The sequence below is a fragment of the Streptomyces canus genome (genome assembly GCF_001514145.1).
Lineage (GTDB): Bacteria > Actinomycetota > Actinomycetes > Streptomycetales > Streptomycetaceae > Streptomyces > Streptomyces canus.
Genome location: NZ_KQ948660.1, coordinates 351,658 through 408,329 on the forward strand (window position 1 = coordinate 351,658; position 56,672 = coordinate 408,329).

The 56,672-nt window shown below is 71.2% G+C and carries 50 protein-coding genes and 2 pseudogenes (1 of these 52 running past the window's edge); 21 read left to right on the forward strand and 31 right to left on the reverse strand.

Translation table 11 applies throughout. The annotated features are described in order from the left end of the window. The coding region (locus AQJ46_RS18370; protein ID WP_059206619.1) for a Zn-ribbon domain-containing OB-fold protein at positions 1–318 on the reverse strand (318 nt) is incomplete at its 3' end. Beyond that, entirely contained in the window at positions 318–764 is a 447-nt protein-coding gene (locus AQJ46_RS18375; protein ID WP_059206620.1) for a DoxX family membrane protein, read from the reverse strand. The genes AQJ46_RS18370 and AQJ46_RS18375, both read right to left, overlap by 1 nt. Before the next feature lie 175 nt (positions 765–939). Here AQJ46_RS18375 and AQJ46_RS18380 point away from each other — a divergent pair, with 175 nt between their 5' ends. From AQJ46_RS18380 to AQJ46_RS18400, 5 genes are all read left to right on the forward strand, one after another. Then, complete coding sequence (locus AQJ46_RS18380; protein WP_225887350.1) at positions 940–2,595, forward strand: subtype B tannase; 1,656 nt, start codon at positions 940–942, stop codon at positions 2,593–2,595. Positions 2,596–2,848: 253 nt separating this feature from the next. Then, positions 2,849–4,042, forward strand: coding sequence for a flavin-containing monooxygenase (locus AQJ46_RS18385; RefSeq protein WP_059206621.1), 1,194 nt, complete (start codon positions 2,849–2,851; stop codon positions 4,040–4,042). A 148-nt stretch (positions 4,043–4,190) separates the two neighbouring features. After that, entirely contained in the window at positions 4,191–5,696 is a 1,506-nt protein-coding gene (locus AQJ46_RS18390; protein ID WP_059206622.1) for a flavin monoamine oxidase family protein, read from the forward strand. A 105-nt stretch (positions 5,697–5,801) separates the two neighbouring features. Further along, positions 5,802–8,027 (forward strand): acetate--CoA ligase family protein, encoded by a 2,226-nt coding sequence (locus AQJ46_RS18395; protein ID WP_059206623.1) that lies wholly within the window; start codon positions 5,802–5,804, stop codon positions 8,025–8,027. After that, complete coding sequence (locus AQJ46_RS18400; protein WP_404828452.1) at positions 8,018–8,812, forward strand: enoyl-CoA hydratase/isomerase family protein; 795 nt, start codon at positions 8,018–8,020, stop codon at positions 8,810–8,812. The genes AQJ46_RS18395 and AQJ46_RS18400 overlap by 10 nt, the downstream gene beginning before the upstream one ends. A 4-nt stretch (positions 8,813–8,816) precedes the next feature. Here AQJ46_RS18400 and AQJ46_RS18405 read toward each other — a convergent pair whose 3' ends face one another. Beyond that, on the reverse strand, positions 8,817–9,704 hold the full coding sequence (locus AQJ46_RS18405) for a hypothetical protein (protein ID WP_225887351.1): 888 nt from the start codon (positions 9,702–9,704) through the stop codon (positions 8,817–8,819). A gap of 79 nt (positions 9,705–9,783) precedes the next feature. Here AQJ46_RS18405 and AQJ46_RS18410 point away from each other — a divergent pair, with 79 nt between their 5' ends. After that, the gene (locus AQJ46_RS18410; RefSeq protein ID WP_079072333.1) at positions 9,784–10,374 is read left to right on the forward strand and encodes a flavin reductase family protein; all 591 of its coding nucleotides are present in this window, start codon (positions 9,784–9,786) and stop codon (positions 10,372–10,374) included. A gap of 27 nt (positions 10,375–10,401) precedes the next feature. Here the strand turns inward: AQJ46_RS18410 and AQJ46_RS18415 are convergent, their stop codons facing one another. Further along, on the reverse strand, positions 10,402–11,712 hold the full coding sequence (locus tag AQJ46_RS18415; RefSeq protein ID WP_059206625.1) for an MFS transporter: 1,311 nt from the start codon (positions 11,710–11,712) through the stop codon (positions 10,402–10,404). A gap of 71 nt (positions 11,713–11,783) precedes the next feature. On the opposite strand from AQJ46_RS18415, the gene AQJ46_RS18420 reads away from it, so the two are divergent. Then, entirely contained in the window at positions 11,784–12,833 is a 1,050-nt protein-coding gene (locus tag AQJ46_RS18420; protein ID WP_059206626.1) for a GlxA family transcriptional regulator, read from the forward strand. Here the strand turns inward: AQJ46_RS18420 and AQJ46_RS18425 are convergent. From AQJ46_RS18425 to AQJ46_RS18440, 4 genes are all read right to left on the reverse strand, one after another. After that, positions 12,720–14,003, reverse strand: a complete 1,284-nt coding sequence (locus AQJ46_RS18425; protein ID WP_159064034.1) for an MFS transporter — start codon at positions 14,001–14,003, stop codon at positions 12,720–12,722. The two genes, AQJ46_RS18420 and AQJ46_RS18425, sit on opposite strands and share 114 nt — an antisense overlap. A 69-nt stretch (positions 14,004–14,072) precedes the next feature. After that, positions 14,073–15,122 (reverse strand): Zn-dependent alcohol dehydrogenase, encoded by a 1,050-nt coding sequence (locus AQJ46_RS18430; RefSeq protein ID WP_059206627.1) that lies wholly within the window; start codon positions 15,120–15,122, stop codon positions 14,073–14,075. After that, entirely contained in the window at positions 15,122–16,273 is a 1,152-nt protein-coding gene (locus tag AQJ46_RS18435) for an acyl-CoA dehydrogenase family protein (RefSeq protein ID WP_059206628.1), read from the reverse strand. The genes AQJ46_RS18430 and AQJ46_RS18435 overlap by 1 nt, the downstream gene beginning before the upstream one ends. Positions 16,274–16,379: 106 nt before the next feature. Next, positions 16,380–17,249 (reverse strand): SDR family oxidoreductase, encoded by an 870-nt coding sequence (locus AQJ46_RS18440; RefSeq protein ID WP_059206629.1) that lies wholly within the window; start codon positions 17,247–17,249, stop codon positions 16,380–16,382. A gap of 85 nt (positions 17,250–17,334) precedes the next feature. Between AQJ46_RS18440 and AQJ46_RS18445 the strand changes: the two genes are divergently transcribed. Next, positions 17,335–18,261 (forward strand): cyclase family protein, encoded by a 927-nt coding sequence (locus tag AQJ46_RS18445; RefSeq protein ID WP_059206630.1) that lies wholly within the window; start codon positions 17,335–17,337, stop codon positions 18,259–18,261. A 317-nt stretch (positions 18,262–18,578) separates the two neighbouring features. On the opposite strand, the gene AQJ46_RS18450 is transcribed toward AQJ46_RS18445, so the two are convergent. From AQJ46_RS18450 to AQJ46_RS18465, 4 genes and pseudogenes are all read right to left on the reverse strand, one after another. Next, positions 18,579–19,040: an ATP-binding protein gene (locus AQJ46_RS18450; protein WP_057608517.1), complete on the reverse strand. Its 462-nt coding sequence runs from the start codon at positions 19,038–19,040 to the stop codon at positions 18,579–18,581. Between the two features lie 487 nt (positions 19,041–19,527). Next, positions 19,528–19,941 (reverse strand): annotated as a pseudogene (locus AQJ46_RS59460) (acyl-CoA dehydrogenase family protein); the annotation flags it as partial. A 585-nt stretch (positions 19,942–20,526) separates the two neighbouring features. Further along, positions 20,527–20,976, reverse strand: a pseudogene (locus AQJ46_RS59465) (acyl-CoA dehydrogenase family protein); the annotation flags it as partial. 1 nt (position 20,977) lies between these two features. Beyond that, complete coding sequence (locus tag AQJ46_RS18465) at positions 20,978–22,111, reverse strand: acyl-CoA dehydrogenase family protein (protein WP_059206631.1); 1,134 nt, start codon at positions 22,109–22,111, stop codon at positions 20,978–20,980. Positions 22,112–22,250: 139 nt separating this feature from the next. Between AQJ46_RS18465 and AQJ46_RS18470 the strand changes: the two genes are divergently transcribed. Further along, positions 22,251–23,759, forward strand: coding sequence for a class I adenylate-forming enzyme family protein (locus tag AQJ46_RS18470; protein ID WP_059206632.1), 1,509 nt, complete (start codon positions 22,251–22,253; stop codon positions 23,757–23,759). Here the strand turns inward: AQJ46_RS18470 and AQJ46_RS18475 are convergent. Next, positions 23,738–24,250 (reverse strand): EF-hand domain-containing protein, encoded by a 513-nt coding sequence (locus AQJ46_RS18475; protein WP_057608520.1) that lies wholly within the window; start codon positions 24,248–24,250, stop codon positions 23,738–23,740. The two genes, AQJ46_RS18470 and AQJ46_RS18475, sit on opposite strands and share 22 nt — an antisense overlap. Before the next feature lie 164 nt (positions 24,251–24,414). Then, positions 24,415–24,795, reverse strand: a complete 381-nt coding sequence (locus AQJ46_RS18480; protein WP_057608521.1) for an STAS domain-containing protein — start codon at positions 24,793–24,795, stop codon at positions 24,415–24,417. 313 nt (positions 24,796–25,108) lie between these two features. Here AQJ46_RS18480 and AQJ46_RS18485 point away from each other — a divergent pair, with 313 nt between their 5' ends. Then, positions 25,109–25,690: a sigma-70 family RNA polymerase sigma factor gene (locus AQJ46_RS18485; RefSeq protein ID WP_057608522.1), complete on the forward strand. Its 582-nt coding sequence runs from the start codon at positions 25,109–25,111 to the stop codon at positions 25,688–25,690. Further along, positions 25,687–27,174, forward strand: a complete 1,488-nt coding sequence (locus tag AQJ46_RS18490) for a zf-HC2 domain-containing protein (RefSeq protein WP_107117281.1) — start codon at positions 25,687–25,689, stop codon at positions 27,172–27,174. Before AQJ46_RS18485 ends, AQJ46_RS18490 begins: the two co-directional genes overlap by 4 nt. A 153-nt stretch (positions 27,175–27,327) precedes the next feature. Here AQJ46_RS18490 and purU read toward each other — a convergent pair whose 3' ends face one another. Together purU and AQJ46_RS18500 are read right to left on the reverse strand one after the other, a co-directional pair. Continuing rightward, positions 27,328–28,197 carry a formyltetrahydrofolate deformylase gene (purU, locus tag AQJ46_RS18495; RefSeq protein WP_057608524.1) on the reverse strand — a complete coding sequence of 290 codons (870 nt, stop codon included), beginning with the start codon at positions 28,195–28,197 and terminating at the stop codon, positions 27,328–27,330. A 46-nt stretch (positions 28,198–28,243) separates the two neighbouring features. Continuing rightward, entirely contained in the window at positions 28,244–28,744 is a 501-nt protein-coding gene (locus AQJ46_RS18500; RefSeq protein WP_079072335.1) for an SCO4402 family protein, read from the reverse strand. Positions 28,745–28,862: 118 nt separating this feature from the next. On the opposite strand from AQJ46_RS18500, the gene AQJ46_RS18505 reads away from it, so the two are divergent. Beyond that, on the forward strand, positions 28,863–30,212 hold the full coding sequence (locus AQJ46_RS18505; RefSeq protein WP_059206634.1) for an ABC transporter substrate-binding protein: 1,350 nt from the start codon (positions 28,863–28,865) through the stop codon (positions 30,210–30,212). 36 nt (positions 30,213–30,248) lie between these two features. Here AQJ46_RS18505 and AQJ46_RS18510 read toward each other — a convergent pair whose 3' ends face one another. Next, the gene (locus tag AQJ46_RS18510; protein WP_059206635.1) at positions 30,249–32,072 is read right to left on the reverse strand and encodes a hypothetical protein; all 1,824 of its coding nucleotides are present in this window, start codon (positions 32,070–32,072) and stop codon (positions 30,249–30,251) included. A gap of 170 nt (positions 32,073–32,242) precedes the next feature. Then, the gene (locus AQJ46_RS18515) at positions 32,243–33,628 is read right to left on the reverse strand and encodes a tetratricopeptide repeat protein (RefSeq protein ID WP_057608528.1); all 1,386 of its coding nucleotides are present in this window, start codon (positions 33,626–33,628) and stop codon (positions 32,243–32,245) included. A 457-nt stretch (positions 33,629–34,085) separates the two neighbouring features. On the opposite strand from AQJ46_RS18515, the gene AQJ46_RS18520 reads away from it, so the two are divergent. The 3 genes from AQJ46_RS18520 (at position 34,086) to AQJ46_RS18530 (ending at position 37,168) form a co-directional block, all read left to right on the forward strand. Then, complete coding sequence (locus AQJ46_RS18520; RefSeq protein WP_107117282.1) at positions 34,086–34,748, forward strand: bifunctional DNA primase/polymerase; 663 nt, start codon at positions 34,086–34,088, stop codon at positions 34,746–34,748. Positions 34,749–34,811: 63 nt separating this feature from the next. Then, positions 34,812–35,582, forward strand: coding sequence for an ABC transporter ATP-binding protein (locus tag AQJ46_RS18525; RefSeq protein ID WP_057608529.1), 771 nt, complete (start codon positions 34,812–34,814; stop codon positions 35,580–35,582). Next, positions 35,579–37,168 (forward strand): hypothetical protein, encoded by a 1,590-nt coding sequence (locus AQJ46_RS18530; RefSeq protein WP_059206636.1) that lies wholly within the window; start codon positions 35,579–35,581, stop codon positions 37,166–37,168. Before AQJ46_RS18525 ends, AQJ46_RS18530 begins: the two co-directional genes overlap by 4 nt. 533 nt (positions 37,169–37,701) lie before the next feature. Here AQJ46_RS18530 and AQJ46_RS18535 read toward each other — a convergent pair. Both AQJ46_RS18535 and AQJ46_RS18540 read right to left on the reverse strand, forming a co-directional pair. Beyond that, the gene (locus tag AQJ46_RS18535) at positions 37,702–38,613 is read right to left on the reverse strand and encodes an alpha/beta fold hydrolase (RefSeq protein ID WP_059206637.1); all 912 of its coding nucleotides are present in this window, start codon (positions 38,611–38,613) and stop codon (positions 37,702–37,704) included. A 470-nt stretch (positions 38,614–39,083) separates the two neighbouring features. Further along, positions 39,084–39,776 carry a metal-dependent transcriptional regulator gene (locus tag AQJ46_RS18540; protein WP_057608532.1) on the reverse strand — a complete coding sequence of 231 codons (693 nt, stop codon included), beginning with the start codon at positions 39,774–39,776 and terminating at the stop codon, positions 39,084–39,086. A 205-nt stretch (positions 39,777–39,981) separates the two neighbouring features. On the opposite strand from AQJ46_RS18540, the gene AQJ46_RS18545 reads away from it, so the two are divergent. Then, the gene (locus tag AQJ46_RS18545) at positions 39,982–40,758 is read left to right on the forward strand and encodes an SIS domain-containing protein (RefSeq protein WP_059206638.1); all 777 of its coding nucleotides are present in this window, start codon (positions 39,982–39,984) and stop codon (positions 40,756–40,758) included. A gap of 760 nt (positions 40,759–41,518) precedes the next feature. Here AQJ46_RS18545 and AQJ46_RS58455 read toward each other — a convergent pair. Further along, a complete protein-coding gene (locus AQJ46_RS58455; protein ID WP_107117297.1) occupies positions 41,519–41,608 on the reverse strand; it encodes an HNH endonuclease in 90 nt (29 codons plus the stop codon). 103 nt (positions 41,609–41,711) lie between these two features. Between AQJ46_RS58455 and AQJ46_RS18550 the strand changes: the two genes are divergently transcribed. The 3 genes from AQJ46_RS18550 (at position 41,712) to AQJ46_RS18560 (ending at position 44,095) form a co-directional block, all read left to right on the forward strand. Further along, the gene (locus tag AQJ46_RS18550; protein WP_059206639.1) at positions 41,712–42,110 is read left to right on the forward strand and encodes a RidA family protein; all 399 of its coding nucleotides are present in this window, start codon (positions 41,712–41,714) and stop codon (positions 42,108–42,110) included. 31 nt (positions 42,111–42,141) lie between these two features. After that, positions 42,142–42,561, forward strand: coding sequence for a GNAT family N-acetyltransferase (locus AQJ46_RS18555; protein ID WP_225887362.1), 420 nt, complete (start codon positions 42,142–42,144; stop codon positions 42,559–42,561). Positions 42,562–42,682: 121 nt separating this feature from the next. After that, positions 42,683–44,095 (forward strand): PAS domain-containing protein, encoded by a 1,413-nt coding sequence (locus AQJ46_RS18560; RefSeq protein WP_059206640.1) that lies wholly within the window; start codon positions 42,683–42,685, stop codon positions 44,093–44,095. 20 nt (positions 44,096–44,115) lie between these two features. Here the strand turns inward: AQJ46_RS18560 and pdxH are convergent, their stop codons facing one another. Next, the gene (pdxH, locus tag AQJ46_RS18565; protein ID WP_059206641.1) at positions 44,116–44,787 is read right to left on the reverse strand and encodes a pyridoxamine 5'-phosphate oxidase; all 672 of its coding nucleotides are present in this window, start codon (positions 44,785–44,787) and stop codon (positions 44,116–44,118) included. A gap of 127 nt (positions 44,788–44,914) precedes the next feature. Between pdxH and AQJ46_RS18570 the strand changes: the two genes are divergently transcribed. After that, on the forward strand, positions 44,915–46,027 hold the full coding sequence (locus tag AQJ46_RS18570) for a citrate synthase 2 (RefSeq protein ID WP_059206642.1): 1,113 nt from the start codon (positions 44,915–44,917) through the stop codon (positions 46,025–46,027). Here the strand turns inward: AQJ46_RS18570 and AQJ46_RS18575 are convergent. From AQJ46_RS18575 to AQJ46_RS18610, 8 genes are all read right to left on the reverse strand, one after another. After that, on the reverse strand, positions 46,024–46,638 hold the full coding sequence (locus AQJ46_RS18575; protein ID WP_059206643.1) for a TetR/AcrR family transcriptional regulator: 615 nt from the start codon (positions 46,636–46,638) through the stop codon (positions 46,024–46,026). The genes AQJ46_RS18570 and AQJ46_RS18575 overlap by 4 nt on opposite strands. Next, a complete protein-coding gene (locus AQJ46_RS18580) occupies positions 46,626–47,360 on the reverse strand; it encodes an enoyl-CoA hydratase family protein (protein ID WP_059206644.1) in 735 nt (244 codons plus the stop codon). The genes AQJ46_RS18575 and AQJ46_RS18580 overlap by 13 nt, the downstream gene beginning before the upstream one ends. Continuing rightward, positions 47,357–48,925: a 4-coumarate--CoA ligase family protein gene (locus AQJ46_RS18585; protein WP_059206645.1), complete on the reverse strand. Its 1,569-nt coding sequence runs from the start codon at positions 48,923–48,925 to the stop codon at positions 47,357–47,359. Before AQJ46_RS18585 ends, AQJ46_RS18580 begins: the two co-directional genes overlap by 4 nt. A 17-nt stretch (positions 48,926–48,942) precedes the next feature. After that, positions 48,943–50,073 (reverse strand): acyl-CoA dehydrogenase family protein, encoded by a 1,131-nt coding sequence (locus tag AQJ46_RS18590; protein ID WP_059206646.1) that lies wholly within the window; start codon positions 50,071–50,073, stop codon positions 48,943–48,945. 68 nt (positions 50,074–50,141) lie between these two features. Continuing rightward, a complete protein-coding gene (locus AQJ46_RS18595; RefSeq protein WP_059206647.1) occupies positions 50,142–51,983 on the reverse strand; it encodes an acetyl/propionyl/methylcrotonyl-CoA carboxylase subunit alpha in 1,842 nt (613 codons plus the stop codon). Positions 51,984–51,994: 11 nt separating this feature from the next. Next, complete coding sequence (locus AQJ46_RS18600; RefSeq protein ID WP_404828453.1) at positions 51,995–53,635, reverse strand: acyl-CoA carboxylase subunit beta; 1,641 nt, start codon at positions 53,633–53,635, stop codon at positions 51,995–51,997. After that, the gene (locus tag AQJ46_RS18605) at positions 53,590–55,257 is read right to left on the reverse strand and encodes an acyclic terpene utilization AtuA family protein (RefSeq protein ID WP_059206649.1); all 1,668 of its coding nucleotides are present in this window, start codon (positions 55,255–55,257) and stop codon (positions 53,590–53,592) included. The genes AQJ46_RS18600 and AQJ46_RS18605 overlap by 46 nt, the downstream gene beginning before the upstream one ends. Then, positions 55,254–56,156: a TIGR03084 family metal-binding protein gene (locus AQJ46_RS18610; RefSeq protein WP_079072336.1), complete on the reverse strand. Its 903-nt coding sequence runs from the start codon at positions 56,154–56,156 to the stop codon at positions 55,254–55,256. Before AQJ46_RS18610 ends, AQJ46_RS18605 begins: the two co-directional genes overlap by 4 nt. Positions 56,157–56,295: 139 nt before the next feature. On the opposite strand from AQJ46_RS18610, the gene AQJ46_RS58460 reads away from it, so the two are divergent. Further along, positions 56,296–56,430, forward strand: a complete 135-nt coding sequence (locus AQJ46_RS58460; protein WP_263972873.1) for a hypothetical protein — start codon at positions 56,296–56,298, stop codon at positions 56,428–56,430. A gap of 104 nt (positions 56,431–56,534) precedes the next feature. Here AQJ46_RS58460 and AQJ46_RS18615 read toward each other — a convergent pair whose 3' ends face one another. Beyond that, positions 56,535–56,672: the final stretch of an EamA family transporter gene (locus AQJ46_RS18615; protein ID WP_059206650.1), read on the reverse strand. 801 nt of this gene lie beyond the right edge of the window; only the last 138 of its 939 coding nucleotides appear in the window; the start codon falls outside the window, past its right edge; its stop codon occupies positions 56,535–56,537.

Here is a 56,672-nt window from a genome sequence, read left to right on the forward strand (position 1 = left end):
GTGTGCGCAGTCGACGATCTCCGTCATCATCCTGGGGCCCTCGGCGAGGTCGACGACGGCGGCGACGTACGGGGTGCGGTCCTTGAAGGGCGGCAGGTCGTTGCGGTGGACGACGGACCAGGTGTGGAGCGTGGCACGGCCGGTGGCCGCGGACCAGGAGACGTCCTCGCTCCAGCAGCGCGGGCAGAACTCACGGGGGTAGTGGTGGACCCGGTCGCACGTCCCGCAGTGCCTGAGCAGCAGGACGCCCCGCGCCGCCGCGTCCCAGTAGGTCCGCGTGAAGGCGTCCGCCTCCGGCAGGTCGTACCTCGCGCCCATCAGAACCAGCCCAGCGCGGCGTCGAGCGACCACGTCTGCCAGGACATCGCGAACAGGGCCACGAGCGAGATGAGGGCCATCATCGAGTTCTGCCCCTGCTCGGCCCAGTCGTGGATCATGAGTGTGAAGTAGAGGACGTTCAAAAGCAGGCCGCCGACCAGTGCGAGCGGGGTCAGGAAGCCGAGGATCAGGCCTGCGCCGAGGGCGAGTTCGGCGTACGCGACGACGTACGCCATCGTCCTGGGCCGGGGTGCGACCAGCACGTCGAAGCCGCTGCGGACCGGGGTCCAGCGGTGCTTGGCGGCGATGTCCGCGGCCCACGTGATGCCGCCGCCCTCGAACCACGTCCTCTTGTCCTTGTGCCGCCAGCTCTCCAGCCACCACAGCCCGAGGCCGATGCGCAGGACGGCCAGCCATTGCGCGCCGGTCAGCCAGATCGTGTCCATAGAATCTGACGGTACGTCAGATCCCGGACCCCGGGAAGACCGCGGTCGCGGTGAGAATCCTGTGCGTGCGCCGAGAAGCTGTGGGTCCCCCGTGAATCCCCCAGGATTGTTGGCAATTTTGTCGAAGACGTGGCTACGTTCGTTCTCGCCAGCAAAAACGCCGAGGGAGCCAACCGTGAAGCACAGGGCAATCAAGCGCAGGAACGTCGTCATCGGCATCGGTGCGACGGCGGGGGCCGCGGCCGTCGGAGGCATCGCCCTGAACGCCAATGCGGCGACCGGCAACGCCTCCAAGAGCAGCGACGGCAGCCTCGTCTTCGACCCCGACGCCTACACCAAGCTGACGACGACGGTCACGGACACCGAGGGAACCGAGCACGCGGTCACCTACCACTTCTGGAAGGCGATCACCTACGTCTCCAAGCCGGTCGACACGACCTACCAGTCGCTGAACGTCAGCGTGCCCGTCGAGATCGACGGCACGGCGGTCGACGCGAGCAACGCGCCGATCCTGCTCGCCAACTCCGTCGGCGGGTACATGCCGTCCTCCGTGGCCGACGCCACCGGCGTCGGAGGCGCGAGCATGGGCGGCGGGGGTGGCGGCGGCGCACCCAGCGGGGCTCCCACCGCGAGCACCTCCGCCTCGCCCACCGCGAGCGCCTCCGCCTCGGCGCCGGGTGCCAACGGCGACACCAACGCCACCGGCGGCGCCATGAACACCAACCAGCTCCTGGCCCTGGCAGCCGGGTACGTCGTCGTCGAGCCCGGCGCCCGCGGTCGTGGACTCAAGAACTCCGCCGGCGAGTACTACGGCAGCGCTCCGGCCGTGATCGTCGACCTCAAGGCGGCCGTCCGGTACGTGAGGGCCAACAAGGGGCGCATACCCGGCAACGTCGACCGAATCGTCTCCGCGGGCACCAGCGCGGGAGGTGCCGTGTCCAGCCTGCTCGGTGCCTCCGGCGACAGCCCGATCTACGCCGAACACCTGAAGGAGATCGGCGCGGCCGACGCCTCCGACGCGATCTTCGCGGTGGGCGCGTGGTGCCCGATCACCGACCTGGAGCACGCCGACGGCGCCTACGAGTGGAACTGGGGAACCAACGCCCTCAGCACCGGCAAGCAGGCAGACCAGACGGTCTCCAAGGACCTCCGGTCGCAGTTCGCCGAGTACCAGGCGAAGTTGCGGCTGCGCGGCCTCAAGGGCTCGGGCTTCGGCACCCTGACCGCCCGGAACTACGACGAGTACCTGCTCAAGCAGTACATGGAGCCCTCGGCCTCGACCTATCTCGCGGCCCTGTCGGACTCCGACCGTGAGACCTACCTCGCGAAGAACACCTTCGTCACCTGGGACGGCGAGAAGGCCACCTTCACCTGGGCCGGCTTCCTCACCCATGTGGGCGCCCGCAAGAAGACCGTGCCGGCCTTCGACGCCTTCGACCTGTCGGCCGGCGAGAACAACGAGTTCGGCTCGGCCACGACCGCGAACCGCCACTTCACCGCGTACGGCGCCAAGAACGACACCACGGGCCTGGCCGGCAAGCGCGTCGAGAGCGACATCCCCGAGCTGCTGAACCTGATGAACCCGATGTACCACCTCGTGGAGAAGGTCAACGGCAAGCGCTCCAGGCACTGGTGGATCCGCCTCGGCACGAACGACACCGACACCTCGCACGTCATCTCCGCGAACCTCGCCGCCCGCGCCGAGAACCTCGGCGACGAGGTCGACCACCTCTACTACTGGGACCAGGGCCACGGCGCCAACACCGACCCCGGCGACTTCATCACCTGGATCGCCAAGGTCACGGGCTACAAGAAGGCCGGCAAGAAGTAGCCCCCTGCCGTAGGACTCCCCGTACCGCGGCTCCGGTTTCCCGTCAGTTTCCGGCCGCCGCACACCACGGCGCCGAGCCCTGCACTCGCGGGCCCGGCGCCGTGGCCTTTCTCCCGCGGCTTTTCCGTACGCACACAACCAGGTGACCTACGCCACAGGTCCCACCCACCCCTCCTACAGCCGTGATCGATCCGCAACCAATTCCCGTCTTGACCGAGACCCATCAACGCGCTGTCTGATTACGCTCGCGCTCATGGCCGACTCCGCACCCGCAGACCGCCCCGACCAGCCCGATCACCCCGTCTACGTCGTCGGCGGCGGTCCGGCCGGACTCTCCGTCGCGTACGCGCTGCGCGCCCGGGGCATCCGCGCGGTCGTCCTGGAGAAGTCCGAGCACGTCGGCGCCTCCTGGCGGCGCCACTACGACCGGCTGCACCTGCACACCACCCGCCGCCTGTCGGCCCTGCCGGGCCTCCCGATGCCCCGCCGCTTCGGCCGCTGGGTGGCCCGCGACGACGTGGTGCGCTACCTGGAGAAGTACGCCGAGTTCCACGAGCTGGAGACCGTCACCGGCGTCGAGGTCTCCCGCGTCGAGCGCACCCCCGACGGCACCGGCTGGCTGCTGCACGCCACCGGCGGCCGCGAGCTGACCGGCGCCGCGGTGGTCGTCGCCACCGGCTACAACCACACCCCGCTGCTGCCGGACTGGCCGGGCCGCGACACCTACAAGGGCGAGCTCCGGCACGCCGGCGCGTACCGCAACCCCGAGCCCTACGCCGGCCGTGACGTGCTCGTCGTCGGCGTGGGCAACACGGGCGCCGAGATCGCCGTGGACCTGGTCGAGGGCGGTGCCTCGCGGGTACGGCTGTCCGTGCGCACCGCCCCGCACATCGTCCGCCGCTCCACGGCCGGCTGGGCCGCCCAGTACACGGGTGTCCTGGTACGGCGGCTGCCGGTGGGCCTCGTGGACCGGCTGGCCCGGCCCATGGCGAAGCTCAGCGTGCCCGACCTGTCGGAGCACGGACTGCCCCGCCCCGACACCGGGCTCTACAGCCGGGTCAAGGAGGGCGCGATCCCGGTCCAGGACGTCGGCCTCATCGACGCGATCCGCAAGGGCAAGGTCGAGGTGGTGGCAGCCGTGGAGGGCTTCGAGGACGGCGAGGTGCTGCTCGCCGACGGCACCCGCGTCGGTCCGGACGCGGTGATCGCGGCGACCGGGTACGCCCGCTCACTGGAGGGCCTGGTCGGCCATCTCGGCGTCCTCGACGACCACGGCAGACCGGTCGTCAACGGCTCCCGCTGCCCCGACGGCACCCCAGGGCTGTTCTTCACCGGCTACGCCACTCCCATCAGCGGCACCTTCCGCGAGGTCGCGATCGACGCCGAGAAGATCGCGAAGGCCGTCGAGAAGGACGGCGCGGGCAGACTCTCGCGGCTTCCCGTCTGACGTAGAAAACCTCAACTCTCTTCAGTACGACTCCCGTTACTCATGTGCCAGATGTGACGGGAGCGTTGTCGTGTGCCACCGTACGGGGCCAGAATGTGAACACTTCTCATGTTCTAGCTCCACACTCTCTCCACTACGGAGGACGCACGTGGCACGCGAAAGACAGCTCCCCCCGCTCTCCCGGCTCTCCCGGCGCTCCCTGCTCGGCGGTGCCGCCGCGGCGGCCGGCGCCGTCACCCTCACCGGCACCGCCGCCTCCCCCGCCTCCGCCGCCACCCGTGACGTGGACGTCGCGATCGTCGGCGGCGGTCTCGCCGGGCTCACCGCGGCCCGTGACCTGGTCGCGGGCGGAAAGACCGTCGCCGTACTGGAGGCCCGTGACCGGGTCGGCGGCCGGGTCCTCAACCTGCCCCTGGCGGGCGGCGGTGTCACCGAGGGCGGCGGCGAGTTCATCGGCCCCACCCAGGACCGCATCAAGGCCCTCGCGGACTCGCTCGGGGTGGGGACCTTCGCCACCTACAACACCGGCAAGAACCTGCTCTACAAGGACGGCAAGAAGACCCCCTACGCAACCGACGGCCTCCTCGGCTCGGTCCCGCCGATCGACGCGGCCGGTCTCGCCAACGCGGCGATCGTCCAGGCCTCCCTCGACGACATGGCCAAGACGATCCCGCTCGACGCGCCCTGGACCGCGGCCAAGGCCGAGGAGTGGGACCGGCAGACCTTCGAGACCTGGCTGCGCGCCAACGCCGTGATCCCGTCGGCCAAGTTCCTCCTGGACGTGGCCTGCACGTCGATCTTCTCGGCCGAGCCCCGTGAACTCTCCCTCCTGTTCGTCCTCTTCTACATCGCCGCCGCCGGCAACGAGACCACTCCCGGCACCCTGGAACGCCTCACCGAGACCGCGGGCGGCGCCCAGGAACTGCGCTTCGTCGGCGGCTCCCAGCTGGTGCCGATCAAGCTCGCCGCCACCCTGGGCGAGCGGGTGGTGCTGAACGCCCCGGTGCGCACGATCGCCAAGTCCGGCTCGAAGTACGTCGTCACGGCCGACGGGGTCACCGTCACGGCCAAGCGGGTCGTCGTCGCCGTACCGCCACCGCTCGCGGCCCGCATCACCTACGACCCGCTGCTGCCCGCCGCCCGCGACCAGCTCACCCAGCGCCTCCCGATGGCCTCGGTCGGCAAGGCGATCGCGATCTACGACACCCCCTTCTGGCGGGCGGACGGCCTCAACGGCCAGGTCGTCAGCGACACCGGCGTGATCAGCTCGACCTTCGACAACTCCCCGCCCGACGCCTCCTACGGCGCCCTGATGGGCTTCATCGAGGCCGACGAGGCCCGCAAGTACGACGCGGCGAGCGAGGCGGAGGTCAAGGCGGCCGTCCTCAAGGACTACGTGACGTACTTCGGCTCGAAAGCGGCCTCCCCCACCTCCTTCGTCCTGCAACGCTGGAACAACGAGGCCTACACCCGCGGCGGCCCCGTCTCCATCGGCGCGCCCGGAGTGCTCACCCAGTACGGACCCGCCCTGCGCGCCCCCGTCGGCGGCATCCACTGGGCCGGTACCGAGACGTCCCTGCACTGGATGGGCTTCATGGACGGTGCGGTGCGGTCGGGCGAGCGGGTGGCCGAGGAGGTTCTCGCGGTCCTGTAGTCGGCGCATCAACTTTGCGTGCACGCCCGTTCCTGACATCCCGTCAGTTCTGTAATCTGACACAGCGTCAGTTAATTCAGCTGTCACACAGGAGCGGGCGGACCGATGCTTGGATCAACCCACGGCACCCTCACCACCGACTCCCGCCGGGCCCGGGTCGTCGCGTGCGGCGAGCAACCCGGGCCCGCCGTCCACGGCCGGCCCGCCGAGGTCGACGATCTCGACGTCGGCGGCCGTCCGCTGTATGCCGACGTCCCCGATCTGGACCGCTTCTTCCGGCCGGAGTCGGTCGCCGTGATCGGCGCTTCGGACGCCGAGGGCCGGCCGAACACCGGTGTCACCCGGCAGTTGATCGACTGGGCGGGCCGGGTGGGAGCCCGGCTGCACCCGGTGCATCCAAGCCGCCCGTCGGTCTTCGGCATCCCCTGCGTGGCAGCCGTCGCCGACCTGCCCGAGCAGGTCGATCTCGCCGTCCTGCTGGTCGCGGAGCCTCTTCCGCTGATCGGGCAACTGGCCGAGGCCAAGGTGAAGTTCGCGGTCGTCTTCGCCTCCGGCTTCGCGGAGACCGGCGAGGAGGGGGCGGTGGCGCAGGAGCGTCTCGCCGCCGCCGTGGCGGATTCCGGGATGCGGCTGCTGGGGCCCAACACCAACCTGAACGCCTTCTCGTCGTTCCGCGAGGACCTCGAGGGGCCAGGGATCGCCCTCATCACCCAGTCCGGCCACCAGGGCCGCCCGGTCTTCGCCCTCCAGGAACTGGGCATCCGCCTCACCCACTGGGCCCCCACCGGCAACGAGGCCGATCTGGAGAGTGCCGACTTCCTCTCCTACTTCGCCGAACGCCCCGAGGTCGGCGCCGTCGCCTGCTACCTGGAGGGCCTCAAGGACGGCCGCTCCTTCCTGCTCGCCGCCGACCGGGCCGCCCGCCGCAAGGTGCCGGTGGTCGCGGTCAAGGTCGGCCGCACCGAGACCGGCGCCCGCACGGCCGCCTCCCACACCGGCAAACTCACCGGCGCCGACACGGTGGTGGACGCCGCGATGCGGCAGTACGGCGTGATCCGCGTCGACGGGCTCGACGAACTCCAGGACACCGCGGCCCTGTTGGCCCGCGCGAGGCCGCCACGCGCCGAAGGGGTCGTCGTCTACTCGATCTCGGGCGGCACGGGCGCGCACTTCGCCGACCTGGCGACGGAGGCGGGGCTCAAGCTCCCTGCCCTCTCGGCGGCGAAGCAGACCGAACTGCACCAGTGGATACCGGAGTTCCTGAATGTGGCGAACCCCGTCGACAACGGCGGGCACCCGGTCGGCGACTGGCGCGGCCGGAAGATCATCGACGCGATCCTCGCGGACCCGTCGGTCGGGGTCCTGATCTGCCCGGTCACCGGGCCCTTCCCTCCGCTGAGCGACCGGCTGGTGCAGGACCTGGTGGAGGCGGCCGAACAGACCGACAAGCTGGTCTGCGTGGTGTGGGGTTCGCCCGTCGGCACCGAGCCGGCCTACCGCGAGGTCCTGCTCGGCTCCTCCCGGGTGGCCACCTTCCGCACGGTCGGCAACTGCATCACCGCGGTCCGCGCCTACCTCGACCACCACCGCTTCGTCAGCGGCTACCGCTCCCCCTTCGACGAGGCCCCGCGCTCCCCCTCGCCGTCCTTCCGCAAGGCGCAGGCCCTGATGCGCCCGGGCCAGCAGCTGAGCGAGCACGCGGCGAAGCAACTGCTGCGGGCGTACGGGATACGGGTGCCGCGCGAGCAGCTGGTGACGAGCGCGGCGGCTGCCGTCCGCGCGGCGGGCCTGGTGGGCTACCCGGTCGTGATGAAGGCGTCCGGCGCGAAGATCGCCCACAAGACCGAGCTGGGCCTGGTGAAGATCGGCCTGACCTCGGCCAGCCAGGTCCGGGACGCCTACCGCGAGTTGACCGACATCGCCCGCTACGAGGACGTCACGCTGGACGGCGTCCTGGTCTGCCAGATGGTGGAGCGGGGCGTAGAGATGGTCGTCGGGGCCGCGCACGACGAGCTGTTCGGGCCGACGGTGACGGTCGGGCTCGGCGGGGTGCTGGTCGAGGTGCTGCGGGACACGGCCGTGCGCGTGCCGCCCTTCGGTGAGGAGCAGGCCCGGGACATGGTGGACGACCTGCGCGGGCGGGCCCTTCTCGACGGGGTCCGGGGGCGGCCGCCCGCGGATCTCGACGCCCTCGTGGAGGTCGTGCTGCGCGTGCAGCGCATGGCCCTGGAGCTGGGGGACGAAGTGGCGGAGCTCGACATCAACCCGCTGATGGTGCTGCCCCGGGGGCAGGGGGCGGTGGCGCTCGACGCGTTGGTGGTGTGCCGGTGACCGAAGTGAGCGAGGTGCGGCACACCGTCGACGGCCAGGTCTCGTACCTCACCCTCGACAGGCCCGAGGTGCTCAACGCCCTCACGCCCGGCCAACGCGACCGGATCATCGAGCTGTTGGCGAGTGCGTCGGCCGACCCGGACATCCGGGCGGTGGTCCTCACCGGTACGGGACGCGGCTTCTGCGCGGGCGCGGACCTGCGCGGCGCACCCGCGGCCACGGCCCCCGGTGACGTCGCCCGTACGATCCGCCTCGGCGCCCAGCGGCTGATCGCGGCCGTCCTCGACTGCGAGAAGCCGGTCGTCGCGGCGGTGAACGGCACCGCCGCCGGAATCGGCGCGCATCTCGCCTTCGCCTGCGACCTGGTCCTGGCCGCCGAGTCGGCGAAGTTCATCGAGGTCTTCGTCCGCCGGGGCCTGGTCCCCGACGGCGGCGGCGCCTATCTCCTGCCCCGTCTGATCGGCCCTCGGCGCGCCAAGGAGCTGATGTTCTTCGGTGACGCGCTCGGCGCGGCCGACGCCGAGCGCCTGGGCCTGGTCAACCGGGTCGTCCCGGACGCGGAGCTGGACAAGACGGCCCGTGAGTGGGCCACCCGCCTGGCCACCGGCCCGACCCGCGCCCTCGCCCTGACCAAGCAGCTCGTGAACGCCTCCCTGGACACCGACCGCTCCACCGCCTTCGCCGCGGAGGCCGCCGCCCAGGAGATCAACATGACGACGACAGACGCGAAGGAGGGCGTGGCGAGCTTCGTGGAACGCAGGAGCCCGGAGTACCGGGGGCGTTGAGGGCTCAGTCCCGGGTCAGGATCCGCACGTCCGGCGCGTCCGGGTCCCCGAACGGCACGAACAGCTCGGGCTCGGACTCCGTGCCGCCGATCCGCCAGTACGTCTCCTGCCCGCATTCCCCGTCGAGCCGTACCACGACACCGGCGCGCTCGTGGCCGCCCTTGTCGTCGAGCAGCCAGGTGCCGGTGCCGTCGCACACGGCGAAGGCCGGCTCGGCGTTCTGGTCGGCGGACCCGGACTCGGCGGGCACGTCGGTGAGTTCGGCCCGGCCGCCCGCGCCGAGGCTGAGGACCGCGCCCTCCTCGCCCCGCCAGGTCCCGGTGAGCTGTCCGGCGGACAGCACGGGAGGCTCGTACTCCTCGAGGATCCCCGTGACCGTGGCCAGCACCCCGCCGAGGAACACCAGGAGGAACAGGCCGACGGAGGCGAACAGCGAGGGCAGCCATACGGCCCACGGGCCCCGGGGCCGTCTGCGCAGCCATTCGAGGCCGAACACCGGGACCACGCCGAGGGCCGCGAAGAGCGGGGCGGTGGTGGTGAACGGCCAGTCCCACAGCAGCAGGGCGAGCGCGGCCCAGATCAAGCCGAGGACCGCGGTGAGAGCCAGGTGCCAGGCCCACACGGGTCCACGCGTGCGACGGGCTGCCCGGTGGGCGAGCAGTTCCGCCGGCAGCACATGGACGACCGCGTGCAGGAGGCCGAGGACCGGCAGGACCAGCGGCGCCACCACGAGGAGGCAGGCCAGGGCGAACACGGCGAAGGCCCCGTAGGCGCCCGCGTACGCGTAGTCGTCGCCCAGCTGCTCCCCGATCCACCAGATCAGTCCGATCGCCGGAAACTGCACCGCGCACACCGCGGCGTCCTGATCGATCCGTCTGCTCTCCCACCCCATGGGCGCAGGGTACGTGCGGCTCTTCGCGCGCGTCCGGGCCCTTCCCATCTGACGGCCCGTCAGCTTCAATGGTGATGTGATGGGACAAGCAGGAATGGCGGAAGCGGCCGTCCGCTATCTCAGGTCCGGGAAGGCCCTCTCCGTCGAGGCGCTGCCCCGCCCGGAGCTTCGGTGCGTCCGCGAGGACGAGCGGGCGCCGGTCGACCCGGCCGGGTTCCGGCGCGTGCTGGGCGAGTTCGCGACCGGCGTCACGGTGATCACGGCCCCCGGCACACCACCCGCCGGTTTCGCCTGCCAGTCCTTCTCCGCCCTCTCCCTCGACCCGCCGCTCGTCGCCTTCATGGTGGGCCGTACGTCGACGACCTGGCCCCGCATCGCCCAGGCGGGCGTCTTCTGCGTGAACGTCCTGAGCGCGCAGCAGGGCGAGCTGTGCAGGGCGTTCGCGGTGAGCGGCGCGGACAAGTTCGCGGGCGTGGCCCACGACCCGGCCCCGGCCTCCGGCTCGCCCCGCCTCACGGGCACCCTCGCCTGGATCGACTGCACGATCCACGCGGTGCACACCGGCGGCGACCACCTGATCGTGGTGGGACGGGTGGACGCTCTCGGGCCGGGCGACGGAGACGGCGAACCGCCCCTCCTGTTCCACAAGGGTCGGTTCCTCCAGGGATAATTCCTGTGGGGGTTCTGCAGGGCTTCTCTAGGCTGCCGCCGCCAAGGGCACCGCGACCGGCCGCCGCCTGATCACCAGCGCCATCAGCGCCGCCGCCGCGCACAGCGCGCCCGACGCGTACCAGATCATGTCGTAGGAGCCGAACACGTCCCGGGCGACACCGCCGAGGAAGGCGATCAGCGCCGCGCCGACCTGGTGCGAGGCGAGGACCCAGCCGAAGACGATCGCGCTGTCGTCGCCGTACTGCTCGCGGCACAGGGCGACGGTGGGCGGGACGGTGGCGACCCAGTCGAGGCCGTAGAAGACGATGAAGAAGAGCATCGGCGGGTGGACCGAGGGGGCCAGCAGCATGGGCAGGAACAGGAGCGAGATGCCGCGCAGGGCGTAGTAGACGGCGAGCAGGCGGCGGGGTTCGAAGCGGTCGGTGAACCAGCCGGAGGCCACCGTGCCGACCACGTCGAACACGCCGATCACCGCGAGCAGTGAGGCGGCCGCCGTGACGGGCATGCCGTGGTCGTGGGCGGCGGGCACGAAGTGGGTCTGGACCAGGCCGTTGGTGGAGGCGCCGCAGATCGCGAAGGTGCCGGCCAGCAGCCAGAAGGGGCCGGTGCGGGCCGCCTTGAACAGGACCGTCACCGCTCGGCGCGCGGCGCCCGGGACCGGGTCCGGCTTCGGCACGAACTCCGTGGCGCCGTACGGCTTCAGGCCCACGTCGGCCGGGTGGTCGCGCAGCAGCAGCCAGACGAAGGGGACGACCGCGAGGGCGGCGAGCGCGACCGTGATCGCCGCCGGGCGCCAGTCGTGCTTCTCGACCATCCAGGACAGCACCGGCAGGAAGATCAGCTGACCGGAGGCGGAGGCGGCGGTCAGGATGCCGGTGACCAGGCCGCGCCGCTCGGTGAACCAGCGGTTGGTGACGGTCGCGGCGAACGCCAGGGCCATCGAGCCGCTGCCGAGACCGACGAGCAGGCCCCAGTACAGCATCAGCTGCCAGGCCGCCGTCATCCACACGGTCAGGCCCGAACCGACCGCGATCACGGTCAGCGCGACCGCGACCACCCGCCGGATGCCGAAGCGGTCCATCAGCGCCGCCGCGAAGGGCGCGGTCAGGCCGTACAGAGCCAGGTTGACGGAGACGGCCGCGCTGATGGTGCCGCGCGACCAGCCGAAGTCGTCGTGCAGGGGGTCGATGAGCAGGCCCGGCAGGGAGCGGAAGGCGGCCGCGCCGATGATCGTCACGAAGGTGACGGCGGCGACGAACCAGGCGCGGTGGATACGAGGGGCCGACCGGTTCTCCGTGTGGGCTGCCTGCACGGCTTCATCGCTTGTCTGGGTCACGACATAGAGCTTCCGTCCTGCGGCGCCCGGGATCCATTGGCCCGAAGGACAGCATTCGTTAGGATCGGGCCATGAGCCCTGACCGTCGTGCCCCGGAGTTCCGCCCGCACCGCGTGGTCGTCCTCGCCATGGACGGTGCCCTGCCGTTCGAACTGGGCATTCCGCACCGGATCTTCGGCCGCCCCAAGGACGCCGAGGGGCGCAAGCTGTACGAGGTCATCACCTGCTCGATCCGCCCGCCGGGCCCGGTGCGGACCGACGCCGACTTCGCCATCCAGGTCGAGCACGGCCCGGAGATCCTGGCCACCGCCGACACGGTGATCGTCCCGGCGTCGTACGAACTGGGCCCGGTCTTCGAGCAGGGCGTGCTGACCGAGGAACTGGCCGCCGCCCTTGCCCACATCCGCCCCGGCACCCGGCTCGCGTCCATCTGCACCGGCGTCTACGTCCTGGCCGCCGCCCGCCTTCTCGACGGCCGCCCGGCCACCACGCACTGGGCCGACTCCGACCGTCTCCAGCGGCTCTTCCCGCAGGTCAAGGTCGACCCGGAGGTCCTGTTCATCGACGACGGGGACGTCCTGACCTCCGCGGGCGTCGCCGCCGGGATCGATCTGTGTCTGCACATGGTGCGCCGCGACCACGGCACGGCGGTCGCCAACGAGGTGGCCCGCCGCACCGTCGTACCGCCGCACCGCGACGGCGGTCAGGCGCAGTACATCCACCGGCCCGTGCCCGACCCGCAGCAGGCGACCACGACCTCGGCCCGCGCCTGGGCGCTCGGCCGTCTGCACGAGCCGATCCAGCTGCGGGACATGGCCGAGCAGGAGGCCATGTCCGTACGCACCTTCACGCGCCGCTTCCGCGAGGAGGTCGGCGTCAGCCCCGGCCAGTGGCTCACCCAGCAACGAGTGGAACGCGCCCGGCACCTCCTGGAGTCCACCGACCTCTCCGTCGACCAGGTCGCCCACGACGCCGGCTTCGGCACCGCCCAGTCCATGCGCCAGCACCTACAAACAGCCCTCGGCGTCACACCGACCGCCTATCGACGTACCTTCCGGACCGGGACCGGGCCCCTCGACCAAGCTTCCGGGCGCTACGACGACGTCGGCACCCCGCGCTGAGCTCCCCGCGCGGCGCACCTCCCCCCACCACCCGACCGCCGTCAGCGCGAGGGTCAGCGCCACCCCGGCCAGGACGGCGGTGGACGGCACCGTCACCTTGAGCAGGGCTCCGGCGAGCGAACCCGTGGCCGCGTAGCCCGCGCCCGCCGCGGCGTACATCACGGAGTAGCCGGCGGCCAGGGCGCCGGGCGGCAGCGCGTCGCGCAGGGCGAGGTTGCGGGTGAGCAGCGCGCCTGACTGGAGCAGGCCACCCGCGGCGAGCGCGGTCGCGATCCCGGCGGTGTTGGGTATCAGCGCGATGAGGGTCACGCAGACCGAGGTGCCGCACATCAGCACGACACTTCGGGTGCGCAGCAGACCGGGCCAGGTGCGCAGGCCGTAGAGGAACGCCCCGAGTCCGCCGCCCACCGCAAGGCCGGTCAGCAGCGGTCCCGACCAGCCGACAGGGATGCCGCGCTGTTCGAGCAGGGCGGGCAGGACGAGTTCGGCGAGGCCCAGCAGGCTGAGGCTGGCCGCGCCCATGACGTACACCGGCCAGGCGCCCAGCAGCAGCCGGGGCAGCGATCCGCCGGACCACGCGCCGCCCGCCGAGTCGTCCACCTTCCATCCGGCCGGGAGCAGCCACAGCCCCGCGACCGACGCCGCCATCAGCGCGGCGGCGAGCAACAAGGGTACGTGAGGGGCGACTTGGAGGGCGAGGCCGGCGACGGCCGCCGGGGAGACGGCCCAGATGACGGAGTTGAGCATCGACTCGGTGGACAGCGCCTGCGCGACGGCCCGCTCCGGGACCAGCTCGGTGAGCAGTGCGCGCAGCCCGCCGGTCGCGGCGGCGGGAGCGGCCCCGGCCAGGAAGGCGAACGCGCCCAGCACCACGGAGGGCGCGTCGGAAAACACCCCGAGCCCCGCGAACCCGAGGGCCCCGGTCGCGAGCCCCGCCGCCAGTTGGGGCCGAGGACGCTCCGGGGGCAGCCGCATCCCGAGCACCGGGGCACCGACGATCTCACCGATCACATAGGCCGCCGCGAGCACCGCTCCCAGCGCATACCCTCCTGGTCTTTCGCGCACCAGGAAGACGAGGGCCAGTGGAGCCATCGCGACCGGCATACGGGCGCCGACGGACGTGCAGGCCCAGACCAGGACCTGTGGGGAGGCGACGTCTCGGTAGGTCATGCGTCGAAGCTAGAGCCCGGCACCGACATCGCCCCAAGGGTTTTCCAGGGCCTGTGGACAACTCGGGGGCTAGAAGGTCAGCACCCCCCGGGCCACCCGCCCCGCCTCCGCGTCCCCCACCGCCTTCTCGAAGTCCTCGATGGGATAGGTCTCCGTGACCAGCTCGTCGAGGAACAGCCGTCCCTGCCGGTAGAGGTCCGCGTACAGCGGGATGTCCCGCTGCGGCCGCGACGATCCGTAGCGGCAGCCGAGGATGGACTTGTCCAGGAACATCGACGAGACGGCGAAGGACGCCTCCGCGCCCGCCGCCGGAACCCCCAGCAGGACCGCCTGGCCGTGCCGGTCCAGCAGGTCGACGGCGGTGCGCACGAGTTCGACCCGCCCGACGCACTCGAAGGCGTGGTCCACGCCGTGCGGCAGCAGGTCCCGCACCCCCTCCGCCGACGTCAGGAAGTCGGTCGCCCCGAACTGCCGGGCCATCGCCTCCTTCGCCGGATTGGCGTCCACCGCCACGATCCGCGACGCCCCCGCGATCCGCGCGCCCTGGATGACGTTGAGCCCGATCCCCCCGGTCCCGATGACCAGCACGCTCTCCCCCCGGTCCACCCGGGCCCGGTTGAGCACGGCTCCCACCCCGGTCAGCACCCCGCACCCGATGAGCGCGGCGGACGTCAGCGGAATGTCCTTCGGGATCCGGACCGCCTGGACGGCCTTGACCACCGTCCGTTCCGCGAAGGCGGAGTTGCACGCGAACTGGAACACCCGCTCACCGCCCCGTGAAAAGGGCTTCTGGGGCCGCCCTATGGCTTTGCGGCACATGGTCGGCCGCCCCCGGTCGCAGTCGGCGCAGGCACCGCAGTTGGCGAGCGTGGACAGCGCCACATGGTCACCGGGCCCGACATGGGTGACCCCGTCCCCCACCGCCTCCACCACGCCCGCGCCCTCATGCCCGAGCACCACCGGAACCGGAAACGGAATGGTTCCGTCGACCACGGACAGGTCGCTGTGGCACAGCCCGGCCGCCGAGATCGCGACCTGCACCTCCCCCGGCCCCGGATCCCGCACCTCCAGATCGTCGACGACCTGGATCTGCCTCCCGTCGAACAGCACGCCGCGCATCAGACGACCCCCTTGGGTTCCCTGGGCAGACCGAGCACCCGCTCGGCGATGATGGTGCGCTGGATCTGGTCCGAGCCGCCGTAGATGGTGTCGGCCCGCGAGAACAGGAACAGATGCTGCAGGGCGTCGAGTTCGTACGGCGAGGAAGGGGACCAGTCCCCTGGCCCGACCGTCGCCTCCGCCCCCCGCACGAGCATCGCCAGCTCCCCGAGCCGTTGATGCCACCCCGCCCACAGCAGCTTGGCCACACTGGACGCCCCGGCGTCCCCCGAACCCCCCAGCGTCCGCAGGGCGTTCCACCGCATGGTCCGCAGTTCGGCCCACTGCCGCACGAGCAGCGCCCGCACGACCGGATCGGAAACCGCGCCAGTTTGTACGGCGGCCTGCACCACCCGTGTCAACTCCTCGGCGAAACCAACCTGTTGGGCCAGCGTCGACACCCCGCGCTCGAACCCCAGCAGACTCATCGCCACCTGCCAGCCGCGCCCCTCGCCCCCGACGACATGCTCCGCACGCGCGTGTGCCCCGTCGAAGAAGACCTCGTTGAACTCACTGGTCCCGGTCATCTGCCGAATGGGCCGCACCTCGATGCGCCCCGGCTGGTCCATGGGAACGAGGAGAAACGACAGCCCGTGATGCCGACGGGACTCCGGATCGGTCCGCGCGAGGACGAAACACCAGTCCGCCTCGTGAGCGAGGGACGTCCAGATCTTCTGCCCGCTGATCCGATACGTCCCGTCCTCGATCCGCGTGGCCCTGGTCCGCACCCCCGCGAGGTCGGACCCCGCCCCTGGTTCGCTGTAGCCCTGGCACCACAACTCCTCCCCGGCGGCGACGGGAGGAAGAAAGCGCGCCTTCTGCTCATCGGTACCGTGCGCCAGAAGAGTGGGAGCCAACAGCTTCTCCCCGATGTGCCCGGACCGCGCCGGCGCCCCCGACCCCGCATACTCCTCGGCCCAGACGACCTGCTGGGTGAGAGTGGCAGTCCGGTTCCCGTACCCGGCTTCCTCCCAACCGAGCCCGATCCACCCGGACTTACCGAGGGTTCGTTCCCAGGTACGACGGTCCTGGGCCCCATCGACATGCCCAGCGAGCCATTCCCGGGCTTCTCCCCGAAACGCCTCATCCTCAGCGGCAAACGCAAAGTCCACGGGGTTCTCCTCTCCATACCGGTCGCGGTGATCTACGCAGGGGCGCGGGGAACTGCGCGAGCAACCACGAACGGCCCGCAGCCGCCAAACCACCCGTACCCCCGAGCTATTGGGCGCCGGGCCCCGAAAGCAACGGCATCGGATCCACCCCCACACTCCCCGGCAAAAACTCCGCGATCCGATCCGGCGTCCACCCGCCGGAGGCATACGCGGCGCGCAACTCCCGAGGCTGAGCCCACACCGCGATCTTCGGCCCCGCCACGGTGTACACCTGCCCGGTGATCTCCTGGGCCCGCGCCGACAGCAGGTAGACCACCATGGCGGCCACGTCCTCCGGCTCCCCGATCTCCGTCAGCTCGAACGGCACGTTCGCCGACATCCGCGTACGGGCGACGGGCGCCACCGCATTCGCGGTCACCCCGTATTTGTGCAGTCCGAGCGCCGCACTGCGGACCAGCGAAATGATGCCGCCCTTCGCCGCGCTGTAGTTCGCCTGCGAAACCGACCCCTGGTGATTCCCGCTGGTGAACCCGATCAATGTCCCCGCCCGCTGCTTCCGCATCACCGCGGAGGCCGCCCGGAACACCGTGAACGTCCCCTTCAAATGCGTGGCGAGGACCGGATCCCACTCCTCCTCGGTCATGTTGAACAGCATCCGCTCACGCAGAATCCCGGCGACACAGACGACACCGTCGAGCCGCCCGTAAGAGGACAACGCGACATCGACGACCCGCTGACCGCCCGCCATCGTCGAGATGTCGTCGGCCACGGCGACGGCCTCACCCCCGGCCGCCTCGATCTCCTTCACGACACCCGAAGCGACATCGCTCGCGGGAGACGCCCCGTCCACGGAGACGCCGTAGTCGTTGACGACGACGCGCGCCCCCTCCCCCGCCGCGGCCAGCGCGACCGCCCGCCCGATCCCCCGCCCCGCGCCGGTCACGGCGACGACCCTGCCTGCCAAGAAGTTCCCCATGCCCGGCCCCTTCCCGCGGTTTCTGACGGACCGTTAGATTTTATGACCCGTCAGATGTGCGGACACAAGCCCCGGGGAGGGCCCGATGTCACTTCCGGCCGCGTTCCACGACATCGCCAAGCGCGTGAACAACTGGGGGCGTTGGGGCGCCGACGACGAAATCGGCACCCTGAACCTGATCACCGACGAGGTAGTCCGCGAGGCCGCCGCGACCGTCCGCGCGGGTCGTCGCATCCCCCTCGCCCTGCCCCTCAGGCAGGACGGCGTGCAGACCGGGATGATGCCGGGCCGGGTCAACCCCCTGCATGTGATGGTGCAGATCAACCAGGAGATCTTTGGCCCGGGGACGGTCGCGTGCAGCGACGACGCGGTGACCATGGGCTTGCAGGCCGCCACCCACTGGGACGCGCTCACCCATGTCTCGCACTCCGGCATGCTCTACAACGGGCGCCCGGCCGGCACCATCACCCCGCACGGCGGTGCCGAGTTCAGCGGTATCGACAAGGCGCGGCACGTGGTCTCGCGCGGGGTGCTGCTCGACGTGGCCCGCGCGCGGGGCGTGGACCGGCTCGACGGCGGCCACGCCGTGACCCCCGAGGACCTGGAGGCCGCCGAGGAACTCGCGGGCACGCGTGTGCGTGCCGGTGACATCGTGCTCGTACGGACCGGACAGATCCAGGTGTATCTCGCCGGGGACAAGGAGGCGTACGCCTATCCGTCGCCGGGCCTGTCGGTGCGCACCCCCGAGTGGTTCCACGCGCGTGATGTCGCGGCGGTCGCCAACGACACGCTCACGTTCGAGATCTTCCCGCCCGAGATCGAGGACCTGTGGCTGCCGGTGCACGCCCTGGACCTGGTGGAGATGGGGATGCTGCAGGGCCAGAACTGGAATCTGGAAGAGTTGTCCACAACCTGTGGACAACTTGGCCGGTATGCGTTCCTGCTGTCGGCGATGCCCGAGCCGTTCGCCGGCGGCACCGGAACGCCCGTGGCCCCGGTCGCCGTTCTGTGAGGAGGTCGGTCGGCGGCGCGCAGATCCGCCCCGAGCACGGTCTCGCGCGCCGCCGTCATCGACTTCCTTCCGCCCTGAGGAAATCGACACCGCGTCACGATCCACACTCGTCGGGGGCTTCCGTCACCGAAGCCCTCGGCGTCCCCTCGCGGCGAATCGCTGACCACCAGCGTCATCAATCGAACACGCTGCGTCAACACCGGTACGGGGATTTATTACTTACGTCCCATTTGCCCCGACCGCGCACGGATGCACGTCCCGGCGCACCGATCCGCACCGAGGAAAGGGTGACGGCGGTCTCTGCGACCGTGCGCCGGTCACACCGCCTCGAACGCGAACCCCTCGTAGGCCGAGGCGTCGATGTCGTAGGCCTCCGCGCTCTGCCGCGGCTGCTCGCAGCGGTCGAGTTCGCACCAGATGCTCTTGCCCGCGCCTTCGGGGCTCCAGCCCCAGCGGTCCGCGAGGCCGTCGACGAGAGCGAGGCCGCGGCCGCCGGTCGCCTCACCGTCGACGCAGCGCGGCACCGGGGCCCGGCCGCTGCGGTCGGCGACCTCGAGGCGGACGGTGGCCGACTCCACCTCGGCATCCGGCAGGGACAGCCGCAGGACGGCCGGCCGGCCGGTGTGCACCACGGCGTTGGTGACGAGCTCCGACACGAGCAGGATCAGGATCTCGGCGAGCGGTTCGTCGACCTCTATCCCGCATACGGCGAGCCGCGAACGGGCCCACCGCCGGGCTCGCCCCACCTCTGCGGGGTCGGGCCGGATCTCCAGCTGCACTTGAAGCACCTGCACCGCTCACACCATCCGAACCGGCGGGCACATGGCCTCGCGCCTCACGAGGGCCACGATCGTAGCCATTTTTTGCATGACCAGAACAATGACCAAAGCCGGGGTCACAGAACGTGAATCCCTTACAGGACAGCATGGTTGACGTACAGTCACGCCAACAAGCGCTTCGGGCATATTCCAGCGCGAAGGAGTACCCGTGCGGGATACTGTGCGACGCCCGCCACGGGAAGTCGAACAGGCGGTAGCCGCAGGGCTTCCCACCCTGCGAGCAGCGGCGCGCATCGCCGGGTCCGGGGCCGCCTCTTCGGCAACACCGGCATGGCTCATGCTCGGAACCACTCGCATCTCACACAAGGTACCGGAGCGGGGCGCCGACTCCAGGACGTGACGAGTCACACATAGGACACAACCCGATACCAACGCTCCGTGATTCCGGTATGCCACAATCCGCGACATCCGCTCCGGGCACGGCGCCTCAGGCCAACAGCTCGACGGCGAGCAACTCCTCGCTCTCCACTCCGCCGCCGGCCCTCCTGGCCCGCACCCAGGCCCGCTTCAGATGCAGCTGCACCTCGCACTCCCAGGTGAAGCCCATCCCGCCGTGCACCTGGAGACAGTCCCGGGCACCCCGCTCGGCCGCCTCGTCGGCCAGCAGCCGGGCCGCGGCGACGTCCACCGGGTCGGCGGTCACGGCGGCCGCGTACACCGCGGCCCGGGCCGTCTCCGCCCGCACCAGCATCTGCGCGCACAGGTGCTTGACCGCCTGAAAGGCCCCGATCGGCTGCCCGAACTGCTCCCGCGCCCCGGCGTGTTGCACGGCGAGCTCACACACACGTGTGGCGGTACCGAGCTGCTCGGCGGCGGTCAGGAGCACAGCGACGGGGTCGGCGAAACGGGGGGCTCGGGCCACGGGGAGACCGGACGGTGAGGGGTCGCGCGCGGGGGTGGTGGAGGACCGGCCGGGGGCGGTCGTGGAGGACCGGTCGAGGGAGGTCGTGGAGGACCGGCCGGGGGTGGCCTCGGTAGACCGGCCCGAGGCGGTCTCGGAGGACCGGCCAGGGGCGGCTGCGGAAGATGAACCGACAGCCTCGACGGGAGACGAGCCAGGTACCACCGCGGAACCCGAGCCATCAGCAGCGCCGAACCCCGAACCGGACCCGGCAGCCGCCGACGAACCACCAACGGCCGCAGAAAACGAACCAGCACCCTCGCCGAAAGACGAACCAGACACCACCGCGGAACCCGAACCGCCAGCGGCGGGGGAAGACGAACCGCGCGCGGCAGCAGAGGACGACCCGGCCGTCGGCGACGGGCCCGTCCCCGGGAGCCGCACGGAGGATTCCTTTCCCACCCCGATCCCCGGGAGCGGCCCGGACGAGTCCTGACCCACCCCCGTCCCCGGGACCCGCACGGAGGCGCCCTGCCCCACCCCCGCCCCTGGATCCCTCTCGAGCTCGGCCCGACCCCGTCCGCCCCCCGCTCCGGGAACCCGGTGCAGCGGCGTCAACGGGTCCACGGAGCGCAGCGGTAGCGCCCCCGTGGTGTCCCCGCGTACGACGTCCGCCTCGGACAGCCATTCGACCAGCCCGCCGCTGTCGACGTCCGTCACCACCGCCTCTCCGGAGGCCGCCCCCGGTACCGTGCCCGCCGCGAGGTGGGTCGCCACCAGTGGCCCCGGCAGCAGGGCCCGCCCGGCCTCCTCGAAGACCAGCACGGCTTCCGGCAGGCCCAGCCCCACTCCGCCGTCCGCCTCCGGCACCCGCAGCGCGAAGAACCCCGCGGCGCCCAACTCCCGCCACAGCGCCCGGTCCAGACCGGGTTCCTCCGCGGCGGCCCGCAGCGCCGCCCCGTCGAAGCGCCGCGCGAGCAGCTCCCGCATCCCGGCGCGCAACGCCTCCTGGTCCTCGGTCAGTTGAAAGCGCACGTCAACGCCCCTTCGGCAGCCCGAGGATCCGCTCGGCCACGATGTTCCGCTGAATCTGCGAGGTCCCGGCCGCGATGGTGTAGGACAGCGAGGACAACCGGTCGAGCACCCAGGGCCGGTCGAGATCCAGGCTGTCCGGCCCCAGTACGTCCGCAGCGGCGTCGTACAACTCCTGACGGGCGTGCGAGTAGCGGAGTTTGAAGACCGAACCCCCCACCCCGGGCACCCCGCCACTCGCCTCGGCCTCGCTCACGTTCCACTGCGTCAGCCGCCACAGCGCACGGAACTCGGCGTTCAGCCGCCCCAGCCGCCGTCGCAGGACCGGGTCGTCCCAGCGCCCGTTCTCCCGTGCCGTACGGGCGAGTCCGCCCAGCACCCGCCGGCAGGCGACGACTTCGCCGACGAAGGCCGTACCGCGCTCGAAGGACAGCGTCACCATGGTCACGCGCCAGCCGTCGTTCTCCTCGCCCACGCGGTTCGCCACCGGCACCCGCACCTCGTCGAGGAACACCTCGGCGAACTCGGCGGACCCGGCGAGCGTGCGCAAGGGGCGCACCCCGACACCGGGCGAGGACATGGGCATCGCCAGCCAGGTGATGCCCTTGTGCTTCGGAGCCGCGGGATCCGTCCGCACCAGCAGCTCGCACCAGTCGGCCACCTCGGCGTGCGAGGTCCAGATCTTGGACCCGGTCACCACATAGTCGTCGCCGTCCCTACGCGCGCGCGTGCGCAGCGCCGCGAGGTCGCTCCCGGCGTCCGGTTCGCTGAACCCCTGGCACCAGACCTCCTCGCCCCGCAGGATCGGCGGCAGCCAGCGTTCCCGCTGCTCGGCGGTGCCCTCGGCGGCGATCGTCGGTCCCGCGTGGAGCAGTCCGACGAACCCGGCGCCCACATAGGGCGCGCCCGCGGCCTCCGTCTCCTCCAGGAAGATCAGGCGCGTGGTGGGCGACGCGTCCCAGTGCACGTGGGCGTACCCGGCGTCGTACAGCATGCGCTGCCAGCCGAGGTCGTAGGTCCTGCGTCCGGGCCAGTCCTCCGGGGACGGCTTCGGGGGCAGCGTGGGGAGCGCCTTGGCGAGCCACTCCCGCAGCCGCGCCCGGAACTCCTCCTCTTCCGGCGTGTACGCGAGATCCATGACGGCACTCCATATCTGATAACCCGTCAGATACCGCTCGCACCGGAAGGCTAAGTCCCGCACCCCTGGACCGACAAGGCGTGGCGCCCTACGCTCTGCCCACGATCTGACTATCCGTCAGTTCCACAAGGGGGCCGCCGTGACCGACACCGCCCACGCGCTCAGCGCGTCCCGCACCCTCTGGGAGCTGGTCGCCCGCCGCGCCGACCTGACCCCCGACCGCCGGGTCCTCCTCCAGGACGACCGCACGCTCACCTTCGGCGAGCTACGCGCGCGTGCCGAGCGGGTGGCGGCCGGCCTGTACGGCATGGGCGTACGTCCCGGCACGGTCGTCGCCTGGCAGCTGCCCACCCGTATCGAGACGGCCCTGCTCTCCTTCGCGCTCGCCCGTCTGGGCACCGTGCAGTCGCCCGTCATCCCCTTCTACCGGGACCGCGAAGTCGCTTTCGCCCTGCGGGAGTCGAAGGCGGAGTTCTTCGCGGTACCGGGAGTCTGGCGCGGCTTCGACCACACGGAGATGGCCCGGCGGCTCGGCGCGAAGGGGATCTTCGAGGCGTACGACGACCTCCCGGACGGCGATCCGGCCGTCCTGCCCGCCCCGCCCGCCGACGGCACCTCCGTCCGGTGGATCTACTGGACCTCGGGCACCACCTCCGACCCCAAGGGGGTTCTCCACACGGACCGTTCACTGATCGCGGGCGGCTCCTGCCTCGCGCACGCGCTGCGCCTGACGGCGGACGACGTGGGGTCGATGGCCTTCCCGTACGCGCACATCGCGGGCCCGGACTACACCGTGATGCTGCTGCTGTACGGCTTCCCGGCGGTGATGTTCGAGCAGTTCGCCCTGCCGGAGGCGCTGGAGGGATACCGCCGCCACGGGGTGACGGTGGCGGGCGGTTCGACGGCGTTCTACTCGATGTTCCTCACCGAGCAGCGCAAGTGGCCGGGCGAGCAGATCATCCCGTCCCTGCGGCTGCTCGCGGGCGGCGGGGCGCCCAAGCCGCCGGAGGTCTATCACGCCGTCGCACGGGAGCTGGGGGTGCAGCTGACGCACGGCTACGGCATGACCGAGGTACCGATGATCACCATGGGCGATCCGGACGACACGGTGGAGAACCTGGCGACGACCGAGGGACGGCCGCCGGAGGGGATGTCCGTGCGGATCGTGGACGGGGAGGTGCGGCTGAAGGGGGAGGCGGTGTGTCAGGGGTATCTCGATCCGTCCCAGACGGCGGAGGCCTTCGACGAGGAGGGCTACCTGCGCACAGGTGATCTCGGACGACTCACGGCCACCGGCCACCTGGTCCTCACCGGTCGGCTCAAGGACGTGATCATCCGCAAGGGCGAGAACATCTCGGCGAAGGAGATCGAGGACCTGCTGGCCGCGCATCCGGACGTCGGGGACGTGGCGGTGATCGGGCTCCCGGACGCCGAGCGCGGGGAACGCGTGTGTGCCGTGGTGGAACAGCCCGAGGGGGCCGGGAAGCTGACCCTGGACGCCGTGACCGCGTATCTGCGCGCGGAAGGGCTGTCGACCCACAAGCTGCCGGAGCAGGTGGAGGTGGTGGACGCCCTCCCGCGCAACGAGACCCTGCGGAAGGTCCTGAAGTACAAGCTCAGGGAGCGCTATTCGGGGACGGTGAAGTAGCGGGCGAAGGCGGGCACGATCTCGTCCTCGCCGACCTTGCCGTCGCCGTCGGTGTCCAGGGTGGCCGCGGCGGCCCGCGCGATGTCCTCGCTCGCACCGAGGATCCTCAGCACGCGCGCGGTGTCCTCGACGGTGACGCGTCCGTCGCCGTCCTGGTCCGCGACGGCGAGCGCGGCGTGCAGGAAGGGGCGGGCGATCTCGGCGAAGCGTTCCGGGTTGTCGCGCAGCCGCTTGACCGCGCCGTTCACGAACTCGTCCCGGGTGATCCGCTGGTCGCCGTCCCGGTCCGCGATCCCGGCCATGCCCTGCCAGAACGCCTCCGCGCCGATGTACAGCGCCTGTCCCTTGTCGGAGCGTGCCGCGGTACCGAACTCCGTGAGCAGCGCCTTGGCCGCCACGTTGAAATCCTCGCGGTCGATGTAGCCGTTGCCGTCCTGGTCGAAGGTGACGAACCGGCCGGCGATCCTGCGCTCGTACTCGCTGCTGACCATGTCTCTTCGGGCCGCCTCACATCACATCGGGTGCATCTCGCACGGAGCGTACGACGCGGGCGGCGCCCCGGGGGCCGGAAGGCGGCGCCTGTGCCAAGACCGGGAGAATTTCGGGACAACGGTGTGGCAGTCGGGGTGCCCCAGGTCACAACCGGCGTACGCGCTCAGGCCGACAGTGGTCCCGCCTCCTCGTCGGTCGCCGAGTCCACGTCCGGGTGGACCTCGAACAGCCGGCGGACGCCGAGGGCGCCGAGGACGCGGTTGACGTGCGAGCCGTCGGCGGCGCCCTGGGCCGGGAGGATCAGGCGCAGATCGCCCTGGCAGGAGCGGATCAGACGGCGGGAGGCGATGAGGACGCCGACACCGCTGGAGTCGCAGAAGTACACGTCCGAGAGGTCGAGGACGAGACTGTGGCGCCCCTCGGCCACGACATCGTGGACTCGCTGGCGGAGCACCGGCGAGGTCACCAGGTCCAGCTCGCCCGTCACACTGAGCACGGTCCAGTCGCCCTGCTCGTTGCCGGTCACATTGAACGCCACCACCATGCCCTTCGCTCGCGGAAAGCAAACGGAAGCCTTTCTTACGCTTCCTTGCAGCGCGGCTGCCCAGCGGCCGTTCCCTGAAACAAAGACCGAGAAACGGAAATCGTTCGAAAGAGGCTTGTTTTAGTCGGCTTCGATCCTGTTCGATCAGGTCTGATCAGTGAGTGGGTGGGTAGGCAAGGTCCACTACCACCTGCGGACCCTCGGGGGGCGTGCATTGGAACAAAGGGGCGTGCGCTGCCGGAGGTGCCGACTACATTCGAGGAGACGGTGGGCGCAGGCTTGACCCGGACACTTGCAGGGGTGAGGGGGCCGCATGGCGAAGAAGGACGCACCGCCCCGCTGGGACCGCAAGATGCAGCAGCGGCTCGCACGCGGTGAGGCGGCCGCCCTCGGCGAGCTCTACGACCGTTTCGCTTCACTCGTGCACGGTCTCGCCCATCGCGTGCTCGGAGACGAGCGCGCCGCCGACGGCATCACACGGGAGGTCTTCGTCCACGTCTGGGAGCACCCCGAGGCCTACGACCCCAAACAGGGCCCACTGCGCTCCTGGGTCGCCGGGCTGACCCACCGCCTGGCCGTGCAGCGGCTGCGCGCCACCGAGACCGCCGCGCTCACCCAGGACACCGAGGGCTCCACCGAGGAACTCGAGCGCAAGGTCCGCCACGCCTCGGTCGCCGCCCGCGCCGACTACATCGTCCAGTCCATGCCCACCCCGCTGCGGGCCGCCCTGGAACTGGCCTACTTCCAGCGCCGTGACTACCGCCAGGCGGCCGCCGACCTCAGCATCACCGAGGACGAGGCCCGCCGCCGCCTCCGCCTGGGCCTCCAACTCCTGTCCACGGCCCACGACACGGGAGCGCCTGGGGCGCCGCCGGGATACGGAGGCGCGGCGTGAGCGGCGCAGGCGGTTTCGAGGCGCACGACGAGCAGGGCGGGTACGAGGGGAGGGGAGCGCGGGAGGGGTCGAGGGATCGCGAGGTGTTTCCCGAGGACACGGAGAAAATGAGCGACGGCCTCGGAAACGGCGACGACGACACCGGCAACGCGGGCGACGACCACGAGAGCGGCCAGGGCGCGGACGCGCACGACGCCGGAGGCGCGGGCAGTGCTGGCGACGGCGGTCCCGACGACCCCGAGGACCCCGAGGGCAACGGCTCGCAGGGCACCGACCCCCACCACACGCCCCGCATACCGCTCCCCCGCGCCTCCGTCGAGGACACCGGCCGCCCGCTGCCCGCGCTGGAGGAGCCGGTACCCTCCGTTCCCCTCGTCCTGGAGCACCGTGTGCTGAAGGCGCTGCTCGGGGCGTGGGCGCTGGCCGCGTGTTCGGCGGAGGAGACGGCCGCCGTGGAGGATCACCTCGGCGTCTGCGGCGCCTGCGCCGACGAGGCACTGCGGCTGCGCGGGGCGGTGGGCCTGCTGCAGCGCCCGGAGAGCCTCGACCTGGACCCGGGCCTGCGCACCCGCGTCCTCGATGGCTGCCTCGACCGGCGCCCGCCGCGCATCCCGGTGCCCGAGTGGGCCACGCCGTACGACGCCGAGACCGCCCGCCTCGATGCCCTGCTGCAGGACTTCGGCGACGCCGAGTGGCACGCGCCCGTGCGGCTGCGCTGGTTCGCCGCCGACGAGGCGACGAGCCGCCGTACGACGGTCGCCGGGGTCATGGCCCACCTGATGTCGGTCGACGGCCTCGTCGCGGTCGCCCTGGGCCTGGACGACCCGATGGGCGAGGTCCCCGCGGACGCGCCCACACCGGCCGGCCGCACCGAGGCGTACTGGCGCGCGTCGCACTTCCCGCCGACCCGCTCCGTGCGGACCCCCTGGCGCGAGCAGAGCCACGACCTCGTCCGCACGGTGTCGTTCACCGGCGGCACCTCCGGCAAGCTCGAGGTGGCCTACGGCGACTTCGTCCTCCCCCTCCACGACGCGATGCTGGACCGCGCCTTCGAGTGCTGGGTCCACGCGGAGGACATCGCGCAGGCGGTCGACTACCCCTACGAGCCGCCGTCCCCCCGCCACCTCAACCGCATGATCGACCTGGCGGCCCGCGTGCTGCCCGCGGTGCTGGCGGAACGGCGGCAGAAGGGTCTGGCGTCACCGGCCCATGGACGGCACCTGGTGAGCGCCGGAGGCCCCGGCCGCACTCTGCGTCTGGAGATCGAGGGCCTGGGCGGGGGTGAGTGGCTGATCCCCCTGGACTCCCCCGCGGCGGCGGGTTCGGCGGAGCACGAGGTGGCCCATGTGGCCCTGGACGGCGTGGAGTTCTGCCAGCTGGCCGCGGGCCATGTACCGCCGGCGGAGGCTGCTGCGGGGCAGCGGGGTGATCGTGAGGCGATCAGGGACGTACTGTTCGCGGCGGCGAGCTTGAGCCGGATGTAGGCGAGGGCGGGGGAGCGTCGGCGGCTGAGGGTGATTCGTGGTTGCTCGCGCCCCTGAGGGCACGTCCAGCTGAGGTCCTTCAGGGGCGCGGGGAACTGCGCGACCAGCCCCCACCGCCCCGCAGCCGCCACGAAACCGCAGCCCCCCGAGCTCCTAGGCGAACACGACCGTCCGCCGCCCGTTCAACAGAATCCTGCGCTCGGCGTGCCACTTCACGGCCCGCGCCAGCGCCTGGCACTCCACGTCCCGCCCGATCGCCACGAGCTGGTCCGGCGTCACGCCATGCCCCACCCGCTCGACCTCCTGCTCGATGATCGGCCCCTCGTCGAGGTCGGCGGTCACATAGTGCGCCGTCGCCCCGATCAGCTTGACCCCCCGCGCATGAGCCTGGTGATACGGCTTCGCGCCCTTGAAGCTCGGCAGGAACGAGTGGTGGATGTTGATGATCCTGCCGCTGAGCTGCTTGCACAGATCGTCGGACAGCACCTGCATGTACCGGGCGAGCACGACGAGCTCGACGTCCTGCTCGCGCACCAGCTCCAGCAGCCGCGCCTCCGCTTCGGCCTTGTTCTCCCGCGTCACCGGAATGTGGTGGAAGGGAATGTTGTACGACCCCACGAGCTCGGCGAAGTCGGTGTGGTTGGACACCACCGCGGCGATCTCCACCGGCAGCGCACCGATGCTCGCGCGGAAGAGCAGGTCGTTCAGGCAGTGCCCGAACTTGCTGACCATCAGCACGACCCGCATCCGGTCCTCGACCCGGTTGATCTGCCAGTCCATGTGGAAGGAGTCACCGATCGCGGCGAACGACGCCCGCAGCTTGTCCACCCGCACCGGCGCCTCCGCCGAGAAGTGGACACGCATGAAGAACAGGCCCGTGTCGTGGTCGCCGAACTGCTGGCTGTCCTCGATGTTGCAGCCGGTCATGAAGAGATAGCTCGACACGGCGTGCACGATGCCCTGCTTGTCGGGGCAGGACAGGGTCAGGACGTACTGGTCGGCCGGGGTGGACTGCTCGTTCATGCAGGACAGGGTCGCATATCCACCGGAGCGGCAAAGATCGCGTCCGTCACGCGGACCTGGTCATGATCTGCAGTACCTCGAGCGTGCGCGGCGGACCGTCCGGATCCTCCCCGTCGGCCGTCGCCATGCGCACGTGCGCGTCCCGCGCCGCCCGCACCGCGTCCGGCCACCCCGGGTTCTCCATGTACACGGAGACGGGGGCGTCGGGACCGACCTGGTGCATGATCCGCAGCACCCGCAGGACGGCGGTGTCGACGAGGGCCGCCTCCTGGGAGTCCCGGAAGATCGTGCCCACGTATTTCTCGGCGGACCAGTTGTCCAGCCAGGTGTCCTCGACGAGGCGGTACACGGCGTCGGTGACGTCCCCGTACCCCTCGACACCGGCCAGCCAGACGTTCTGCTGGAACCCTGGGTCGGAGAGCATGTGCAGCGCGGAGCGCACATTGCTGCGCCAGCGCCACCACGGCATGTCGTTCAGTGGCATGCCGCCCATGGTGGAGGAGCGACGGCCGCGACGGGAAGAGTTCTCCGAACCTTGCACGGTCACCGATCGTACGTTCTTCCCCCATACGTGCCTCACAGGCCCCCGCTGTTCACCTTTACGTCACCCTTCATCTACCGAGGGTCACTCCCGAGTTGGCGATGTGACGAAAGCGTGTGTGTCCATGACCGGCAGGCGACGCATCCGCAGCACCTTCCTCCCCCAGCACCACCGGCCCGTCAGAGCCACCGCCCTCGCGGCGGGGGCACTGGTGGCGTGTGCTTCCCTCGCCGCCGGCTGCGGGGTCGTCCCCGGTACCACGGGGGGTTCCGGGGACGGCCCGATCAAGGTCATGACCTGGGCCCCGTCGGACACCAAGGCGACCAACAAGCCCGGCATGCCCGCCTTCGCCCAGGCGTACGCCCGCTGGATCAACTCCAAGGGCGGCATCAACGGCCGTAAGCTCACCGTCCTGACCTGCAACGACCACAACGACGGGGTGTCCGCGGCGAAGTGCGCCCGGCGCGCGGTCAAGGAGAACGTCGTCGCGGTCGTCGGCTCCTACAGCCAGTACGCCGACTCCTTCTTCCCGCCCCTCGAAGCCGCGGGCATCCCCTACATCGGCGGCTACGGCGCCACCAACGCCGAGTTCACCAGCCCGCTGTCCTACCCGGTCAACGGCGGCCAGCCCACCCTGCTGGCGGGCCTGGGCAAGGCGCTCGCCACGGCCTGCGGCAATGTCACCCTCGTACGGCCCGACACCATCGCGGGCGACGAGCTGCCCGTCCTGCTGGACTCCGGGCTGACCACCGGTGGACACCGGGCCGCGGGCGACGTGCGGGCGGCGGACGACGCCACCGAGTACTCGGCGCAGTCCACGAAGGCGCTCGACGGCTCGACGTCCGGCGCCCCGGCCTCCGGCTCGGTCTCCGGCTCGAAGGAGGGGTGCGTGGTACCCGCGCTCGGCGACCGCACCAGCACGTTCATGGACTCCTTCCGGCGCGCCCGGGAGGAATACCCGCAGGTGCGCACGGCCATGGCGATGGGCAGCGTCGACCAGACGGTGATCGACGCGTCCGGCGGCGCGTCGGGACCCTACGAGGGGTCGTACATCACCGGCTGGTACCCCGTGGAGAGCGATGCCCGCTGGGCCGCGATGAAGAAGGTCATCAGCGAGGAGGCCTTCGGCGACAACCGCATCGACTCGGCGGACGCGGGGGTGCAGACCACCTGGATCGCCTACACGGTGCTCACGAAGGCCGTCGAGTCGCAGGGCAGCGGCGAGGTGTCCGCCGGCAGCATCCGCGCCACCCTCAACAACGGGCTCAAGATCCCGACCGGCGGTCTGACGCCGACCCTCCGGTGGACCACCCGGGACACCTGGAGCTCCGCCGACGACCTCGCCTCGGTCGGCTTCCCGCGCATGGTCAACGCCCATGTGACGCTCCAGGTGGTGCGTCAGGGCCAGCTCGTGGCGGCGCGCAAGGGCTTCACCGACGTGACGACGACACTCCAGAACGCGGACGTCAACTGACCCGCGGGGGGCGCCGGAACGCCCCCCGCGGACCACTCACAGCTGGGTCGCCGTGCGCTCGGTCAGGCTGTACTTCCTGGCGATCGCGTTCCACAGCCGGGCCGCCTTGGCCTTCTCGGTGCTGGCGGTGCCGCTGTCCCGGTTGCCGGCCTGGGTCTGGCCCGTGGTGCGGGCCTGGCCCTTCTTGCAGCCCTTCTTGCCGGCGGACTGGTCGGCCCAGGCCGCGTAGTGGTTGTCGGCGGACGCGGACGCCTGCCAGGCCTTGGTGAGGGCGTCGGTCAGCTCGGCGTGGCTCGGCAACTGGTCGACGGGGAGTGCCTTGAGCCGGGTCACCAGGCCGGTGCGCTGGGCCGCCGCGTCCCGCAGGTCCTGGGCCGCCTGGCCGAGGTTCTTGCAGGACTTCACGTTCGCCACCGCGCTGATCACCGAGGAACGGCTGTTGCCACTGTCGGCGAGCAGCTTGTCCAGCTCGGCGGCCTGCGCCTTCGCGGGATCGGCGGACGGCGAGGCGGAGCCGTCGGTCGCGGGGGCCGTCGCCGACACGGTCTGGTTCTTGTCGCCCCCGTCGCCGCCCCCGCCCCCGGCGAGCAGCGCGCCCGCACCGATGCCGAGCACGACGATCCCGATGCCCACGGCTGCGATGACCGGCACCCGCGACCGCCCGCGGCCACCTCGGTCGCCGTCGTCGTAGACGTCACCGCCGGGCGGGCCGTACGGCGGCTGGGCACCATATGACGGCTGCTGGGCGCCGTACGACGGCTGCGGAGCCCCGTACGCGGGCGGTACGGCCTCGGGCTGGGCGAACCGTGGCATCTGCTGCGTGGACGCGGCCCCGCCGTCAGCGCCCGGCCCACCGCGGAAGAGGTTGTCGAACTCGGAGGGCGGCTGCCGTTCCCCGCCGTAGTGCGCGCCGGGGGTCTGCCCGGGCACGGGCGCGATGAACTGCGTGGCCTCGGCGTCGGGGCCGCTCGGCGCGCTGGGCGGGAACGGGCCGGCGCCGGTACCGGGGGCCGCGTTCTGCGGGGGCTGCGCGCCATACGGGGACTGCGGGTGCTGCCTCGGGTAGTGCGCCGCCTCGGCGGACACCTCGGGCGGGAGCGCGCCGGGGCGGACGGGCGGGAGGTACTGGGTGGCTCCCTCGGGGGCGGCGGGGGCGGCCGTGACCGGCGGTATGAACTGGGTGGCGCCCTCGTCGGCGGGCGGCAGGGGCGCGGAGCCGGATATGCCGGGGCCCGACGGGAGGGGCTGGCCCACGGGCGGGAGGTAGTAGGAGGTCGGCTCGTTGGAGTCATAGCCGGGCGCGGGCTGCTGCTGCGGTGCACCGGTCCCGGGAGCCTCGTAGGGCGCGACCTGGCCCTGCTGCGGGGGCAGCGGCTGGGACTGGGGGGCCGGCCGGCCGACGGGCGGCAGGTAGTACGAGGTCGGTTCGTCCGTGTCGTAACCCGGCGCGGGCTGCGGCTGGGACTGGGGCGGTGTGCCGCCGGGCGGCTGGGGCGTGCCCCAGGTCTGGGTGGGCGGCTGCGACCAGTCCTGGGCCTGTGGCTGGTCCTGGCTCTGCTCGGCCTGCGCCTGCTGCTGGCCGGGGCCCCACGGGGTGCCCCACGCCTGACCGCCGGGCGGCTGGCCGTAGGACGGGGCGCCGGAAGCCTGGCCGTACGCCGCGTCGGGCGCCTGGCCGGACGGGCCCGGCTGCGGAGGGCCGCCGTATCCGCCCTGCTGCGGGGGGCCGTATCCGGGCTGCGGACCGCCGTGTCCACCCGTCTGTCCCGGCAGCAGGGGTTCCCCGCCGTCGGAGGGCAGCACGATGCCTTCGCGCGCTTCGCGCGCCGAGGGCTGCTCGCCCTGTCCACTCTGCGTCACCGGGACTCCTACTGATGCGGGAACTTCGGAATCGTCGGTTCACGCTACCGGGTCCTCCGAGCCCGGTGCCACGTAGCACAGGACGTGACCTGCGTCCCTGTGACCGCAGTAACAAATCCCGGGAGATCACGTGACAGTTCCGGGCCCGCATCCGCTGTATACGTCCTCCTTTACGCGGCCGCCTGAAGGTCCAGCCGGGCCCCGAACTCCCTGACGACGGGCTCGTCCCGGAACGGCTCGAGGCGCTGCTGGAAGTCGTCGAGGTACTCGGCGCCCCGGTTGGAGCGCACGGTCTCCAGCAACGCGACCGCTTTCAGGCCGGTGTTGCAGGCCTGCTCGATCTCGCGCTGCTGCACCTGCGCGGTGGCGAGCAGGACCAGACCGATGGCCCGCCGGCGCGCCTTGTTCTCGGGAAGCCCGTCCAGGGACTCCTGTGCGCACCGCGCCGCCGCCTCGGCCTGGCCGAGGTCACGGTGGCAGTGAGCCAACTCGTCGGCCAGATAGGCCTCGTCGAAGTGCGCGATCCAGGCGGGGTCGTCGCCGGAGGAGGGGTCCGCCGCCTCCAGCGCGTGCACGGCCCGTCCGGACGCCGCCTGGGTGGCCCGCGCGTCGCCCATGAGGGCGTGCCCGCGGGCCTCCGCCGCGTAGAACATCGCCTCCGCGCGCGGTGTCACACGACCCCGCGCCCCCTCCTGCGCCGCCCGCGCCAACTGGGCGATCTCGCGCGGGTTTCCGAGCTGCGCGGCGAGGTGGCTCATGGACGCGGCGAGCACATAGCCGCCGTAGCCGCGATCGCCCGCCGCCTGCGCGAGCCGCAACGCCTGGATGTAGTACCGCTGGGCCAGGCCCGGTTGCCCGGTGTCGATCGCCATGTACCCGGCGAGCTCCGTCAACCGGGCGACAGCGGCGAACAGTTCACGCCCGATCGCCTCCCGGTACGACCCCGCGAGCAGCCCGGAGACCACGCTGTTGAGGTAGTGCACCACGACAGGACGCACATGCCCGCTGCCGTACTGGTGGTCGAGGTCGACGAGCGCCTGGGTCATCGCGCGCACGGCCGCCACGTCGGACTGCCCCACGCGCGGGCCCGCCTGACGCGCCACCTGCGAGTCGGGCGAGGAGATCAGCCAGTCGCGGCTCGGCTCCACCAGCGCGGACGCGGCGACCGAGGAACCGGACAGGAAGTCACGGCGGCCCACGTCACTGCGCCACAGCTCACACACCTGCTCGATGGCGCCCAGCACCGTCGGCGAGAACTGGAGCCCGACGCCGGAGGCGAGGTTCTTGCCGTTGGCCATGCCGATCTCGTCGATCGTGACCGTACGGCCGAGTTTGCGCCCGAGGGCCTCCGCGATGATCGCGGGCGCCCTGCCCCGCGGCTGCTGTCCGCGCAGCCAACGGGCCACGGACGTCTTGTCGTAGCGCAGGTCGAGGCCGTGCTCGGCGCCGCACATGTTGACCCGGCGGGCGAGCCCGGCGTTCGAGCACCCCGCCTCCTGGATGAGCGCCTGCAGCCGTTCGTTCGGCTGTCGCGCGACGAGAGGCCTTGCGGCCATTGGCGTACCCCCTGTGGCTGCGGTGCCTGCCCACGCACCGAGTTGACGTGTCTTCCACCGGATCGGTCCGTCGGATCCCTTCGAACCCACCGAAAAGATCCGGCCGTGAAGATCAATGCCCCACCGTGACGTCTAAAATGCGAGGCATGCGAGGATTGCCGGGGTGAAGGCAGAAGCCTGCCCCTCTCGTGGTTACCCAGCTCACGCCCCGGTTCCTCTCGCGCGCCCCCACACGTGCATCCATGCGCCCCAGATGCCCGATCAGTGCCCCTCCCCCGCGCGCGCAGGTCCTGGCGCCGGACCGGCTCCGTCCGCCTGAAGGGCGCACCTCGCGGCCGGCGACGGGAATCCCCCGCGCGAGCGCAGCGGAGCACGCCGGAATACGCGCCGGCATCACGCGGCAGAAGTCGGTCCGACGCCGGGGCTCTGGCCGTAACCCGAGGTGGGCGCGGGAGTTGTGCTGAGCGTGGAAGAGACGATCGCGGGCACCGAAGCCGTTCAGATTCCGAAGCAGCGTGGGGAATCGCTGCTGGAGACAGCCGTTCGATACGCCGAGGAGCGCCACTGGGACGTCTTCCCCGGCACCTGGCTGGAAGCCGTCGACGGGGTGCAGCGGTGCTCCTGCGGTGACGCCGCGTGCGCCGTGCCCGGGGCACACCCCTCCCGGGAGGACTGGGCGACGCAGGCCACCGGCAGTGCGACCGTCGCGCGCCGGATGTGGCAGAAGCAGCCGACGGCTTCGATTCTGCTGCCGACCGGCCGGACGTTCGACGCGATCTCCGTTCCGGAGACGGCGGGGTTTCTCGCGCTGGCCCGTATGGAGCGGATGGAGTCGACTCTGGGGCCAGTGACATTGACGCCCGATCGCCGGATGCACTTCTTCGTGCTGCCGGGGGCGTCGGTGAAGGTGCCCGAGCTGGTACGGACGCTGGGCTGGACGCCCTCGTCGCTTGATCTGATCGCGCTGGGGGAAGGGTCGTACGTCGCCGGTCCCCCTACGCGGTACGGGTCGACCGGAGCCGTTCAGTGGGCCTGCCGTCCGACGCCCGCCAACCGTTGGCTTCCGGATGCCGAGGAGTTGATCTCCCCGCTGGCCTATGCGTGCGGTCGGGACAGGTGACGTGGGCCACGCGGCGGAGCCGTATGAAAAGGCACAGCCCCCACGCGCCTAAGGTGGGCGTTCATGACGTCGGCTGTGAGTGTGCGTGGGCTCTGGAAACGGTTCGGGCAGCAGGTCGCTGTCGCCGGGATTGATCTCGAACTGCCTGCTGGAAAGTTCATCGGGCTTGTCGGCCCCAACGGGGCCGGGAAGACCACCACTCTCTCCATGGTCACCGGGCTGCTCCGCCCGGATCAGGGCTCTGTAGAGATCGTCGGGCAGGACGTGTGGCGGGACCCGGTGAACGTCAAGGCGCGGATCGGGGTCCTGCCCGAGGGGTTGCGGCTGTTCGAGCGGCTGTCGGGTCGTGAACTGCTCGCCTATTCCGGCCGGTTGCGGGGGCTGCCCGGGGCCGAGGTCGACCGGCGGGCCGCTCAGCTGCTCGACGTGCTCGATCTGGCCGGGGCGCAGCACAAACTGGTCGTCGACTACTCGACCGGGATGCGGAAGAAGATCGGACTCGCGGCGGCCCTGCTCCACAACCCCGAAGTGCTGTTTCTCGACGAGCCGTTCGAGGGCGTCGACCCCGTCTCCGCGCAGACCATCCGAGGCGTGCTGGAGCGGTACACGGCCTCCGGCGCCACCGTCGTCTTCTCCTCGCACGTGATGGAGCTCGTGGAGTCCCTGTGCGACTGGGTGGCCGTCATGGCCGCCGGGCGCATCCGCGCCCACGGGCCGCTCGACGAGGTGCGCGGCGGCGCGCCCTCACTGCAACGGGCGTTCCTCGAACTCGTCGGCGCACAGGGGCAGAACACCGGCGCGAACCTTGACTGGCTGGGCGGCGGGGCCCGATGACGGGAGACATCACCCCGGTCGTCGTACGACTCAAGCTGTCGCTGCTCAGGAACGGCCTGCGGCAGTCCGGCGGGCGGCGGGCCGCCTACATCGCCTCGGCCGTCGCCGTACTCCTCTTCTCCGTCCTTCAGCTGCTCGGCCTCATCGCCCTGCGCGGAAACGAACACGCCGCCTCCGTCGTCGTCCCGCTGGTCGCCGTGCTGGCGGCCGGCTGGGCCGTGATGCCGCTGTTCTTCCCCGGCGGCGACGAAACCCTCGACCCCACCCGCCTGGTGATGCTGCCGCTGCGGCCCCGGCCCCTCGTACGGGCGCTGCTGGTGGCCTCGCTGGTCGGTATCGGGCCGGTGTTCACGCTCTGCATGCTCGTCGGTTCCGTCGTCTCCGTCGCGCACGGTGCTTCGGCGTACGTCGTCTCCGTGATCGGTGTCGCGCTCGCACTGCTGGTCTGCGTGGCCCTCGCGCGAGCCGTCGCCGTGGCCAACATCCGGCTGCTGACCAGCCGCAAGGGCCGTGATCTGGCGGTGCTGAGCGGACTGGTCATCGCGGTCGGCGCGCAGGTCGTGAACTTCGGCGCGCAGCGGCTGGGTTCGGGCGGACTGGGGCAGCTGGACGGGCCTGCCGAGGTGCTGAAGTGGATCCCGCCCGCCTCGGCGATCGGGGCGGTCGACTCGGCGAGCGAGGGGTCGTACGGCATCGCGGTCCTCCAACTGGCCCTCTCCGCAGCAGCGTTGATCGGTCTGCTCGCCCTCTGGTCCCGCCATCTGACCCGGTTGATGACCTCCCCCGACGGCTCCACCCTCCCCTCCTCCCAGGGGGCCGCCCGGGAGCGGAGCTCGACGGGGCTCGCCCGGCTGCTGCCCGCCGGCCGCACCGGCACCGTCATGGAACGCAGCCTGCGCTATGTGTGGCGCGACCCCAAGACCAAGGCCGCGTGGGTGACCTCTCTGGCCATCGGGCTGATCGTGCCGGTGTTCAACGCGGTGCAGGGCACGGGGTCCATCTACTTCGCGTGCTTCGCCGCGGGCATGCTCGGCGTGCAGATGTACAACCAGTTCGGGCAGGACACCTCCGCGTTCTGGATGGTCGCCATGACCATCTCCTCGACGCGGGACGCCTACGTCGAACTGCGGGGGCGCGCGCTGGCGTTGCTGGTGATCACATTGCCGTACGCCACCCTCGTCACGGTTGTGACGACCGCGCTGATCGACGACTGGCCGAAGCTGCCCGAGGTGCTCGGCGTGTCCTTCGCGCTGCTCGGGGCGATGCTGGCGACCGGGGCGTGGACGTCGGCGCGCTTTCCCTACTCGATTCCGCAGGAGGGCTACAAGAACGTGGCCCCGGGACAGTCCGGCCTCGCCGCTGCCGCCGTCGTCGGGGGGATGGTCTCGGCCGCCCTGCTGTGCGCTCCTGTGATCGCCCTGACGATCTGGGCCAACGTCAGCGCGGACGGCGACGAGTGGAGCTGGGTACTGCTGCCGATCGGCGCGGTGTACGGCACCGCGATCACGCTGGCGGGACTACGCCTGGCAGCCCCACGAACGGCACGCCAGTTGCCGGAGATCCTGGTGGCGGTCAGCAAGGGGTGACGCGGGCGGGCCGGGCGGGACGGTGCCGGGGGCCGGGGGCCGCGGTGACGGCCGGCGGAGGCCTTGGTGGTGAGGCCCGTCGGCCGCGGGAGCGGGAGGGAAGGGGAGGGGGGCAGGAGGCCGTGATGGTGGACACGCCACCCGCGGAAAGCCGTGACGGGGACGCACCGGCCACGGAAAGCCGTGGCAGCGGACGCGCCGGCCGCGGGGGGGGGCGGGAGGCCTCCGTGGGGTGGACACCCCAGCCGCGGAAACGCGTGGCGGAGCACCCGCCGACCGCGGAGGCCGTGGCAGCGGACACGTCGGCCACGGGTGGCAGGGGACCGCGGCGAGACAACGCCACCTGCGGAGAGCTGGTGGCGGAGCACGCACCAGCCGGGGGAAGCCCCGGCAGCGGACACATCGGCCCACGGAAAGCCGTGACGGGGCACGCGCCGACCGCGGAAAGCCGTGACAGCGGACGCGCCGGCCGCAGGAAGCCGTAGCGGTGGAGCCGCCAGCCCCGAGAGGGCACGGCGGTGACCGCGGGCCCGTCAGTCGTTGTCCCTGTCGTCCGGCGCGTCCAGGCCGTCCAGGAAGGGCTCTATGGCGGCTCGCCATGCCTCCGGCTGGTCGTAGTGGACGAGGTGGCCGGCGTCGGCGACCTCGGCGTACTCGCCACGGGGCAGGACGCGGACCATCTCCTGGGCCTCGGCGCGGCCCAGTTCGCCGTCGAGGCCGCGGACGACCAGGGCGGGACACCTGACCTGGGTGAGTTCCTCCCAGTGGGCGTCGTAGACCCAGGTCTCGCGGGAGGACAGCATCTGCTCGGGCTCGAAGACGGGGCGCCAGCCATCGGGGGACTCGGCCATCACCTCGGCGTAGAACTCGCCGCGCGCCGGGTTGGGCCGCTCCACCCAGGGGTCGTCCTCGCCGAACCACTTGCGGACGTCGGCGAGCGTGGCGAAGGGGACGGGCCAGGCCTTGAACCACTCGCCCCACTCCCGCTGCGAGGCGGCGCCGAGCGCGGAGGCCCGCATGTCGCAGATGATCACCCCGCGGACCAGGTCGGGCCGTCGCGCGGCGAGCTGCCAGGCGGTGAGGGCGCCCATGGCATGGCCGATCAGGACGGTCGGGGCGAGACCGAGCTGTTCGAGGGCGGCCTCGGCGTCCTCGACATACGCGTCACGGGTGAAAGCGGCCCGAGGGGGTTTGTCGCTCTGGCCGTGACCGCGCTGGTCGAGCGCGACGGCGCGGTAGCGCTCGGAGAGCCAGCGGGCGGTGGACGCCCAGTGCGAGGCTCGGCCCATCAGGCCGTGGAGTAACAGCACCCCGGGTGATCGTTTCTCCGGGGCTTGCGGGTGGTCCCTCGCCTGATCCGTCGGGTCGGTCTTGGGAGGGTCCCCGAACTCCCAGGCCGCAAGACGTACGCCGCCCGCCCCGGTCACGTCGATGCGCCGCGCCATTGGCACCCCCCTAGCTCCGCCGGACCGCCCGCTCCCGCTCGAGCCGCCCTGTGAACCGTGTCCTGTCTGCCGTGCCTGTCCTGTCTGCCGTTGCTGTGCCGTACATCTCTGCAGCGCACGTCCCGTGCGTCGCGTCACTCGCAGATTATCGAATACACATTCGGATATGGGCCCTCGGAACGGCAACACCCCTCGTTCGAGTGACCTCCCTCAAGGAATGATCGCCGCCGCCGAGGGGAGATCTTCAACGGGAGGCGGACCGCTCGGGGAAATCGGTCCGAGGGGAATGACCCTGAGAGCTCGGGGCTCCGGGTCAGCACAGGGGAGGACCGGCCCCGGCACCGAAAGGTGCCGGGGCCATCCACATGTCTACGGCACATCCGCCCGCCCCCTCAGGTCATATGCCCCACGCGACAGCCTCGCATGGGAAGCGTCGAAGCGCTGCGGTTCCGCGCAGTGAATCGGCGCCGTCAGCGCTTGGCCACGAACACATGCGAGGCAACGTCCGACTCCAGCTCGGCCGCCTCGCCACCACTGCCCACCAGCACGCCGCCCGCCGACTCCGTCACGCTCACCACCGAACCGGGCTGCACACCCGCCCGACGCAGCGTGTACATCAGCTGCGCGTCCGTCTGGATCGGCTCGCCGATACGGCGCACGACGACCGTCTTACCGTCGAGACCCGGGTCCAGCTCGGCCAGCGACACCATGCCCTCGTCCAGGAACGGATCGGCACCGTCCTTCTCGCCCAACTCCTCCAGACCGGGGATCGGGTTGCCGTACGGCGACTCGGTGGGGTGGCGCAGCAGCTCCAGCACCCGGCGCTCCACCGCCTCGCTCATCACATGCTCCCAGCGACACGCCTCGGCGTGGACCTGCTCCCACTCCAGGCCGATCACATCGACCAGCAGGCACTCCGCGAGCCGGTGCTTGCGCATCACGCGCGTGGCCAGCCGCCGGCCCTCGTCCGTCAGCTCCAGATGCCGGTCACTGGCCACCGACACCAGCCCGTCGCGCTCCATCCGCGCCACGGTCTGGCTGACCGTCGGCCCGCTCTGGTCGAGCCGCTCGGCGATCCGGGCGCGCATGGGGACCACACCTTCCTCCTCCAGCTCGAGGATGGTGCGGAGATACATCTCCGTGGTGTCGATCAGTCCGGACATACGTGCCCCTTGATGAGATTGCCGGAAGCACGACAGCTTCCCGGCGCGTGCGCTGGCCCTGGCATCAATTCTGCCGGATACCACTGACAAGCGTGCCGCGCCGTTGAAACCAAGCGGTTACGACCAGGCTCGCGGCCGTATTGACATCCCACTGGTCCAGACCGCACGGTGATCCGCGACACGGCGACGAAGGGTTGGACGACGCATGGGCGAGACGGGCTCCGCGAGCGCTGACGGCAAGCTGTCCGGTCAGTTCCTCGACGCCGCGATCGGGCTGCTGCAACGGGTCCGGGACGAGGAGGCCGAGTCCGTCGCGACGGCCGGTGGACTCCTCGCCGACACCGTAGCCGCCGGTGGCCGCCTCTTCGCCTTCGGCGCCGGGCACTCCTCGCTCGCCGCACAGGACCTCGTCTACCGGGCCGGCGGACTCGCCCTCATGAACCTGCTGACCGTGCCGGGGGTCGTGGGCGTCGACGTCATGCCGGCCACCCTCGGCTCCGCCCTGGAGCGTGTCGACGGCCTCGCGAGCGCCGTCCTGAGCTGCTCGCCCCTCCGCGCGGGCGACGCCCTCGTGATCATCTCCCTCTCCGGCCGCAACGCCCTCCCCGTGGAAATGGCCCTGACCGCGCGCTCTCTGGGCGTGAAGGTCATCGGCGTCACGTCGGTCGCCTATACGACGGCGACGAAGCCCCGCCACAGCTCCGGCACCTTCCTCAAGGACCACTGCGACGTCGTCCTCGACTCCAAGATCGCCGTCGGCGACGCGGAACTCTCCCTGGACACCATCCCGGCCCCCTTCGCCCCCGCCTCCACAGTCGTGACCTCGGCACTGCTCCAGGCCGTGATGGCGACGGCGGCCGGCGCACTGGCGGAACGGGGGATCGAGCCACCGCTGCTGCGGTCGGGGAACGTGGACGGCGGGCTGGAGTGGAACGACCGGGTGTTCGAGGAGTACGGGGACCGGATCTTCTACCGGCAGTAGTCAGAACGCAGACGACCCGCGAGCTCTGGTCCCTCTGCCTTGCGGCGAGGGAGCCGGCCGGACGTACCGGCGAGCTCGCGGGTCGGGTGACTGCTTGGGATTGGGCCGGCTGTACACGTCTGTCGCGCACTGGTCCGGCACCGCACAAAGTGTGGTGGCGAGCCGCTAGCCCGCAGCCACCTCTTCCGTCCGGTATTCATACATCTGCCGAACCACCTCCCTTCTGAAGTATCAGCCACTCTAAGAAGTGCTCGACCACCGATCAACCCGTTTTTCGGGACGCTGGCCTTGTTGGTTCTGTCCGGCTGCTGTAGCCGTATCCGTCGCCCCGCTGCAGGGACGTTGAATCGGCCCGCTGATGTGGTGAGGCTGTGCTGTCCGTTGGCTCGGACAGAGACGCGGCCGGTCCATGTGCCAGCCCAGTTACCAGTCGGAACCTTGGCTCTTACGAGATCCCCGGTGGCGTACCCGAAGTACTGCTTGGTGCGACTCCGGCGGAGCCGGGGAAACCCGAACCGGTCAGGAGTGGTGCGGGCGTAAGACCCGCGTCCGGTTGCTTTGACCACGAGTACCTGCTGGGGATACCGCACGATGGCGTCGCCGCTTTCATGATCCAAACATCCGACGGACAGCGGGCCAAGAACAACACCCCCGTCGAGATCTTCTTCGCCGACCAGCCCGACCGGCTGGCGAAAGATCGTCCGGCAGCTGAGAACGCCACTCCAAGACGCCGCCGCTATGAATGCGACGCGGTGGCGGCTCACTGGTTGCAGGGGGCGCAGGCGAGGACGAGGTGGGAGATGCGGCTGGAGCCGCCTCGGCTGCGGGGTCTGACGTGGTCGACGTTCAGGGGTACGCCGGTGGCGTCGCAGTAGGCGCAGGCGTTGTTCTAGGGGATCTCGTCAAGTTGACTCGTCCGCCAGGAGGGTCGGACAACGATTAGCGTTCCGCGCATGACAACGCGACGAGCGATCCTCAGTGGTTCGACCTTCGAGGAGCAGATCGGGTACGCACGCGCCGTGGTCGACGGGGACTGGGTGCACGTGTCCGGGACGACGGGGTTCGACTACGCGACCATGACGATCTCGGACGACGTGGTGGAGCAGACCGAGCAGTGTCTGCGGAACATCGGGGCCGCACTGACGGAGGCGAAGTGCACGTTCGCGGATGTGGTGCGGGTGCGCTATCTGCTGCCCGACCGGGATGACTTCGAGCCCTGCTGGCCGGTCCTGCGCCGCCAATTCGGCGATGTCCGGCCGGCCGCCACGATGCTCATGTGCGGCCTGGCCGACCCTCGGATGAAGATCGAGATAGAGGTGTACGCCCGGAGGGGGAGTGGTGACCGTGACTGATCTGCGGATCGAATCCGTCGTAGGGGACGAGATGGCCGAGGAGTGGCGGTACGTGCACAACGTGATCGTTCCTCCCGCCGCCATGGGGCTCGAAGACGTACGGGAGCGGAGTCGGCGGTACCGGCTGGAGAACGCGTATCTCGGGGACACGCTCGTGGGGTGCTCGACGGTGCGGCCGCCGGAGGGGGAGGACGCGGTGGCGACCGTCATCGCGCGCGTACTGCCCGATTACCGGGGGCGGGGTTTCGGGACGGCTCTCTACGAGAAGGGTCTTGATCATGCGCGTGTGCTCGGCGCCCGGGTGATCGAGACATGTGTGCTGGCCGTCAATGGGGACGGAGTGCGGTTCGCGCTGGCGCGCGGGTTCGTCGAGGTCGACCGGTATGTGCTGGACGGCGAGAGCGACGAGTGGATCGACCTGCGGCTGGAGCCGGACCGGAGAGCTGTTTGAGGGGATTCGGATCGTTTCCGGCGTACAACGATTCCTTCAATCTTGCGGGAATCTGGTGTGTGCTGCGTCACGTTCGAGTTGAATGATTGTTAGTGAGTGAAGCAGCCGGCAGGGGGTCCAGGTGAGTGCTTCCCGGCGTAGTGGGACCACCGACGAGCTGGGGCCGGACGGGCCCGGGCCGGACGGTCCGGAGGGCTCGGGCGGCGGCTCGGACCTGCTCGCCGCGCTCCTCGACGGGATGGACGCGGCACTGTGTGCCTTCGACGCGGACGGTGTCGTCACCCATTGGAATCGTGAGGCGGAGCGGATCCTCGGCTGGACCGCGGCCGAGGCCGTGGGGCGGCACGGGTTCGCCGGATGGGCCGTACGGCGGGCGGACGCCGAGGAGGTCGAGGCGCGGCTGATGTCCGCCATGCAGGCGCCCGGGCGGCAGGTGCACGAGTTCGCGCTGCTGACCAAGGACGGCGGCCGGGTGCTCGTGCGCACCCAGTCGGCGGCCGTACGCGGGCCCGACGGGGAGCCGGCCGGGGTGTACTGCGCCTTCAGCGAGGTGCACACGCAGATCGACCTGGAGCGGTCGATCGCGCTGAGCGAGGCGCTGTTCGAGGATGCCTCGTGGGGTGTCGTGCTCGTCGACGCCGATCTGCGGCCCGCCGTGGTCAACGCGCACGCGGCCCGGTCGCTGGGCATCGGGCGTACGTCCGTGCTGGGGCGGCCCCTCGGGGAGCTCCTCGCGCAGGGCGTGGAGGAGCTGGAGAGCGCGCTCACCCATGTGTTGGCCGAGGGCGCGCCGCCGGCGCCGGCCGAGATCTGGGTCGGGGTGCGGACACCGGACGGCGAGAAGCGGCGCTGCTGGCGCTGCGGGTTCGTGCGGCTGGCCTCGCCGCTCGCGGAGGAGCCGGTGCCGTTGGGTGTCGGCTGGCTGTTCCAGGACGTGACCGAGGCCAAGCAGAGCGAGCAGGAGGCCTCGCTGCTGCGGTTCCGGACGAATCAGCTGCACCGGGCGGCCCGGGCGGCCGCGGAGTGCGAGGACCCCGTCGAGGCTGCCGTCGTCCATCTGGACTTCGCCCTTGCCGGGTTCGCCGACCACGCGCTGATCGACCGGGTGTCCGGGGGCGCGGTGGCCGACGGCGAGGAGACCGGTCCGGCCCGTCTCGTACGGGTCGCCGCGACGCCGTCCGGGGCACCCGGGCCGAGTCTGCAGGCGTCGGGCAAGGCCGGGTTGCCCGTGCGATACGGGGAGGGGCATCCGGCGCTGCAGTGCGTGGACCGGATCGGTTCGGTGCGGGCGAGTGTGGGGTCGGTGTCGGGTGAACGGGCCCGGGAGTGGGCCGTGGCCCGGCAGTGGCCTCCGGATGTGGTGCACGCGTTGTGCGCGGTGCTGCGGAGCCGGGGGCGGACGCTGGGCGTCGTGACGTTCCTGCGGGGGTCCGGGAGGGGCCAGTTCGAGCGGGGCGACGCGGTGTACGCGGAGGACGTGGCGGTCCGGATCGCCGCGGCGCTGGATCTGGGCGGGGTGGTGGGGCGGGCGTAGGGCCGTGTCGAGCCGCTTCTTCAGGGGCTCAGCCGCTCCACCCGCCAGCTCCCGTCCGCCTCCGCCACGTATCGCAGCCGGTCGTGGAGGCGGTTCTCGCGGCCCTGCCAGAACTCGATCGTCTCCGGCGCGACTCGGAAGCCGCCCCAGTTCGGGGGGATCGGGACCTGTTCGCCCTCGGGGTAGCGGGCGGCCAGTTCGGCGTAGGCGGTGTCGACCTGGTCGCGCGTGTCGATCACGGAGGACTGGGCGCTGGCCCAGGCGCCGAGCTGGGAGCCGTGGGGGCGGGTGCGGAAGTAGGCGGCGGTCTCGTCGCGGCCGGTGCGGCGGGCGAGGCCGGTCACGATGACCTGGCGGCCCATGGGGTGCCAGGGGAAGAGCAGGCAGACGTACGGGTTCTGTGCGAGGTCCCTCGCCTTGCGGGAGTCGTAGTTCGTGTAGAAGACGAAGCCCTGTTCGTCGAACTGCTTGAGGAGCACCGTGCGGGAGCTGGGGCGGCCCTCGGCGTCCGCGGTGGAGACGATCATGGCGTTCGGCTCGAAGAGGTGTGCCTCGGTCGCCGCCTGCTTGAACCAGCGCGCGAACTGTTCGACGGGGGTGGCGGCCAGGTCGGTCTCGGCGAGACCCTCCGCGCGGTACTGCTGGCGCATGGAGGCGGGGTCCGGGGCGGCGGCGTCTGCTGCGTCGGTCACGCGGTCATCTTGCCGTACGGATGACTGACTCACCGATGGTGGCACTGAGTGCCGCTGAGGCTCCCCAAAGGTGGCACTCGGGGATATCGTGGCGTCATCCGTCGTACACATCATGAGGAGCCGCCTGATGTCCGACTTCGACCCCGGCTTTGTCCCTGGCCTCGAAGGAGTCATCGCGTTCGAGACGGAGATCGCCGAACCGGACAAGGAGGGCGGCGCGCTGCGGTACCGGGGCGTCGACATCGAGGATCTGGTCGGCCATGTCTCGTTCGGCAACGTGTGGGGGCTGCTGGTCGACGGCGCCTTCAATCCCGGTCTGCCGCCCGCCGAGCCGTTCCCGATCCCGGTGCACTCCGGGGACATCCGCGTGGACGTCCAGTCGGCGCTCGCCATGCTCGCCCCGGTGTGGGGCCTCAAGCCGCTGCTCGACATCGATGCCGGGCAGGCGCGTGCCGACCTGGCCCGGGCCGCCGTGATGGCCCTGTCCTACGTCGCCCAGTCCGCGCGCGGGCAGGGGCTGCCGATGGTGCCGCAGCGGGAGATCGACAAGGCGCAGTCCGTCGTCGAGCGGTTCATGATCCGCTGGCGGGGGGAGCCGGATCCCAAGCATGTGGCCGCCGTGGACGCCTACTGGACGTCGGCCGCGGAGCACGGGATGAACGCGTCCACGTTCACCGCGCGCGTGATCGCCTCCACGGGGGCCGATGTCGCCGCCGCGCTCTCCGGGGCCGTGGGTGCCATGTCCGGGCCGCTGCATGGCGGGGCGCCCTCCCGGGTGCTCGGGATGATCGAGGAGATCGAGCGGACCGGGGACGCCGAGGCGTACGTGAAGCAGGCGCTGGACCGGGGTGAGCGGCTGATGGGGTTCGGGCACCGGGTGTACCGGGCCGAGGATCCCCGCGCGCGTGTGCTGCGTCGTACCGCGCGGGAGCTGGGGGCGCCGCGGTTCGAGATCGCGGAGGCGCTGGAGAAGGCGGCGCTGGCGGAGCTGCATGCGCGGCGGCCGGACCGGGTGCTGGCCACGAACGTGGAGTTCTGGGCGGCCATCGTGCTCGACTTCGCGGAGGTCCCGGCGCACATGTTCACGTCGATGTTCACGTGTGCGCGTACGGCGGGATGGTCGGCGCACATTCTCGAGCAGAAGCGGACGGGGCGGCTGGTGCGGCCTTCGGCGCGTTATGTGGGGCCCTCGGCGCGGGATCCCCGGGACATCGAGGGGTACGGCGACATCGCCGACTAGGCCAGCGCCTCGTTCAGCAGGACCGCCCACTGCGTCACCACACGGTCGCGTCTGGCCGCGTCGTCGGTGAGGAGGTTGGCCAGGCCCAGGCCTCTTGCCATGTCCAGGAGGCCCTGGACCGTTTCCCGCACTCCCGGGCGTGACTCGTCCGCGCCGAGCAGGTCCACCGCGATCCGGTGGGTCTCCCGGCCTACGCGCGCTTCCAGTTCGGTGACCTGGGGGCGCAGTTGTTCCTCGTTGGAGGCGGCGACCCAGAGGTGGAGGGCGGCGCGGAACAGCGGGCCGGTGTAGAGGTCCACGAGGGCTGAGATCACCGCGCGGCGGTCTTCGGCCGCGCCCTGCGGGAACAGGGCGCGCAGGGCCGTGGAACGCTCCTCCGCCACGTATTCGACCGCCGCCGTGAAGAGGTCCTCCCTCGTCGGGAAGTGGTGCTGGGCGGCGCCTCGGGAGACTCCGGCGCGTTCGGCGACGACGGTGACCGTGGAGCCGGCCCAGCCGTGTTCGGCGAGGCAGGCCACGGCGGCTTCGAGGAGGCGCTGCCGGGTGGCCCGGCTGCGGTCCTGCTTGGGTACGCGTTCGGCGCGGTCGCCGATCGTGGTCACACCAGCCATGAGGGATCCCGTCGTTCCAGGAAGGCCGTCATGCCCTCGCGCGCGTGCGGTGAGGCGAACAGCCGGGCCGAGAGCGCGGTGAGGTGGGCCGCGTCCCGGTCGAAGGTCTCCAGCACCCTAGCCGTGAGCAGCTGTTTCGTCTCGGCCAGGGCCTCGGGGGCGGCTCGGCGCAGACCGTCCAGGATCGGTTCGAGTACGTCGTCCACGTCGTCGCCCGCCGCCGTCACCAGGCCGATGCGGGCGGCCTCGGCGGCGTCGAAGCGCTCGCCGGTGAGGTAGTGGCGGGCGAGGGCGCGGGGGTCGGTGCGGGGCAGCAGCGTCAGTGAGATGACCGCGGGGGCGAGACCGATCCGTACCTCGGTGAAGGCGAAGGTCGACTCCGTGGACGCGGCGGCGATGTCGCAGGCGGCGAGGAGGCCGAGGCCGCCCGCGCGGACGTGGCCGGTGACGCGTGCGACGACCGGCTTGCCGAGTTCCACGATCTGCCGCAGGAGCCCCACCAGGGCGGCGGGGTCCGGGGGGTCCTTCAGATCGGCGCCTGCGGAGAAGGTGTTGCCGGTGTGGGTGAGGACGATCGCGCGCACGGCGTCCTCCTTGGCGCAGTCCGCAAGGCAGGAGGCCAGCTCGCCCACGAGCGCCGCCGACAGGGCGTTGCGGTTGTGCGGGGAGTCGAGGGTGAGGGTTTCGATGCCACGCGCGCGCGTGCGGCCGATCAGTGTCATGCGCGCTCCCTGAGCTGTCGTCGGAGAATCTTGCCGGAGGCGGCCCGGGGCACCGCGTCGATGAAGGTGACCTGGCGGACGCGTTTGTAGGGGGCGACGCGCTCGGCGACGTACATCATGACCTCGCCCTCGGAGAGCTCGGTGGCGGTCGGCTGGCGGACGACGAAGGCCTGCGGGACCTCGTTGCCGTCGTCGTTGTAGACGCCGATGACGGCCGCGTCGGCGATGCCGGGGTGGGTGAGCAGGAGGGCCTCCAGTTCGGCGGGGGCCACCTGGAAACCCTTGTACTTGATCAGCTCCTTGACCCGGTCGACGACGAACAGCCAGCCGTCGGCGTCGACATGGCCGACGTCTCCGGTGTGCAGCCAGCCGTCGGGGTCGATCATCGCGGCGGTGTCGTCGGGGCGGCCGAGGTAGCCCTTCATGATCTGCGGGCCGCGGATCAGGATCTCACCGGGTTCGCCGACGTCGAGGTCCTTGTCGGGGTCGTCGAGGGAGACGATCCGCATCTCGGTGCCGGCGATGAGCTTGCCCACCGTCCCGGGGGGTGCCTCGCGCATGGCGGACAGGGGGACTACGTGGGTGCCGGGCGAGAGTTCCGTCATGCCGTACGCCTGGCCGACGGGCGGCAGGCCGAGCCGGGCCGAACAGGCGGCGGCGAGCCGGGCGTCCAGGGGGGCGGCGGCGCTGACGATGTAGCGCAGGGACGACAGGTCGTAGTGCTCGACCAGGGGGTGCTTGGCGAGGGCGAGGACGATGGGCGGGGCCACGTACAGGCCGGTGATGCGGTGGTTCTGGATCGCCGCGAGGAAGGTCTCCAGGTCGAAGCGGGGCAGGACGACGACGGAGGCGCCGAGGCGCAGGGGTGCGTTCATGAGGGCCGTGAGGCCGTAGATGTGGAAGAAGGGCAGGACCGCGAGGATGCGGTCCTCGGGGCCGGCCGCCATCAGTGGTTCGAGCTGTGCGAGGTTGGTGGCGATCTGCCGGTGGGTGAGCATCACGCCCTTGGGGGTGCCGGTGGTGCCCGAGGAGTACGGCAGTGCGGCCACGTCCGTCGCCGGGTCGATGGTGAGGTCGGGCTCGGGGGCCGTCGAGGACAGCATGTCGATCAGGGAGCGGTGGCCGGGTGCGCTGTCGCAGACGAAGATCTCCCGTACTCCGCCCGCGAGTTCGGCGGCCCGCCGTGCCGTCTCCAGGAGGGGGGAGACGGTGACGATCCAGCGGGCGGCGGAGTCACCGAGCTGCTTGGCGAACTCCTCCGGCGTGGAGAGCGGGTGCACGGTCGTGACGGAGGCACCGGCGCGCGTGGCGGCGTAGAACGCGGCCGGGAAGGCGATCGTGTTGGGGCTGTGCAGCGCGAGCACGTCCCCCTTGGCGACGCCCGCCTCGGCGAGACCGGCGGCGACCCGGCGGTGGAACCGGTCGAGCTGTCCGTAGGTGAGGGTGGCGCCGTCGGTCCCGTCGATCAGGGCGGGTGCGTCACCGAACTCGGCGGCTCGCGCCAACACGGCGTCGTGGATGGGGAGTTCTACCGGCGTGACGTCTGCGTACTCGCTGCGGAACATGGTTCCTCCAACACGGCCTAGTACGACTTGGGCAGGCCCAGGGTCTGGTGGGAGACGTAGTTGAGAATCATCTCCCTGCTCACCGGTGCGATACGAGCCACGCGCGCGGCCGTTATCAACGAGGCGAGCCCGAACTCACGGGTGAGGCCGTTGCCGCCGAGGGTGTGGACCGCCTGGTCCACCGCCTTCACACAGGCCTCCCCCGCGGCGTACTTCGCCATGTTGGCGGCCTCTCCCGCGGCCACGTCGTCTCCCGCGTCGTAGAGGTGGGCGGCCTTCTGCATCATCAGGCGGGCGAGTTCGAGGTCGATGTGGGCCTGGGCCAGGGGGTGGGCGATGGCCTGGTGGGCGCCGATGGGGGTGTTCCAGACCGTGCGGTCCCTGGCATAGGTGATCGCCTGCGAGAGGGCGTAGCGGCCCATGCCGATCGCGAAGGCGGCCGTCATGATGCGTTCGGGGTTGAGGCCGGCGAAGAGCTGGAGGAGGCCCGCGTCCTCGTCGCCCACGAGGGCCTCGGCGGGCAGACGTACGTCGTCGAGGGTCAGCTCGAACTGCTTTTCCGCCGCCTGGAGTTCCATGTCCATCTGGCGGCGCGTGAAGCCTTCGGCGTCTCGGGGGACGATGAAGAGGCAGGGCTTGAGGCGGCCGGTGCGGGAGTCCTCCGTGCGGCCGACGATGAGGGTGGCGTCGGCTATGTCCACGCCGGAGATGAAGACCTTGCGGCCGGTGAGCAGCCAGTCGGCTCCGTCGCGGTGGGCCGTGGTGGTGATGCGGTGGGAGTTGGAACCGGCGTCCGGCTCGGTGATGCCGAAGGCCATGGTGCGAGTGCCGTCGGCGAGGGCGGGGAGCCACTCCTGTTTCTGGGCTTCCGTGCCGAAGCGGGCGATCACCGTGCCGCAGATGGCGGGAGACACGACCATCATGAGGAGGGGGCAGCCGGCTGCGCCGAGCTCTTCTAGGACGATGGAGAGTTCGGCGATGCCGCCGCCTCCTCCTCCGTATGCCTCGGGGAGGTTGACTCCCAGGTAGCCGAGTTTGGCGGCTTCGGACCAGAGTTGTTCTCGGTTGAAGTCGCGGCCGTGGCGTTTGCCCAGGGCGGCTACTGCTTCTCGTAGGGACTTGTGCTCATCGGTTTCGGTCGTGGGCATGTGGCTCCTTCGTTGTGGCTGGTCGCGCCCGCGCGGCGGCAGCCGCAGATTGATACAGTCCCGCGCCCCTAGGTAGATCGAACTACTGCCAGTAGAGAGCCGACCGTTACCTGTTGGCCGACAACTGCATTCAGCTCGCTGAGCGTTCCTGTGTGCGGTGCCGTGATCTTGTGTTCCATCTTCATTGCCTCCAGCCACACCAAAGGCTCTCCGGCCTCTACGGCGGCTCCCTGGGCCAAGCCCTCGGCGATCCGGACCACCGTTCCCGGCATGGGAGCCAGCAGGGAGCCCGGGGCGTGTTGCGTGGTCGGGTCGGGGAAGCGGGGCAGGGCCTTCAAGGTCGTGCTGTTCACGTACACCTGGTCGTCGTACCTGGACACCTCGAACTGCCTCTGTATGCCGTCCGCTTCCAGGACGACGAGAGCCTCGTCCGCGTGGACCACCCGCACCCCGTCCGACTCCAGGCCCTCCCTCGTGTGGCGGTAGTGGACCTCGTGCTCCTCCCCCGCCATCGCGTATCGCTTCGTCTGCGGGGCCGAGTGCAGGTTGCGCCAGCCGCCGAAGCGGGAGCGGCCGGCCGTGTCCGCGAGGGCCGCGGCCAGGGGGGCGTACGGGTCGGAGTGCGGCTCGGTGAGTTCGGGCAGGTGACGGTCGTAGAAGCCCGTGTCCATGCGGGCCGTGGTGAACTCCTTGTGGCGCAGGGAGTTCACGAGCAGGTCCCTGTTCGTGGCCGGGCCGTGGATCGTCGCCCTTTCCAGGGCGCCCGCCAGTTTGCGGACCGCCTCCGCGCGCGTGGGGGCGTACGCGACGACCTTCGCGAGCATCGGGTCGTAGTGGACGCCGATGTCGTCGCCGCTCTCGTAGCCCGTGTCCAGGCGGACGGACGGGGGGACCGACAGGTGGTGCAGGGTGCCGGTCTGGGGGGTCCAGTCCCGCGCAGGGTCCTCTGCGTAGAGGCGCGCTTCGACGGCGTGGCCACGCGCGCGTGGGGGCTCTTCGGGGAGAGGGGCCCCTTCGGCGACGCGGATCTGTTCCGCCACCAGGTCGATGCCGAACACCGCCTCCGTGACCGGGTGTTCGACCTGGAGGCGGGTGTTCATCTCCAGGAAGTGCGCCTGGGTGCCGGAGACCAGGAACTCGACCGTGCCCGCGCCCACGTAGTCCACCGCGCGAGCGGCTCGTACCGCCAGCTCGTGCAGTTCCTCCCTGAGGTCGTCCGGGAGTCCGGGGGCCGGGGCCTCCTCGATCACCTTCTGGTGGCGGCGTTGGAGGGAGCAGTCGCGGGTGCCCAGGGCCCACACCGTGCCGTGGGTGTCGGCGAGGATCTGGACCTCGACGTGGCGGCCATCCTCGACGTACGGCTCGACGAAGACCTCGCCGTCGCCGAAGGCGCTCGCGGCCTCGGCGCGTGCGCTCTCCAGGGCGGCGGCCAGGTCCTCGATGCGGCGGACGACGCGCATTCCGCGGCCTCCGCCGCCCGCGGCCGCCTTCACCAGCACGGGCAGATCTGCCGGTGTCACGTCCCTCAGGGGCGCCAGCCCCATCAGTTCCTTCGCCCGCGTCTTGGACGCCATCGCCTCGATCGCGGACGGCGGCGGGCCGATCCAGACCAGGCCCGCGTCGAGGACGGCCCGCGCGAAGTCGGCGTTCTCGGAGAGGAAGCCGTAGCCGGGGTGGACTGCGTCGGCGCCGGAGGCGATCGCCGCCTTCACGACGAGGTCGGCGCGCAGGTAGGTGTCGGCGGGGGCCGCTCCCGGGAGCCGTACGGCCGCGTCCGCCACGCGCGTGTGGAGGGCGTTGGCGTCCGGGTCCGAGTGCACCGCGACGGTTCGGATTCCCGACTCGGCACAGGTGCGGAAGATCCGGCAGGCGATCTCGCCCCGGTTGGCGACGAGCACAGAAGTGATCACTGAAGGGTTCCTCACATCCGGAAGACGCCGAAGCCGCCGCGTGCGCCCTCGTAGGGCGCGGTGTGGATCGCGGACAGGCACATTCCCAGTACCGTCCGGCTGTCGCGGGGGTCGATGACGCCGTCGTCGTAGAGCCGCCCGGACAGGAACATGGGCAGCGACTCGGACTCGATCTGCTGCTCCACCATGGTGCGCAGGGCGGCGTCGCCCTCTTCGTCGTACGGCAGTCCCTTCGCGGCCGCCGACTGGCGGGCGACGATGGAGAGTACGCCGGCGAGCTGCTGGGGGCCCATCACGGCCGACTTGGCGCTGGGCCAGGCGAAGAGGAAACGGGGGTCGTAGGCGCGGCCGCACATGCCGTAGTGGCCGGCGCCGTAGGAGGCACCCAGGAGGACGGAAAGGTGCGGGACCTTCGAGTTGCTCACCGCGTTGATCATCATCGCGCCGTGCTTGATGATGCCGCCCTGTTCGTACTCCCTGCCGACCATGTAGCCGGTGGTGTTGTGCAGGAAGAGCAGCGGGATGTCGCGCTGGTTGGCCAGTTGGATGAACTGGGCCGCCTTCTGGGACTCCTCGGAGAACAGGACACCCTGGGCGTTCGCCAGGACGCCCACCGGATAGCCGTGCAGCTCGGCCCAGCCGGTCGCCAGGCTCGTCCCGTACAGGGGCTTGAACTCGTCGAAGTCGGACGCGTCGACGATCCGGGCGATCACCTCGCGCGGGTCGAAGGGGGTGCGGAGGTCGCCGGGGACGATGCCGAGGAGCTCGTCGGCGTCGTACTTGGGCGGCGCTGCGGGGCCCGGATCGCCGTACGCCTTGCGGTGGTTGAGGCGGGCCACGACCCGCCGGGCCTGCCTGAGCGCGTCCTGCTCGTCCGCGGCGAAGTAGTCCGCGAGGCCCGACACGCGTGCGTGCATCTCGGCGCCGCCGAGGGACTCGTCGTCGCTCTCCTCGCCGGTGGCCATCTTGACGAGGGGCGGGCCGCCGAGGAACACCTTGGCCCGCTCCTTGACCATGATCACGTGGTCGGACATGCCGGGGACGTAGGCGCCGCCGGCCGTGGAGTTGCCGAAGACGACGGCGACGGTGGGGATTCCGGCGGCCGACAGCCGGGTCAGGTCCCGGAAGATGGCACCCCCGGGGATGAAGATCTCCTTCTGGGAGGGGAGGTCCGCGCCGCCCGACTCCACGAGGCTGATGCAGGGCAGCCGGTTGGCTAGGGCGATGTCGTTGGCGCGCAGGGCCTTCTTCAGCGACCAGGGGTTGCTGGCGCCGCCGCGCACGGTCGGGTCGTTGGCGGTGATCAGGCACTCCACGCCCTCGACCACCCCAATGCCGGTGACGAGGGAGGCGCCGACCGTGTACTCGCTGCCCCAGGCGGCGAGCGGCGACAGCTCCAGGAAGGGCGTGTCCGGGTCGAGGAGCAGTTCGATGCGCTCGCGGGCGAGCAGCTTGCCACGGCCCCGGTGCCGCTCGACGTACTTCTCTCCGCCGCCCGCGAGAGCCTTCGCGTGCTCGGCGGTCAGCTGTTCCAGCTTGGCGAGCATGGCCTCGCGGTTGTCGCGGTAGTCCGAACCTGCCGTGTCCAGGCCGGAGTCGATGACGGTCACAGCAAACCCTCCGGGATGTCCAGGTGGCGGGAGCGCAGCCATTCGCCGAGGGCCTTGGCCTGCGGGTCGAAGCGGTGCTGGGCGGCGACACCCTCGCCGAGGATGCCCTCGACGACGAAGTTCAGGGCGCGGAGGTGGGGCAGGGTGTGCCGGGTGACGGTCAAGTCGGCTGTCTCCGGGAGGAGTTCGTGCAGCCGGTCGACGGTGAGGGTGTGGGCGAGCCACCGCCAGGCCTCATCCGTCCGGGCCCAGACCCCGATGTTGGCGTTGCCGCCCTTGTCACCGCTGCGGGCGCCGGCGATCAGACCGAGGGGGGCCCGGCGGGTGGGGCCTTCCGGCAGCGGTTCGGGCAGGGGTGGTGTCGGGGGGTCATCGAGTACGGCGGTCTCCTGGGCCGGTGCCACGGGGAGCCGCCGCCCATCATGGAGGACGGCCACATGGTCCACGGCCCCATGGGGGACGTACACATCCTCGAAGACCCCATAGGGCGAGCCCTTCCCTGGTGGCGCCAGCACATGGAACCCGGGGTAGCTCGCCAGGGCCAGTTCTACGGCGGCCCCGCTGAGCGCGCGTCCGACGATCTCCTGGTTCGCGTCCCGGACGACCAGTCGCAGCAGGGCGCTCGCGGCCTCCTCGGTGCCGGCGTCCGGGCGGTCCGTGCGGACCAGGTCCCAGCGCGCCTCGGCGGCTTTGGCGAGGGCCGGTTCCATCTGCTCCCGCACCAGCGCGGCCTTGGCCTCGATGTCCAGGCCGGTCAGGACGAAGGCGACCTCGTTGCGGAAGCCGCCGAGGCGGTTGAGGCCGACCTTGAGGGTGGAGGGTGGGGCCTCGCCGTGCACACCGGAGATCCGGACGCGGTCGGGGCCGTCCTGCGTGAGCCGGACCGTGTCCAGGCGGGCGGTGACGTCGGGGCCCGCGTACCGGGCGCCCTGCGTCTCGTACAGCAGCTGGGCGGTCACCGTGCCGACGTCCACGAATCCGCCGGTGCCGGGGTGCTTGGTGATGACGGCGGTGCCGTCCTCGTGGAGTTCGGCGAGGGGGAAGCCGGGGCGGCGGACGTCTCCCTCCTGGAAGAAGGAGTAGTTCCCACCCGTCGCCTGTGTCCCGCACTCCAGGACGTGCCCGGCGACGACGGCTCCCGCGAGCCGGTCGTAGTCCGTCGGTTCCCAGCCGAAGTGGGCGGCGGCGGGCCCGGTGACCAGGGCCGCGTCCGTCACCCGGCCGGTCACGACCACGTCCGCGCCCTCGCGCAGGCAGGCCGCGATGCCGAAGCCGCCGAGGTAGGCGTGGGCGGCGAGGCTGCCGGGGTACCGGGCGGTGACGTCGTCGCCCTCGACGTGCGCGACGCGCACCGGCAGGCCGAGTCGGTCGGCCAACTCCCTTGTCCGGTCGGCGAGTCCGGACGGGTTGAGCCCGCCCGCGTTGGCGACGATCCGCACGCCCCGCTCGTGTGCGAGGCCGAGGCACTCCTCGAGTTGGCGCAGGAAGGTGCGGGCGTATCCGGCCCCGGGGTCCTTCAGCCGGTCGCGGCCCAGGATGAGCATGGTCAGCTCGGCGAGGTAGTCCCCGGTGAGGACGTCGAGTTCACCGCCGGTGAGCATCTCGCGCATCGCGTCGAAGCGGTCGCCGTAGAAGCCGGAGGCGTTGCCGATACGGAGGGTCATCCGGCAACTCCCCCTGCCAGGGCGCCGGGAGGCATTCCCTTCGCCGGACCGCCGGAAGCCGTTCCCTCCCCCGAGTCGGCGGAGGCCGTTTCCGCTCCCGGGCCGGCGGAGGCCGTTCCCTTTGCCGGGCGTCCGGCGCCGGGCGGACCCGCGAAGGCCTGGGCGATGTCGAGCCACCGGTCGGCGTCCTCGCCCTCCGCGCGCAGGGCGAGGTCGGCGCGGTGGGCCCGCTGGGTGACCAGGAGACAGAGGTCGAGGGCGGGGCCGGTGACGCGGTCGGTGGCGTTCTCGGGGCCGAAGGTCCACAACTCACCGGAAGGTGCGGTGAGTTCGATGCGGAACTCCTCGAACGGCGGGGTCAGTCCGTGCACCCCGAAGGCGAAGTCGCGGGTGCGGACGCCGAGGCGGACGATGTGCCGGATCCGGTCGGTGGGGGTGCGGGTCACGCCCAGGGCGTCCGCCACGTCCAGGCCGTGGGCCCAGGTCTCCATGAGGCGCGCGGTGGCCATGGAGGCGGTCGACATGGGCGGGCCGTACCAGGGGAAACGGGCGCCCTCGGGTGCCGTACGGAGGGCCTCCGCCAGGTCCTCGCGACCCGCCCGCCAGTAGGCGAGCAGCCGCGACGGAGGCTTGCGGGCGCCCTCCTCCGCACCCTCGTCCACGAAGTCCCCGGGGGCGGCGAGCGCCTTCTCGACCTCGCGGGAGAAGGCCGCCTGGTCGGTGACGGCGAGCAGGGAGGAGTGGTCGGTCCAGGCGAGGTGGGCGATCTGGTGGGCGACGGTCCAGCCGGGGGCGGGGGTCGGCAGCGACCACTGCTCCTGGCTCAGTCCGGCTACCAGCAGGTCGAGCTCCTCGCTCTCCGCACACAGGTCGTCGATGACGGGCGTGGGGTCTGCCATGGGGCGAGAATGTCAGCGAGTCCGGAAACAAGCAAGCGTGCTTGCATTAATTTTGGGAGAGTGATGCGGGCGGGGCTCGATAGGCGGGGGGCTCGACATTCGGGGGCGCCCGGTCCCTCCCCCGCAGTACGGTCCCCCGGTGATGGATGACGACGGTCGCTTCGGAGAGTCCGTCGCGGCGACGTACGACGAGTCGTCGGCGGTAGGTCCAGAACACTGGGGCCTCCCGGTCCTGCACGACACGGTCCGCGCTGACGTCACCTGGGCCGACTGAGCCGAGCGAACAGGCACTCGCCGAGGCGGCCCGCGTGGCCGACGCCCACGGTCCATCGTGGGACTCCCCGACGGACTACGACACTCCGGTCGACCCCGACCCGGTCAGTCGACCGACGGGAGCGTTGCCTTGCCGCGTCCCACCTGCGTCCGGACCGCTCCCATGCTCGCCGCGATCACGAGCGCGACGGCGAGCGCCTGAAGCGCGGACAGGGCCTGGTCGAGGATCAGGAAGCCCGCGAG

Bases quoted from the DNA above. Each gene is read 5' to 3' on its own strand.
- AQJ46_RS18375 (WP_059206620.1), bottom strand. From the start codon at position 764: ATGGACACGATCTGGCTGACCGGCGCGCAATGGCTGGCCGTCCTGCGC.
- AQJ46_RS18385 (WP_059206621.1), top strand. From the start codon at position 2,849: ATGGCCGACTCCGCACCCGCAGACCGCCCCGACCAGCCCGATCACCCC.
- AQJ46_RS18395 (WP_059206623.1), top strand. From the start codon at position 5,802: ATGCTTGGATCAACCCACGGCACCCTCACCACCGACTCCCGCCGGGCC.
- AQJ46_RS18405 (WP_225887351.1), bottom strand. From the start codon at position 9,704: ATGGGGTGGGAGAGCAGACGGATCGATCAGGACGCCGCGGTGTGCGCG.
- AQJ46_RS18410 (WP_079072333.1), top strand. From the start codon at position 9,784: ATGGGACAAGCAGGAATGGCGGAAGCGGCCGTCCGCTATCTCAGGTCC.
- AQJ46_RS18420 (WP_059206626.1), top strand. From the start codon at position 11,784: ATGAGCCCTGACCGTCGTGCCCCGGAGTTCCGCCCGCACCGCGTGGTC.
- AQJ46_RS18425 (WP_159064034.1), bottom strand. From the start codon at position 14,003: ATGACCTACCGAGACGTCGCCTCCCCACAGGTCCTGGTCTGGGCCTGC.
- AQJ46_RS18430 (WP_059206627.1), bottom strand. From the start codon at position 15,122: ATGCGCGGCGTGCTGTTCGACGGGAGGCAGATCCAGGTCGTCGACGAT.
- AQJ46_RS18440 (WP_059206629.1), bottom strand. From the start codon at position 17,249: ATGGGGAACTTCTTGGCAGGCAGGGTCGTCGCCGTGACCGGCGCGGGG.
- AQJ46_RS18445 (WP_059206630.1), top strand. From the start codon at position 17,335: ATGTCACTTCCGGCCGCGTTCCACGACATCGCCAAGCGCGTGAACAAC.
- AQJ46_RS18465 (WP_059206631.1), bottom strand. From the start codon at position 22,111: ATGGATCTCGCGTACACGCCGGAAGAGGAGGAGTTCCGGGCGCGGCTG.
- AQJ46_RS18475 (WP_057608520.1), bottom strand. From the start codon at position 24,250: ATGGTCAGCAGCGAGTACGAGCGCAGGATCGCCGGCCGGTTCGTCACC.
- AQJ46_RS18480 (WP_057608521.1), bottom strand. From the start codon at position 24,795: ATGGTGGTGGCGTTCAATGTGACCGGCAACGAGCAGGGCGACTGGACC.
- AQJ46_RS18485 (WP_057608522.1), top strand. From the start codon at position 25,109: ATGGCGAAGAAGGACGCACCGCCCCGCTGGGACCGCAAGATGCAGCAG.
- purU (WP_057608524.1), bottom strand. From the start codon at position 28,197: ATGAACGAGCAGTCCACCCCGGCCGACCAGTACGTCCTGACCCTGTCC.
- AQJ46_RS18505 (WP_059206634.1), top strand. From the start codon at position 28,863: ATGACCGGCAGGCGACGCATCCGCAGCACCTTCCTCCCCCAGCACCAC.
- AQJ46_RS18515 (WP_057608528.1), bottom strand. From the start codon at position 33,628: ATGGCCGCAAGGCCTCTCGTCGCGCGACAGCCGAACGAACGGCTGCAG.
- AQJ46_RS18525 (WP_057608529.1), top strand. From the start codon at position 34,812: ATGACGTCGGCTGTGAGTGTGCGTGGGCTCTGGAAACGGTTCGGGCAG.
- AQJ46_RS18530 (WP_059206636.1), top strand. From the start codon at position 35,579: ATGACGGGAGACATCACCCCGGTCGTCGTACGACTCAAGCTGTCGCTG.
- AQJ46_RS18535 (WP_059206637.1), bottom strand. From the start codon at position 38,613: ATGGCGCGGCGCATCGACGTGACCGGGGCGGGCGGCGTACGTCTTGCG.
- AQJ46_RS18540 (WP_057608532.1), bottom strand. From the start codon at position 39,776: ATGTCCGGACTGATCGACACCACGGAGATGTATCTCCGCACCATCCTC.
- AQJ46_RS18545 (WP_059206638.1), top strand. From the start codon at position 39,982: ATGGGCGAGACGGGCTCCGCGAGCGCTGACGGCAAGCTGTCCGGTCAG.
- AQJ46_RS18550 (WP_059206639.1), top strand. From the start codon at position 41,712: ATGACAACGCGACGAGCGATCCTCAGTGGTTCGACCTTCGAGGAGCAG.
- AQJ46_RS18555 (WP_225887362.1), top strand. From the start codon at position 42,142: ATGGCCGAGGAGTGGCGGTACGTGCACAACGTGATCGTTCCTCCCGCC.
- AQJ46_RS18570 (WP_059206642.1), top strand. From the start codon at position 44,915: ATGTCCGACTTCGACCCCGGCTTTGTCCCTGGCCTCGAAGGAGTCATC.
- AQJ46_RS18575 (WP_059206643.1), bottom strand. From the start codon at position 46,638: ATGGCTGGTGTGACCACGATCGGCGACCGCGCCGAACGCGTACCCAAG.
- AQJ46_RS18580 (WP_059206644.1), bottom strand. From the start codon at position 47,360: ATGACACTGATCGGCCGCACGCGCGCGCGTGGCATCGAAACCCTCACC.
- AQJ46_RS18585 (WP_059206645.1), bottom strand. From the start codon at position 48,925: ATGTTCCGCAGCGAGTACGCAGACGTCACGCCGGTAGAACTCCCCATC.
- AQJ46_RS18590 (WP_059206646.1), bottom strand. From the start codon at position 50,073: ATGCCCACGACCGAAACCGATGAGCACAAGTCCCTACGAGAAGCAGTA.
- AQJ46_RS18600 (WP_404828453.1), bottom strand. From the start codon at position 53,635: ATGGCTGCGCTCCCGCCACCTGGACATCCCGGAGGGTTTGCTGTGACC.
- AQJ46_RS18605 (WP_059206649.1), bottom strand. From the start codon at position 55,257: ATGACCCTCCGTATCGGCAACGCCTCCGGCTTCTACGGCGACCGCTTC.
- AQJ46_RS18610 (WP_079072336.1), bottom strand. From the start codon at position 56,156: ATGGCAGACCCCACGCCCGTCATCGACGACCTGTGTGCGGAGAGCGAG.